The organism is Arthrobacter sp. (genome assembly GCF_048266065.1).
Classification (GTDB): domain Bacteria; phylum Actinomycetota; class Actinomycetes; order Actinomycetales; family Micrococcaceae; genus Arthrobacter_H.
In genome coordinates this window covers 1-56,694 of record NZ_JBLXAH010000009.1, presented here as the reverse complement: position 1 = coordinate 56,694, position 56,694 = coordinate 1, and the positions used below count along the sequence as shown (strand labels likewise).

Here is a 56,694-nt window from a genome sequence, read left to right as displayed (position 1 = left end):
ACCCGGCAACAATCTGTGTCCGTCGGTCATCGCCATGTCGCTGCACGATGTCGGACAGTTCCTCGGAGATGATCTCCCGCTGGCGCACCGGGTCGCCCAAAATGATCTTGTATTCCGCGATCTCAGCTTCCAGCTTCGCATGCTGGTCCTGGATCTTCTGGCGTTCCAGGGCTGCCAGTCGACGCAGTTGCATGTCCAGGATTGCCTGAGCCTGGAGATCATCGATGTCCAGCAGGTCCTTGAGTCCATTGCGGGCGTCCTCAACCGTCGGCGAGCGACGGATCAACGCGATGACGTCGTCGAGGGCGTCCAGGGCCTTGAGCAAGCCACGCAGGATGTGAGCCTGCTCTTCGGCCTTGCGCAAGCGGAATTGTGTGCGCCGCACGATGACATCGACCTGGTGGGCTACCCAGTGTCGAATGAAAGCGTCCAGCGAGAGGGTACGGGGGACCCCGTCGACGATCGCCAACATGTTGGCCGAGAAGTTGCTCTGCAGTTCAGTGTGCTTGTAGAGGTTGTTCAGTACGACCTTGGCAACCGCATCGCGCTTGAGGACAATGACCAGACGCTGGCCCGTCCGACCTGACGTCTCGTCCCGCAGGTCTGCAATTCCCTGCATCTTGCCGTCCTTGACCAGCTCGGCGATCTTGATCGACAAGTTGTCGGGATTGGCCTGGTAGGGAAGTTCGGTCACGACGAGGCAGGTTCGTCCCTGCAGTTCCTCCACGTTGACCACAGCGCGCATGGTCACGGATCCGCGACCGGTTCGGTATGCATCCTCGATGCCCCGACGCCCCAAGATGAGCGCTCCCGTGGGGAAATCCGGCCCCTTGATGTGCTGCAAGAGCGCCTCGAGCAGCTCCTCTTTGGTCGCCTCGGGGTGATCCAGGTACCACTGGACCCCGGACGCGACCTCACGCAGGTTGTGCGGGGGGATGTTTGTGGCCATGCCGACGGCGATGCCCGAGGAACCGTTCACCAACAGGTTGGGGAACCGCGCCGGAAGGATGGTCGGTTCCTGGTTCTTGCCGTCATAGTTGTCTTGGAAGTCGACGGTCTCCTCATCGATGTCCCGGACCATTTCCATGGCAAGCGGGGCCATCTTGGTTTCGGTATACCGTGGGGCAGCCGCGCCGTCATTGCCGGGCGAGCCGAAGTTCCCCTGTCCCAGCGCCAACGGATAGCGCATGGTCCAGTCCTGGATCAGGCGTACCAGGGCATCGTAGATCGCCGAGTCGCCGTGGGGGTGGTACTGGCCCATGACTTCGCCGACCACACGAGCACACTTGTTGTAGGAGCGATCAGGGCGGTACCCGCCGTCGAACATCGCATAGAGAACCCGTCGGTGCACTGGCTTGAGCCCATCGCGGACGTCTGGCAGGGCCCGTCCGACGATCACGGCCATGGCGTAGTCGAGGTAGGACCGTTGCATCTCCGTTTGGAGATCAATCGGTTCGATCCTGTCTATGGTGGCAGCTGCCACAGGCTGCTCCGCCAAGACGTCTTCGCCGTTCTCCGGATCCAGGGGGGTTTCTGGCGTTTCGTCGCTCATCGGGTTTTTCCTCTACTCAAAGCTGCTGGGAACGAAAGGTGCGGTCTCACTCAGATATCGAGGAATCGCACATCCTTGGCGTTCTGCTGGATGAAGTTCCTGCGGGACTCAACGTCCTCGCCCATGAGCACCGCAAAGATCTGATCGGCTGCAGCAGCGTCCTCCATCGTGATCTGGCGCAGGGTGCGACGGTCCGGATCCATGGTGGTATCCCACAACTCCGAATAGTCCATTTCGCCCAGGCCCTTGTAACGCTGGATTCCGTTGTCCTTGGGCAATCTCTTGTTGGCCGCCGCACCCGCTGTCAAAGCAGCGTCTCGTTCGGCGTCCGAGAACACATAGTCATGTGCGGAGTTTGACCACTTGATCCGGTACAGCGGCGGCTGCGCCAGATACACGTAGCCGTTTTCAATCAGTGGACGCATGTAGCGGAAGAGCAAGGTGAGCAACAACGTGGTGATGTGCTGGCCGTCAACGTCGGCATCGGCCATGAGGACGATCTTGTGATAGCGGAGTTTGGCCAGGTCGAATTCCTCGCCGATCCCCGTGCCGAAGGCGGTGATCATGGACTGGACCTCTGCGTTCCCCAGGGCCCTGTCCAAACGAGCTCGTTCCACGTTCAGGATCTTGCCTCGCAAAGGCAGGATCGCCTGGGTTCGGGGATCACGACCGCGTTTGGCGGAACCACCGGCGGAATCGCCCTCCACGATGTAGACCTCGCACTCGGCGGGGTTCTTCGACGAGCAGTCCGAAAGCTTGCCGGGCATGCCGAAGGACTCCAACGGCGACTTCCGGCGCGCATTGTCACGAGCCTTCCGGGCGGCCAAACGGGCTTGGGCCGCGAAAAGGGACTTTCGGATGATGTCCTTGGCCGTGACCGGATTTCGTTCAAGCCAATCCCCAAGTTCCTCGTTGACAACCCCCTGGACGAATCCCTTGGCCATCGAGTTGCCGAGCTTGGTCTTTGTCTGTCCCTCGAACTGCGGTTCGCCCAGCTTGATGGAAATGACTGCGGTGAGGCCCTCACGGATGTCGTCACCGGTAAGGTTGTCGTCCTTATCCTTGAGGATGCCCTTTTCCTTGGCGTACCTGTTGATCAAGGAGGTCATGGCGGCGCGGAAACCCTCTTCGTGGGTTCCACCCTCATGCGTATTGATCGTGTTGGCGTACGTGTGCACGGACTCCGAGTACGCGGTGGTCCATTGCATGGCGATCTCGACAGAGATCATGCGTTCGGGATCCTCGCTTTCGAAAGCGATGACATCCGGATGCACCAAGTCGACCTTCTTGGAGGCATTCAGGTATTTGACGTAGTCGAGCAGGCCATCTTTATAGCAGTAGTCGACGAAGCGGTGCTTGGGTTCCTCGGCTTCGTCGGCACGTTCTTCACTGGAATCCTCGGCGATCTCGTCGGCCGAATCGTCCAGGGTCCGTTCGTCGGTCAGCGTGATCCGCAGGCCCTTGTTCAAAAAAGCCATCTGCTGGAACCGGGCGCGGAGGGTCTCGAAATCGAATTCTACGGTGTCGAAGATTTCAGGATCCGGATAGAAGGTCTGTGTCGTTCCCGTTTCCGATGTTGCTTCGCCCTTGACCAGGTCCGTCTGTGGCTTGCCGCCGTCCGCGAAGGACATGCGGTAGACATTTCCCTGCTGGCGAATCTCGGTATCGACCCTTCGGGAAAGGGCGTTGACCACCGAGATCCCAACTCCGTGCAGTCCACCGGAGACGGCATAGGCGCCCCCACCGAATTTGCCGCCGGCGTGCAGAATGGTCATGACGACCTCGACGGTGGGTTTTCCTTCCGTCGGATGTATGTCCACGGGAATGCCACGGCCGTTATCTTGAACCCGTACGCCGCCGTCTGCCTGAAGAGCCACGCTGATGGTGTCGCAGTAGCCGGCTAGTGCCTCGTCCACGGAGTTGTCCACGACCTCGTAGACCAGGTGGTGCAGCCCACGAGGTCCAGTGGAACCGATGTACATGCCAGGACGTTTCCGTACGGCTTCGAGGCCCTCAAGTACTGTGATGTCGTTGGCCCCATAGGCGTGCTCCACACGGTGCGACTTTTCTTGTGGCTCCGGCTCCGCAACCGGTATCAATGCCGAATCCTGAACGGAAGCACTCTCCTGTGGGACTCCGGAATTGTCTTCCTCTGGGGTGGGGTTCTCAGTATCCACAGGCGGTGCAGACTCCTTGTGCATTCTCGGCGGACAGCGATCACAGCGATCGGACATCCATGAACCGGTACCCTGGCTTTCATCGGTTGGGCACCGTACCTTCAATTCTACCGCCTAACAACTGGCAGGTGGGGCACATCGGACCACAATTGCCCCTCATTGGCAAAATAACCCCCCTAGAACGCTCTACATGGGCACCGACCGAGGCCCTATGTGCCATTGGGCCCCGCAGAGCGCCTGTAGCCGGTTCCCTGCCAGTAACTTTCACGGAGCCAACACCCCTCCGTGCGCCATCGACATCAAATGCAGGTCGTCATCATCTTGGGAGGACCTTACCCGTACGTGTCTCGCGGACCTCGGCCAGCTACCCGACGCGGACCTTTCTTCCAGCTGGGCGCCGAAGGCCCCAAGACCTGGATTGTGGTGACCACGCCGGAGCCAAGCTTTTCGTCGAAGGTCTTGAGCAAGCTATGGCTCAGCAGACGCACCTGGGTGGCCCAGGCTGTGGAATCACACCGCACGACGACAGTAGTGTCATCGAAGCTCTCCGCCACGCAATGGGCGCTGATCTGCGGGCCCACCAATTCGGCCCATCGGGACATGACCGAGCCCACTGCCACAGGCGATGTCCACCCCCGATCCCGGACCATGCGTCCAAAGACAGTTCCTATGCCTTGTGGGTCCCGACCATCGTCGTAGGCTGGCCCGTTCGAGGAGCGACGCCGTTGTTCTCTGATCTGGGCGCTTCGTTCGCCTGCACGCCGCGCCCTGGCCGCATCTATCCGGACCTCGCCACGGGCAATGGCGGACTGTCGCATCCGATTCAGCATGGCCCTGGCGGCGTCGAACTCATCGGAACCCTCGTTGGGGTTGGTTGGGCCGCTGATCATTCTGACACCGTTCCGGGGCCGACGGTGAGGATCCTCCCATTGAGCTCGTTGGGAACGTCTTCGACGACTGCCGCAGTAACAATGATCTGTTCTGCATCCGCCACAACCGCTGCTAGTTTTCGTCGACGAGAGACATCAAGTTCAGCAAATACGTCGTCGAGGATGAGGATCGGCTTCGCACCGGGACGTGAATCGTCTTGACACAGGGCCCGGTATACCGCCAGGCGTAGTGACAGGGCCAGCGACCATGTCTCGCCGTGGGATGCATATCCTTTCGCCGGGGCGGTTCCGAGTCCGAGCACCAGATCATCACGATGGGGTCCGACAAGTGTTAGGCCGCGTTCAAGTTCTTTCTTCCTCTGCGCAGCCAGTGCTTCCAAAAAGGCTTCGTGCAGTCCCTTCGCGTCAAAGTCCAGCAGGCGGCTGCGCACCGATGACGCATCGACGTGGCCCGGGGCTGCCGGTTCCACGTCATCTTCGGTTACACCGCCAATTGTCGAAATGTACGTGGAAGTGGCTGGCTTCGAGCCATCGGTCAGGCCTTCATAGGCATCGGCGATATGGCCCTCCAGAGCGCCCAGGACCTCCAGCCGACCGAGAAGCAACTTTGAACCCGCTGCCGCAAGGTGCTCATCCCAGACGGCCAGGGTCGCCTCGTGGGACGCGGATAGCCGACCGGCTGCTCGAGCAGACTTTAATAGGGCATTGCGTTGTTTGAGAACCCTGTCGTAATCGGTTCTGGTTGCGGCATGGTGCGGGTGCAACGCGACCAGGACATCGTCAAGATAGCGTCGTCGTTCGGATGGGTCGCCCTTGACGAGAGCCAGGTCCTCCGGCGCAAAGAGGACAGTTCGGACTATTCCCAGAATTTCGCGGGCCCTCACGGGGTTCGCCCGGTTGATCCTGGCTCGATTTCCCTTCCCCGCGGTGATCTCGAGCTCAAGACCCACCGCCTGTTGGGCACGGTGGACGCGTGCCCTGACCAGGGCTTGTTCGGAGCCGAAGTGGATGAGCGGACCGTCAGTGGAAACGCGATGGGAAGACAACGAGGCAAGGTATCCCAGGGCCTCTGCAATATTCGTTTTGCCGACGCCGTTGGGGCCGGCGAAGACAGTCGTCCCCGGTCCCAACTCGAGATCTACCTGTCGATAGGATCGAAAGTCCGTCAGAGATACATGCGATATGTACAACTGCTGAGGGTCCTAGCTATTTCCCTGGCCGATGCACCGCATGCCCGCCGAACTGGTTGCGAAGGGCAGCGACCATCTTCATGGCCGGCGAGTCGTCTTGGCGTGAGGCGAAGCGCGCAAAGACCGAAGCGGTGATAGCCGGAGCAGGGACCGCATTCGCAATCGCTTCTTCCACGGTCCACCGGCCTTCACCGGAATCGTCGACATACCCAGCGATGTCACTCAACTCCGGATCCTCTTCAAGCGCTTTCACCAAGAGGTCGAGCAACCAGGACCTGATGACAGTCCCTTCCTGCCACGCGCCGAAAGTTCCAGGAACATCTTTGATGATGTCCTTGGCGGTGAGTAATTCGTACCCCTCCGCGAACGCCTGCATGATTCCATATTCGATGCCGTTGTGAACCATCTTGGCATAGTGTCCTGCACCGATTTCGCCTACATGGACGAAACTCTGCTCACGGTCGCCTTCGGGACGAAGGGCATCAAAAACGGGAAGCAGCTCCTCGATATCCGCTTCTGCGCCACCGGCCATGAGCCCATAGCCGTTTTCCAACCCCCAGACCCCGCCTGATACCCCGCAGTCAACGAAGCGGATGCCGCTTTTTGCCAGATCCGTGCCATGACGGATGTCGTCGCTGAATCGGGTGTTTCCTCCGTCGATCACGATGTCCCCGCGCTCCAGTTTTCCAGCGAGCTCGGACACGACAGCGTCAGTTATGGGTCCGGCAGGAACCATGATCCAGACTATTTTGCGTTCGGGAAGCTCGCGCAGGAGCTCGTCGACAGATCCGACATCGGAGACATCAGGGTTGCGGTCATAACCGGTGACATCGATCCCGCCCTGTCGCAGCCTGGCACGCATGTTGGATCCCATCTTGCCCAAGCCAATTAGTCCGATGTGCATGGAATCCTCCTACTGTAGTCGCGACCGGTACCCCTTGCCGCTTGTCAGTTGGGCAAGCGGACAGGCATAACCAGGTATCGATAATCGTCCTCGTCGTTTCCTTCAAGGGCCTTCTGCGCGGTCATCATCGCGGGTTTGGGTGCCGTGGTGAAAGAAAAGCGCACGAAATCGCTGCTGAAGGCGTTCAACCCTTCGGAGAGGTACGCGGGGTTGAACGCGACGGTGATGTCCTCTCCGTCCAGCTGGGCTTCAATGGCTTCTTCGGCTTGGGCGTCCTCACCAGTGCCTGCATCAAGTGCCAACTGGGAATCGGTGAACGTCAACCGTACCGGTGTGTTTCGTTCTGCGACCACCGCCACTCGTCGCACGGCCTCCACCAGTTCATGGGTCCGTACGGTTGCATGGATGGGAGTGTTCTCCGGGAACAGAGAACGAATTTTGGGGTAATCGCCGTCTACGAGAAGCGATGTCGTCCGTCGGCTTCCACTTTCGAAGCCGATTAGATCGCTATCGTCGCCAAGGGCGATTTTCAGCTCGCCGGCCCCGCCCAAAGTCTTCGCTACTTCACTCAGTGTCTTGGCCTTGACCAGGGCGGAGGTGGAGATGCCCGGCGTACTTGGCTTCCAATGCACTTCTCGCATGGCAAGGCGGTAGCGATCGGTCGCAAGGAACGTGATCAGATCGTCTTCGATCTCCATTTTCACGCCGGTAAGGATGGGCAGGGTGTCATCTTTGGACGCAGCAACAATGACCTGGTTGACGGCTTCTGAGAACGCGCCCCCATCGACAGTGCCGGCGATTTCCGGAAGAACCGGCAGGTCGGGGTAGTCGGCCACGGGCATTGTCGCTAAATGGAAACGGCTTCGTCCGCAAGTGACAGTGACTTTGGAGGATTCAGTCTCGATGATCACGTTCGCTTGGGGAAGACTACGGCAGATCTCGGCTAGTAGCTTGCCCGAGACAAGGATGGTTCCCGGGGTCGTGACGTCCGCGGCGATCTCGAGATGTGCGGAGATCTCGTAGTCGAATCCTGCAAGAGAAACGACTGAGTCGCCCGCTGTAATCAGGATTCCCGAGAGGACGGGCGAGGGCGGACGCTGTGACAGCGAACGGGCGGTCCAGGACACGGCATCTGCCAGGACGTCCCTTTCGACACTGAACTTCACGTGGTGGTCCGCCTTTCACAGCTTCGGGTGACAACTTTCCGGTGCAAGCTTAGCCCGACTGCTGAAGCGGGGCATACCTGATCGATCTTTGGGCTCTTGTCGTGCAGGGCCGGATTCGGCTGGGGAACTTGTTATCTGGAATCTTCTAGAAATTGGGATTCGTAGTGTTAATAACTCCTGTGGATACTGTGGATAACTGTGTTTGGTGATTCAATTCCGGGGTTTTGGGGTGTTCACAACCTGTGGGCGCGGTCCCGGTGAACTCCCACAGGCCGGTGGACAAGTTTTGTTGGCATTTCAGGGATCCACAGGGGGTGGCGGAGTTATCCGCAGGTATCTCGCATCGTCCACTTAACTATCCACAAACTTATCCACAAGCGTGCATATCGCCGCGATTCCGGGCATTTAGCCTTCTCGTTGCTGCTGCTTTATTCGGTTGGTGAGCTCAGTCACCTGATTGAAAATGGCTCGGCGTTCAGCCATGAGTTCGCGGATTTTCCTGTCTGCGTGAATGACAGTGGTGTGGTCGCGTCCTCCAAGTTCGGCACCGATCTTGGGAAGAGACATGTCCGTGAGTTCGCGGAGAAGGTACATGGCGATCTGCCGTGCAGTCACAAGCGTCCGTGTTCTGGACTTGCTGTTCAGCTCTTCGATGCTCAGATTGAAGTAGTCCGCAGTTTGGGCGATGATCGCCGCCGGGGTGATCTCTTGGGCACCTTCGTCAGTAATCAGGTCCTTGAGCACTTGTTCGGCCAACGTGAGATCCACGGTTTGGTTGTTCAGGGACGCGAAGGCCGTGACACGGATGAGCGCGCCTTCGAGTTCGCGGATGTTGGTGGAGATCTTGGAAGCGATGTACTCCATGACGTCGTCCGGAGCGGAAAGACCCTCTGCAGTGGCCTTTTTTCGCAGGATGGCAATGCGGGTTTCCAACTCGGGAGGCTGGATATCAGTGAGCAGACCCCATTCAAAGCGCGAGCGCATCCGGTCTTCAAAGCCAGCCAACTGCTTGGGTGGAAGATCAGAGGTGATGACCACCTGCTTATTGTGATTGTGCAGGGCATTGAACGTATGGAAGAACTCTTCCTGCGTCGCGTCTTTGTTCGCAAGGAACTGGATATCGTCGATCAGGAGGATATCCACGTTCCGGTATGTCTGCTTGAAGCTGGCACCTTCGTCGTCTCGGATTGAGTTGATGAAGTCGTTGGTGAACTCCTCGGAATTCACGTACCTGACGCGAATTCCGTTGTAGAGATGGCGGGCATAGTGGCCGATTGCGTGTAGGAGGTGTGTTTTCCCCAGCCCGGAATCTCCATATATGAACAATGGGTTATATGCCTTGGCGGGTGCCTCTGCTACGGCAACGGCTGCAGCATGGGCGAATCGGTTCGATGATCCGATCACAAAAGTGTCGAAGATGTACTTGGGGTTCAGGCGTCCGAACTCCTGGGAGTTTGACGGCGGAGAGGGCTGTGGACGATTGTCGCTGATCCGTTCCTTCGGGATCGGAGCCGGCTCCGGTTGGGCTGGTTCCGATTCGGCTGTGGGAACCAAGTCGGCATCGATGCTGAAAGCGCAAAGGATGTCGTCCTGAAAAACCTGACGAAGAGCCGCATCGAGGGAATGTTTGAGTTGTGTCTGCAGTACTTCTCGAGTGAGCTCGTTGGGCACCGCTAATAGCAACGTTGTCCCGATGAGTCCAAGGGGACGGGCTAGCACCACAAAGCCACGCTGACGCGGCGTAACCCGGTCATCCTGCTCGAGTATGCGAACCACTTGCCGCCAAGCGCTTCCGACACTGTTCGATTCGTCCGTGCTCACTACCGACTCCCCCTTCGAGGTCTCATCGTCTGGCGACAAAGTCCGTTGGCCGGTGCCGCATGAAAGAGACCAACGACTATTGATTCTAGCCTTCATCCACAGCCTTATTCACAGTCCGTGGATAACCTGGATATGGGTGGAAGCGGTGGTGATCCGGTCTGAAATCGTTGTAATCAGTTGTGGGGAGCGGCCTCGAGGCGACTGAGGGGCATTCCGAGACGAGATCGGTCCTTGCGCCTTGTCCACAACTGTGGATTAATAGTCAGCGAGTTGTTCACACCCTGCGGTCGGTAGTTTCCCGTCAGTCGGCAGTGGGCCGGTTTGACCTGCCTACCGTGCGTCACCTATCGTTGTTTAGTCCTATGTGTGTGTCTTGGATCCCGCGAACGGTGTCGCCAAGCGACTTGCCAGTCGGTTTTCCCAAGGCGCCACATGAAATACGAGCGTCAGCCTGTTCTTCCCCCTTGTAGCAACGGGTTAAGGCGCATCCTTTGATCGTCTTGGAGTTACTACTGTGAGCAAGCGGACTTTTCAGCCGAATAACCGCCGTCGTGCCAAGAAGCACGGCTTCCGTCTTCGTATGCGCACCCGTGCTGGTCGCGCCATCCTTTCAGCTCGCCGGTCCAAGGGCCGTACCGAGCTGTCTGCATAGCACCGAGCAAATCCCGCGAACCGCGCGTTGTTGACGTGACCAAGGATTCCGGCATTGCCGGGCGTTGATCATGTTGCCTAAGAAACATCGTCTCCGGTCCCCTGCGGGGTTCTCCGTCACCGTTCGTTCCGGTGCCCGTTCTGGGCGCCGGAACGTCGTGCTATATGCCCTAACTCATCCTGAAACACAGCAATCCGTCCCTTCCAGGTACGGATTCATAGTTTCCAAGGCAGTTGGGAACGCAGTAACCAGGAACCTCGTTAAACGGAGACTGAGAGCTGTAGCAGCCGAGTCGCCGGCGCAAGACGTCGGCTACGACATTGTGATGAGGGCACTTCCGGCCTCTGCGCATGCGTCCTGGTCTGAATTGTCAGCGGAGGCCCGTAGCGCCCTTGAATCTGCCCGTCGGCAGGCTGCCAGGAGAAGCTCAGCGGGCGCGAGGAAAGGAACGAGCGATGGGTGAGGCGAAGCCGGGTCATCGCTTGGCGCACTGGGTTCTCGACATCCCGCGAAACCTGCTGATCATGTTGATCATGGGATATCGAAAGGGAATTTCTCCCTTATATGGTGACGTCTGCCGGTACTTTCCAAGCTGCTCGGCATATGGGCTTGAAGCAGTGACAGTGCATGGTGCCCTCAAAGGCAGTGGGCTTGCCGCCTGGAGGGTGCTGCGCTGTAACCCATGGAGCCATGGCGGTATCGACCATGTACCTGCTGGGCGAAGGATTTGGCCAGCAGACAGGACCCCCAAGATCATGGTGATGAATCACCCGCCGATTCCCGCCGACGACGATGCCGCAGACGTGGCACGAGGAGCATAACCGGTAATGAACTTCCTAGACACCATCCTGTGGCCTTTCACCCAGGTAGTCTCGTGGATCCTTCGGGCGTTCCACGCAGTCTTCACCTTCTTGGGTATGAACCCGGATTCGGGATGGACTTGGACGTTGTCCATCATCTTCCTCGTGTTGCTGATTCGTACGGCGCTCATTCCGGTGTTTGTTAAGCAGATCAAGGCCCAGCGGGCCATGCAGGTCCTGCAGCCGGACCTTCGAAAGCTCCAGGCCAAGTACAAGGGCAAGAAGGACCAGCTCTCGCAGCAGGCCATGATTGCCGAGCAGCGTGAACTATTCAAGAAGCACAAGACGAATCCGTTGGCGTCGTGTCTTCCGATTCTGGTTCAGATGCCGTTCTTCTTCGCCCTTTTCCGCGTATTGAATAACGCATCGAGGGCAAGTGCGGAGGGACACTCCGTTGGTGCCTTGTCCGTGGAACACGTGCGGAGCTTTGATTCGTCCACCATCTTTGGTGCTGGGCTGTCTGAAACATTCCTCGGCACGATCAATTCTGGAGCACCGCAGATCGCGGTGATCATCACCGCGATTGTGATGATCGTGGCGATGTCAGCTAGCCAGTTCATTACACAGCGTCAGATCATGACCAAGAACATGACGAAGGAGGCCCTGGAGGGCCCCTTCATGCAGCAGCAGAAGATGATGATGTACATCCTTCCGCTCGTCTTTGGCATCGGCGGTATCAACTTCCCCATTGGTGTCCTCATCTACTGGACGGCGACAAATGTGTGGACCCTGGGTCAGCAGTTCTACGTCATCCGCAACAACCCCACTCCAGGTTCGCAAGCTGAACGCGAGCTGAACGCACGTCGTGCCGCCAAGGGGCTTCCGCCCATAGGACATAAGAAGAACGAGGAAGTGCCGGAGCCCGAAGTCATCGAACCCAAGGGCCAGCGCGTACAGCCGCAGCGAAAGAACAGGAAGAGGAAGTAGACGATGAGCACCCTCAATGAAAACGCAGATGGGATGGCCACGGACGTGGCCGGCTCATCGGATCTGGAGCCAGCCAGCGTTGTGTCGCCCGGCGATGCTGTTAGCCGCGTTGAAGAAGAGGGTGACATCGCCGCAGACTATCTCGAAGAACTTCTAGATATCGCCGACCTTGACGGGGATATTGACATCGAAATTCGCGGCGGACGCACCTACATCTCAATTGTCAGCGAGACCGGTGATGATGCCGCGTTGAGAGATCTCGTCGGACGGGATGGCGAAGGCCTTGAGGCGCTGCAGGAACTCTCGCGACTTGCTGTGCTTTCTTCGACCGGGAACCGCTCGCGCCTCGTTCTTGACATAGCTGGCTACCGTGACGGACGCGCTGGAGAACTCAAGAAGATCGCCGAATCCGCCGTGGCAAAGGTCAAGGATGGTGGCGGCGAGGTGGCGCTGGAACCGATGAGTGCCTACGAGCGCAAACTCGTGCACGATACGATCGCGGATCTGGGCATGCACAGCGAGTCTGAAGGCGAAGGCGGTAGGCGTCACATTGTCGTCTCCACCCATTCGGCGTGACCTCGCGGATGAGGGAACGAATCTGTCACTATCTAGAATCGGGAGCAATGTGAGCCAGTCAGTCCTGCCGACCGACGGTGAAATGCGGGCGGCACAACTCGTGTTCGGTCCGCGCATGTCGATTGCGAGCAGATATGTCGAGCACCTGGCTACTTCGGGCATGGAACGAGGGCTGCTCGGCCCTCGAGAGGTGCCAAGGCTTTGGAGCCGACATGTGCTCAATTGCGCCGTCGTAGCCGATCTGATCCCCGAGGGTGCTGAAGTTGCGGACGTGGGAAGCGGAGCCGGGCTTCCGGGGTTGACTTTTGCGATTGCCCGACCCGACCTGACACTGACTCTGATCGAGCCGCTGGAGCGGCGTTGCATTTGGCTCAATGAAGTCGTCGAGGATCTCGACCTCGACAACGTTACCGTCTACCGGTCTCGTGCAGAACAGGCTATCGAGCACGTCAAAGCTGACGTGGTAACTGCCCGAGCAGTTTCTGCACTGAGCAACCTGGCGCGCCTGACCATTCCGCTGTTGCATGGTGAGGGCCAGGTGCTTGCCATCAAGGGGCGTAGTGCCGCTGAAGAAGTTCAAAAGGCTTCCAAGATCCTCCGGAAACTTGGTTCACGCAACACTGAAGTTGTTACTGCCGGAGCCGGCGTCTTGGACGAGCCGACGACAGTTGTGCGCATCAGCGTTGGCCGGCCCGCCTAAACGGTAGGCTGTACAGGTGGCATCAGGAGCCAGCTAAATGGTCAGGAGTGTTTGGTCGTGAATACGGAGAAAAGAAGATCGTTCTCTTCCGTCTCCTTTTGCCGACCTGGTCAAACAGGATTCTACGGTTTGCAAGCCGTGAAGGTTGATCTCCACGTTTCACGTGAAACACTTCGGAATCGTTGTGTTGCGGTCCTTGAAGACCCAGTCTTTTTTGGAGGACGACACCATTAAGCAGCAAGAAGAAGTTCAGTCAGAAGCGAAGGCACCGGTTCGGGACATGATGGACAGCATCGACGAGAGCACGCCGTTGGCAAGCCAGTTGGCGAATGAGAACAAGCGCCGCGAGAAGTTGAATGGAAGGTCATTGCCTAGGCCGTCTTCAACGCGCTTCTTGACGGTCAGCAACCAGAAAGGCGGCGTCGGTAAGACCACGACGACGGTGAATGTCGCGGCAGCTCTTGCGAAGGCCGGCATGAACGTTCTCGTGGTGGACATCGATCCGCAAGGTAACGCCTCCACCGCGCTGGGCATTGAACATCATGCCGAGGTGGAGAGCATCTACGATGTTCTTATTAACGACGTTCCACTGGCTGAGGTCCTTGCCCCTTGTCCGCAATTTGGCAACCTGCTGGTCGCCCCGGCGACCATACACTTGGCTGGCGCCGAGATTGAACTCGTTTCATTAGTAGCGCGTGAACAGCGGCTACGCCGGGCCCTGGAGGTCTACGGACGGGACAGGGAAGAGAAGGGGCTTGATCGCCTCGACTACGTCTTCGTGGACTGTCCGCCAAGCCTTGGGCTACTCACTGTAAATGCCTTCGTAGCTGCCCGCGAGGTACTGATCCCCATCCAGTGTGAGTACTACGCATTGGAAGGTCTCAGCCAGCTTCTGAGCAATATTGAGCTCATACAGAAGCACTTGAACGCTGATTTGGTTGTTTCAACAATACTTCTCACCATGTATGACGGACGCACGAACTTGGCGTCACAGGTGGCGGAGGAAGTCAGGGAGCACTTCCCTCACCAGGTCCTCAATGCCTTGATACCTCGCAGTGTGCGCATTTCAGAAGCGCCCAGCTACCAGCAGACGGTGGTCACGTATGACCCCAGCTCAACAGGGGCCTTGTCCTATCTGGAGGCCGCTGCAGAAATCGCGGAGCGCGGGTAAGCGCTCAACTTATTGCCGTGAGTTCCAAGTAGACTCGTATCTGAGCAACCAACGCCGAAAGAGGCGTATTCGTGTAGGCGAGAGGATCTGAGATGGCGGAGAAGCGGCGCGGTTTGGGGAGAGGTCTCGGGGCCTTGATCTCTGGGACCCCATCCACGGAGGGCGAAGAGGGAGTCCGCGCGGAGAGCGTTAGCGAAACCGGTGCATCTCGTTCGGACCCTGACCTGCGTGAGGCGCCACAGCAGGTTGACGAGGAACAGAGTTCGCCTCTCTCGAATGACGATGTTCCACGTGAAACAGAACAGAATCGACCAGCCGGAGCTTCAAAGGCGAAGTTGTCTGATCAGTCTCAACGTGGGGGTTCGGGTCTAAACACTTCATCGAGTACGGGGAAAGGCCTCGAAAACCCGAAGCCGCGGCAGCAGACGAAGTCAACGGGGAAGAGCGCGTCTCGCAAGTCGCGTCCGGTGGACATGTTCTTTACCCCCGGGGCCTCCGAGAAGGAGGCAGGCGAGGTGGCTGCTCCCTCAGCAGCAAAGCAACGCCAGTCGTCGGGGGCCCGAAACCGCCGCGTCGCTGTGCCGGACGTCCTTGGCCAAGTTATGCAGGCCAAAGATGGCGCTGGAGATGATCCCAAGCCCGCTTCCTCGGCTTCTCCAGTCGAATTGTCAGGCAAGAGTATCGATGTACCGGAAGCTCGCGAGGACTCTGCCAGCAGTTCGTCGACAGAAGACGAGGTTTCACGTGAAACGCTGGTGTCGGTCCCCGGCGCCAGGTTCGCTGAGATCTCGGTGGACAATATTCACCCGAACCGCAAACAGCCTCGAAACGTCTTCGATGAAGACGATATGGCTGAACTGGTGCACTCGATTCGTGAGGTGGGATTGCTGCAGCCCATCGTGGTGCGGCCATCGGAGGAGGAAGACGGCGAGGAATTTGAACTCGTCATGGGTGAGCGGCGGTGGCGTGCGGTCCAGGCCGCCAACCTCCCCACCATTCCAGCGATTATTCGGGATACTCCCAATACGGACCTTCTTCGCGACGCTCTCCTCGAGAATCTTCATCGTTCGCAACTGAATCCACTGGAGGAAGCAGCGGCCTATCAGCAGCTCATGCAAGAATTTGACTGCACACAGGAGGAGCTGTCTGCGCGTATTGGCCGTTCGCGACCACAGATCTCCAATACCATTCGACTGATGAAGCTGCCAGCTTTGGTTCAACGGCGCGTGGCGGCCGGCGTCTTGTCCTCCGGTCACGCTCGAGCTCTACTGGGATTGGCGGATGTGGCGGAGATGGAGAAGCTCGCGCAGCGTGTGGTCAATGAGGGCCTATCCGTTCGAGCAACGGAGGAGATTGTCTCGATGAACGATGGGCTTAGACGGCCCACCCGCGATAAGAAGCCGCGTGCAACCGCCCGCCACGAACGCCTGGACTATTTGGCGAATTCTCTCTCTGACCAATTGGATACAAACGTAAAGATCACTCTTGGTGCCAAAAAGGGGCGAGTCAGCATTGAGTTTGGCAGTGTAGAGGACTTGAATCGAATCATGGGGGTCATCTCGCCCGGTGCCCCACAGTAGAGCCGGCTAATGCGGGGTCCATGTTTCACATGAAACATGGACCCCGCATGCGTCTATGCGGTCATCGTCTTCTTGACACTGCAAAACTGCTCAGCTTGCGAGGATTGCGCCCGTGCTGTGCCGTTGGCCTTCAGAGAAGCCTTCGGAACCAGAGGATGGAACGTGACGTGGTCGTCGCAATTCGACCAGCCCACATTCTTGGACTGACACTTGATCCCCAAGGCCGTCACGATCCGCAGCAACCATGTGTGCCGCTGCCGCGCGGTAGCGACCTGAAGAAAGCGAGTTAAATTCTTCGTTCCACGTGAAACGTTCTTTAGCGTGCGACATCAAATTGAAGACTCGAGATGACGGCCCGGAGCGCATATAGGCGACTCCAAAAGGACGTGCCAGCACAATGACTGACAATGCCATGGGGTCCCCATTGCGGCCAGGAGAGGACGGCAATTCTGGCGTTCGGATCGCTCCGCGGAGAGGAGCGTGAGGCGAGCACTTCCAATCGGCCTCGAGGTCTACACGAGTCCATTCTGGATTCGCTGGCCGCTACAGATCCGGCAGGTGGCATCGACGAGCTGCCGGTTCGTCCGCGGACCCCGGACGAATATTTTGCCTCTTGGACTTGCACGCCAAGTGGTCGGAGGGGAACCGGTCCGAGGTTTGCACGAGGACCTCATGTGGAATCAATTGGATGCCTTGCAATACAAGCAATTTCAATTGTATTAGGATATTCATGCGTACGCCGGCCAGTCGTATCAACGTTGGGCTCCTCAGTGGCTGATCGGGGCAGGCCGTTGGACCGAGGGCGATGTGCCCTTCAACGCTTCGATCCTGGATTTCCCAGCGGGGTTCAACGGCAACTTTCGGTGTCCCCCACGCCGTGCACCATCTGGTCGTACCCATTGAAGTCAAAAATGGGGCTGCCACCGACGTTCTTGTCGGTGGCAGCCCCTTGTCCTCCGGGGAGGGTGTGGGCCCGCATTCACGGGCCACAAGGATTGATTACAGGTACGCCGCGAACTCCTGCTCCAACGCCTGCTTGGGCTTTGCTCCAATGGAGCTGGCAACGTGCTCGCCCTTTTCGAAGACATAGACAGCGGGAATGCTGGTGATGCCATATTTGGCGGCAATTGCCGGGTTCTCGTCGACGTTGACCTTCACCACCTCGACCTTTTCAGAATGCTCCGCGGCAATCTGATCGAGGATCGGCGAAAGCATGCGGCAGGGGCCGCACCATTCCGCCCAGAAATCCACGATGACGGGTTTGGTCGAATCCAGCACGTCCGCTTGGAAGGAACTGTCGGTGACTTCCCTTGCCTGACTCATGTTCTTTCTCCCTTTCTCGAAGAAACTAATTGGCTACTGCCGCATCACGTTCTGATGCCGCAGGAAGGCTGGAGAGATAATGCTCGACGTCGAGTGCGGCCACACAACCGGAACCCGCGGCAGTGACAGCTTGACGGTAGGTCGGGTCGATGACATCACCTGCAGCGAACACTCCGGGAATATTCGTCCTGGAAGTCCGGCCGTCGACGGCGATGGTTCCCTCGGGAGTGAGATCCAGCTGTCCCTTCACCAAGTCCGTCCGGGGATCGTTTCCGATGGCCACAAAGATACCGGTGACCGGCAATTCGGAGACTCCACCGTCCACCAGGTTTTCGAGCTTTACGGCGGAGACCTTCTCCGTGCCCACGGCGTCGGACACCGCGGTGTTCCAGACGAATTCGATCTTTGGGTGGGCCAGGGCACGATCGGCCATGATCTTGGAGGCGCGCAGCTCTTCTCGACGATGGACCACGGTCACCTTCGAAGCAAACTTCGTCAGGAAGAGCGCCTCTTCCATGGCGGAGTCCCCTCCGCCAATGACAGCGATCTCCTGTTCGCGGAAGAAGAATCCATCACAGGTCGCACACCAGGAGACGCCGTGGCCGGACAAACGCTTTTCGTTCGGCAGGCCCAGCTCCCGATATGCCGAACCGGTCGAGACAATGACGGCCAGGGACTTGTACACGGTTCCATCAGCAAGGGTGACCGTCTTGATGTCACCGGAGAGGTCGACCGAGGCAACGTCCTCATACTGGATTTCGGCGCCGAAGCGTTCGGCTTGGGCCTGCATGTTGTCCATGAGGTCCGGGCCGAGAATGCCCTCGCGGAACCCGGGGAAATTCTCGACGTCGGTCGTATTCATGAGCTCGCCGCCAGCCGTGACGGAACCCGCGATCACGAGCGGTTCCAGGTTGGCACGGGCCGTGTAGACGGCAGCCGTGTAGCCTGCGGGACCGGAACCGATGATGATGACATTGCGGATGGCATCGGATGTTTCTGTGGCCACGCGGCGTGTACCTCCAGGTCTAGGCCGTGAAGGGATACAAGACCCCGACACGGTAATTTGGCAATCTCTTGGTCATCACAACGGCGTTGTGGCGGACTGTATTCCCCAGAGGACGTCAGGACACCTTGATCTCGGAAATCTGGAGCCCATACGGTCGTGAGCTGTTGGACGGGGAAGCCAGCCGGGGCAGCTCCGTCACATTGATGAAAACGTATTTTCCCTTGACGCCGGCGTCCCCGTCTCCCGATACCGGCACGGAGACCGTCGGCCCGGTGAAGGATCCGGATGCGACCTCGTGCGCTGAGCCCAGGTCGTCGTTGTCGCCGACGTTGATCTGGAAGGAGCCGCCCTTTGCATTGAGGCCGGTCAGTTCCACCTGCGAGACAGTCGCCTCTTCCTTGAGCTCGACGACCAGCACCATGTTCGAGGCGAATCCGCCGAACTCGGGAGTCGTATAGGAATACGACCGGTACATGCTGCCCTGGCTGCCGTCGATGGCCTTTGACAGTGTCGAATCGGTATCGGCGTTCAGTGACTGGGCGCCCGGCACGACGCGCTTGAGACCGGCGATTTCCGGAGTCACCGTCGATTCGCCGGAGGCAGAATCCGAGGCTTTTGAGTCGCTGGCTCCGCCCTGGGAGGTGGCCGCCTGGCTGGATGCGCCGGCGACCGGTGGGGTGTCCTTTTTCCCGAGGGTGTTGAATGCAAGGACAACACCCACCACGAGGACCACGACGAGTAGTGCGCCGACCAGCAGGCGTGTCATCTTGCTGCTTCCGGCCGGCTCGTGGTCATCCGGGTCGTCGTCGGCGTACTCCGGTTCGGAGCTGGTGTCCGAGTAGTTCCGGGCGGCGGCAGGGAAGACGGCCGCGGGACGTTCGTACGGACGCTCTTCGACGGGATCCTGTGCAGGGCGGGACGGGTGTCCATCGGTTGTCGACGGTTCGACGATTTCGCCGTTGGCGGTGTCGACATCCACGTCAGACTGACTGCGGTCCTCCACATCGTCCTCGGCAGCACCCCAATGTGTCACTGCTGCATTCTGGCCGGTTGGCGCCTCGGGCTCCGCCGGTGTGACCGGCTGTGCCGTGGTGGTCGGGGTGGACGGCGGCACCTGGGGCCGCTCAGGGATGTTGGCTGCGGGAGCCGTCGGCGGGTTCTCGTCGCGTGACGGGGTTTCCGTGTCTGGCGATGTGCTGTCGTCGGCGGAGTCGTCGGAACCGCTCGCCGCCGTGGAAGCGGCGGCAGCGGCCGCCGCGCCAGCCACGGCGTCGTCCTTCTTGCCCCGGCCCAGGCGCTGGGTCAGGCCGGTCAGGCGCTTGGCCACGCGGCCGCCCACATTGCGCTCTTCATTGGCCTGGAGCTCTTCCCAGTATTCCTCTTCGTCCTCGTACACCTCGGGCTCGGCGCTGCGGGTCACGCCGAAAATCTCCGATCCAAGGGTGTCGGTGTAGAAGGGTTCCACGAACGGGGCGTCACGCTGGATGACCAGATCCAGCAAGTCTGCCGGGCTGGCAGTATTCGTGATGAGGTAGGTGCTGCCATCCGAAATACCCAGGTCCAGGACCTGCATGGTTCCGTATCGCTCACCCGTGGCGATTTCGCGAGCGCTGGTCGCCACCTGGCTGGCGTTCTCGGGTGCCGCAACGAGGATGCTGACCGGGCGGTTCAGCACCTGATCCATCCCGCCCAAGACGGCGTCGCCGTCGGCGGAGGTCAAAACCAGTTCGGTGACCTTGTAGCGGCCCCCAAGGGTGGTTCCGACATCGATGGGCTGCGACACTATTGACTCCCGGGATTGGTGGTGGGTACCTGGGCACCCTCGTGCTTTGCTGTGACCATGCTACCGGTGACCGTGCCCGCGTCGTACGTCATCGTTGCCTATCGGCGCAACCTTTTGCCCAAGTCCGGGATGCGACGGGCGAGCGGTCCCAGGAAATTCTCGAGCTCGGGGACGCGGGCGGCCCTGAGCAGCAGGAGGAACACGATGGCCATGACGCTGCCGACAACGGCAATGGTGACCAATGCGGTGAGGATGCTCTGCCACGCGAAGCCGCTCGTGAAGCCGCCCATGGCCCAGAGGACGACGGTGCCCACGACGCCCGAGACCACCGAGAACCATCCGATGCGGATATAGGTGTCGACGACTTCACGTGTTCCGTAGTCACCGTAGCGGCGGACGACGAGGACGTGGGCGAGTGCCGCGGAGATGATGTTGGTGACGCCGAAGAGCAGGGCAATGCCCAAGGCGATCTTGGTCGGTGGCAACACCGCGGCCATGCCATAGGCGAGCACGACGCCGACGACGGCGATCGCTGTTTGGATCACCATGGGCGTCCTGGTGTCTTCCTCCGCGAAGAAGACACGTATGAGGAAGAAATGGATGCTCTTGAAGGGCAACCCCAGAACGGTCAGCAGCAGCAGTTGGCCGATGGCGGCACCCGCGACTTCCACGTGTTCCCCGGAACCGGCGAAGAGGCGGCCCAGTTGGCCGGCCAGGACCATGAAGGCGACGGTTGCGAACACGACCGGGATCGCCGTCGTGCGCAATCCAAGGGACAGCGTGGGGGCCACCTTTTCGCGTTCGTTGTCGGCAAACGCGCGGGAGAGCTCATTGAAGAGCACGGTGGCCAGGGACAGGGCGAAAATCGAGTGCGGAAGCACTGTCACCAGCTGCATGGCGTTCAGTGCCTGTTCGCCGGGAACTGCGGCGGCCTCCGCCGGGGGCAGCGAATCGCGGGCCCCGACGGTGCTGGAAACGAGGCGCGCATACACCAGTGAGGCGACGTTGCCGACGGTCATCGAGACCAGCGTCCAGGCGGCCAGCTTGCCGACGTGGCGAAGGCCCATTCCACGCCAATTGAACTTGGGGCGGATCCGCAGGCCGGATCGCGCCAACGGGATGAACAACACCAGCGCCTGGATGGCGATGCCCAGTGTGGACCCGCCGGCCAGCCACACGGTTTGCGCCGCGGTCCAGTTCTGGACCTGGTGGGGATGCTCCGCATTGGACCCGAAGGCGACCATGAACGAGATGATGACCAGGATCTGCACGAGGTTGTTCGCCACCGGGGCCCACATGTAGGAACCGAAGCGGCCGTGGGCATTCAACGCCTGGCCGACCACCGCATAGACGCCGTAGAAGAAGATCTGTGGCAGGCACCAGTAGGCGAAGGCGGTTCCCAGCTCGATGGCCGCCGGGGACCAGCCCTTGGTGAGGACGGTGATGATCGGACCGGCACCGAGGGTCAGCAGGACCGTGAAGATCCCCATCACCACGACCGTCAGCGTGATGAGCCGACTCGTGTAGTCGGACCCCTTGTCCGCGGCCCGGGAGGCCTTGATCAGCTGCGGGACGAGCACGACGTTGAAGATGCCGCCCGCCAGCAGCATGAAGATGATGTTGGGGATGACATTGGCTTTTTCGAAGATGTCCGCGATGTTCGCGTTCGCACCGATGGCAATCGCCAGCAGCGCGGTCCGGACGAAGCCGAGCACACGGGAAACCATGGTCCCGGATGCCATGAGGGCATAGGACTTCGCATGTGAACCGCTCTGGGGGTCCGCCGGGGCCTTAGTTGCCATGCTGCGGAAGGATTTCGCGGGCCAATTCCGCGATGCGCCGCTCGTTGGGGAAGGAGAGCTTCCTCCCGAGGTCGGCGATCGGGACCCATGCGACGTCAACGGCTTCGTGGTCGGGATCGTTTTCGATCGTCAGTTCGCCACCGGTGGCCTTCAACAGGAAGTGGTGGACGGTCTTATGCACCCGGTAGTTGGACACGGTGAACCAGTAGTCGATGCTGCCCAGGGGTGCGAGCACCCGGCCCGCAATGCCGGTTTCCTCATCGACTTCGCGGACGGCGGCTTCCTCATTGGTCTCCTCGCCCTCCGGGTGGCCTTTGGGCAGACACCATTCAAGGCGTCCGCCACGGTTGTACCGGGCGATGATGGCCACGGGGAGCTCGGGCAGCGAGGTATCAACGATGACACCACCGGAGGAGACCTCCTCGACAGTGGGCAACGAGTGATGGCCCGGCTGCGCGGACGCCATGGAGGCGTTCAGCGGAGTGCGCTTCGGAGCGCGGGGTACTGGATGGGCCATGGAAGCCACTCTATCCATCTTTGGTGTGCACATGTGTCTGCCCCGCACATGACGCGCGTCAGGCGCCGGCCGAAAAATCTGACAAGCTTAAAGCACTATGCAGCAGCTACCCGCGCCGACCGCCCTGAGGGCGCTCCTTCCCGCCGTCGTCTTCGAGATGGCCGACCGCTTCACGGCCGCCGGCCATGAGCTTTCCCTCGTGGGGGGCCCCGTGCGCGACCTTTTTCTGGGCCGGGTCTCGCCGGACCTCGACTTCACCACGGATGCGGACCCCGACCAGACGCTGGCCGTTGTCTCGGGATGGGCGGATGCGACCTGGGAGGTCGGGCGGGCCTTCGGCACGATTGCCTTGCGTCGGGGGGAGCACACCATTGAAGTGACGACCTACCGGGCGGACGCCTACGATGCGGATTCGAGGAAACCTGTCGTTGCCTTCGGCACCTCTTTGGAAGAGGACCTGCGACGCCGCGATTTCACCATGAACTCCATGGCCCTGCGGCTTCCCGGCCTGGAACTGGTCGACCCATATGGGGGATTCACGGACCTTGAAAAGGGCGTCATCCGCACCCCTGGCACACCGGCGGCCTCATTTTCCGATGACCCGTTGCGGATGATGCGCGCGGCACGCTTCGCCTCCCAACTGGGTGTCACCGTCGCTCCCGAGGTCCGTGCGGCCATGACGGAGATGGCAGGCCGGATCGAGATCATCTCCGCCGAACGCGTCAGGGACGAAGTGGTGAAACTCATCGTCGGTGCGCAGCCACGCGCCGGAGTCGATCTGCTGGTCTCCACTGGATTGGCCGACCGGGTGCTGCCCGAGGTGTCCGCGTTGCGCCTGGAAGTCGACGAGCACCACCGGCACAAGGACGTCTACCAGCATTCCCTGCAGGTGCTCGAACAGGCGGCGGCGTTGGAAACCGGACCGGACGGGGCCGTGCCCGGCCCCGATTTCGTCTTGCGTTTCGCGGCGCTGCTGCACGACATCGGCAAACCGGCCACCCGGAGGTTCGAAGCCAACGGGGCGGTGAGCTTCCGCCATCACGACGCAGTCGGTGCCAAGCTGGCCAAGAAGCGGATGCGGGCCCTGCGTTTCGACAACGACACCATCAAGGCAGTCGCCCGCCTGGTCGAGTTGCACATGCGCTTCTACGGCTACGGTGACGCCGGGTGGACCGATTCGGCAGTCAGGCGCTACGTCACCGATGCGGGTCCGGTCCTTGAGCGGTTGCTGCGGCTGACACGTTCGGACGTGACCACCCGCAACCGGCGCAAGGCAGAACACCTGGCGTTCGCCTGCGATGACCTGGAACGCCGGATCGCCGAGCTCGCCGAGCAGGAGGAAATGCAGGCCATGCGGCCGGACCTCGACGGCGGCCAGATCATGAAGCTGTTGGGGATCCCGCCGGGACCGGCCGTCGGCCGTGCCTACAAGTTCCTCCTGGAATTGCGCCTGGACCAGGGACAGCTGGGTGCGGAGGCCGCCTCGGCGGCCCTGCTCCAGTGGTGGGCAGGACAGGATCAAGAGGTCGACGCGCGGACACCCGGAACCAGGGATGCGGCCCGCGCCACGACACGGGAGACCGAGCAGAAGAGGACCGACGATGAGTGACCTGCCCCGTCTGTGGCTGGTGCGCCACGGCGAAACCGAATGGTCGCGCAGCGGCCAGTACACGGGATTGACCGACTTGCCGTTGACCGGCCACGGGGAAGACCAGGCCCGTCGGGCCGGGGAGACGCTGGCCGCGATCCGCAACGCCGGGACGGTGTTCGATCTGGCCCTCACCAGCCCCCTGCTTCGGGCGCGCCGGACGGCGGAACTCTCTGGCTTTCCCGACGCGGAACCCGTCGACGACGCCCACGAATGGGACTACGGGGACTACGAAGGCGTGCGTTCCGCTGACATCCGGGCCAAGGACCCCGGCTACCTGATCTGGGACCAGGGCGTCCCCGGCGGGGAAGCCATCGAGCAGGTCGGTGCCCGTGCCGAGCGGATTGTCCAGCGCGTGCGCACGGAACTGGCCGGAGGTGGCAACGCCATCCTCTTCTCCCATGGTCATTTCAGCCGCATCCTGGCGGCCACCTGGCTGGGTTTGGGCGCCGGGCAAGGACGCCACTTCCTGCTGGGGACTGCAGGGATCTGCCGCATGGGTTGGGACAAGAAAACCCCGGCGGTCGAGGCCTGGGGATTGTAGGCCGGCCATCCAGGGACGGCGTGTCGGCCCCGACGCCCCGGTCGACGGAAAGTATTTTTGGGGAATTTCCTCTCGGGACTGGCGTCCAGGCCGAACCTGGGATAGTTTTAAACCTGTGATTGAGACATCTCAATGAGATGAGCTCGATCCGCGGACCTATTGACCGCCGGCTTGCCGGCCTGTTCACCGAAGGAGGTGGGAATTGTGATGATCATCCAAAACACCAATGCAGTGGCTACCACTGCGCACGTTGGCGGATTCCGTGATCGTGCCTACGTCCCCGCCTCCGGAACGGCGAACCGCTAGAACCAGCGCCGCTGTTCCAGGCCTCCCCCTCCAGAGGTTTTCGAACGAAAGAACAGCGATGTCCGCGCAATCCAGCAACACCCGCTCCTCCGGCCTCCGTTCCGCCGAGCTCTTCCTCACCGGCCCCGACGTCTTGCGCGCCCGGCCGTTGGCCACTGAGCCGGCCGTCCGGGCGTCGTCCCACCCCGACGTGCACCGGGGAGGTGAATGACATGCAGAAGAAGAATCGAAGCAAGCTCAACAGCCCGCAATGGTTGACCACCCGGTACAACCCGCAGCCGAAGAGCAGCCACGAATCCCAGCTCCCTCCGGAGATGCTCTTCCGCCTCCGGTAGTCAGGTACGCCGCCGGTTCCACCGGCCAGATCAGCGACCGACCACCAGGAGGAAAACGATGATTGACATATCCGGACCCACCGCAAAGCCCGCCGGCTTCACCGGCGGGCTTTGCCGCTTAAATAGCCCGACGTGATCCCGGGACGACGACGGTGCATCGCTGGTAGCTTGGGGAAGAACGGCGTGACAACGTGGTTCGCCGTGACATGACGGCCGGTGGCCGGAAAGGTCCGTGGGCACATGAGCAGCAGCAGTAAACAGCACGATGATGCCGAGGCGATGAATGACCTGGTCATTTCGCAACGCGCCACGTTGCAGCCGATCGAGGCCATTGCAGCGGCGGCGGGAATCCCCGCCGAGGCACTGGAGAACTACGGCCGCTACAAGGCCAAGATCAACCTGGCAGACCTGCCGGCGGCCACCGGGACGCCCGGCCGGGTGGTGTTGGTCAGCGGAATGTCGCCCACGCCCGCCGGTGAGGGGAAATCGACGGTGACCGTCGGGCTCGGCGACGCGTTGGCCGCCACGGGGACCCGCACCATGATCGCGTTGCGCGAACCGTCCCTGGGGCCGATCTTCGGGATGAAGGGCGGAGCCGCGGGCGGCGGCTATTCGCAGGTCCTGCCGATGGAGGACATCAACACGCACTTCACCGGCGACTTCCACGCCATCACCAGCGCCAACAACCTGTTGATGGCCCTGGTCGACAACCACATCCAGCAGGGCAACGAACTCGGCATCGACCCCCGGCGGATCTCCTTCAAACGGGTCATGGACATCAACGACCGTGCACTGCGCAGCATCGTCATCGGCCTGGGCGGACCGACCGAGGGCATGCCGCGCCAGGACGGTTTCGATATCACCGTTGCCTCGGAGGTCATGGCGGTGTTCTGCCTCGCCACCGATCTGCCGGACCTCCGTGAGCGCCTGGGACGCATGACGATTGGCTACACGTTCGACCACCGCCCGGTCACGGTGGCCGACCTGGGGGTGCAGGGGGCCCTGACGTTGCTGCTCAAGGACGCCATCAAGCCCAACCTCGTGCAGACGATGGCCGGTACCCCGGCGCTGGTGCATGGCGGGCCGTTCGCCAACATCGCGCACGGCTGCAATTCGGCGATCGCCACCAATACCGGGCGGAGACTGGCCGACCTCGTCGTCACCGAAGCAGGATTCGGTGCCGATCTGGGGGCTGAGAAGTTCATGGACATCAAGGCCCGTTACGCGCAGTGCCCACCTTCCGCCGTCGTCCTCGTGGCCACCATCCGGGCCCTGAAGATGCACGGTGGTGTCCCCAAGGACTCCCTGGGGCCGGAGAACGTGGAGGCGGTGCGTGCCGGCCTGCCGAACCTGGCCCGGCATGTGCGCAACATCGGACGGTTCGGGCTCTCGCCGGTGGTGGCGATCAACAAGTTCGGCGGGGACACGGACGCCGAACTGGACGCGGTGCTGCAGTGGTGCGCCGGGGAAGGCATCGAGGCGGCGGTCGCCGACGTGTGGGCCCACGGCGGTGACGGCGCCACCGAACTGGCGGGAAAGGTGCTCGAGGCGGTGGAACACGGTTCCGGGTTCCACCACCTGTACGACCTCGAGCTGCCGGTACAGGAGAAGATCCGCACGATCGTCCGGGACATCTATGGGGGCGCCGACGTCGAGTTCTCCGCCGGCGCGCGCAAACGGCTGGCCGAGATCGTGGAGAACGGTTGGGACGACCTTCCGGTCTGCATGGCCAAGACCCAGTATTCGTTCTCCGACGACGCCAGCCTGCTGGGCGCGCCCGAGGGATTCACGCTGCAGGTCCGCGAGCTCATCCCGAAGACCGGCGCCGGGTTCATCGTGGCGTTGACCGGCGCGGTCATGACCATGCCCGGGCTGCCCAAGGTGCCGGCGGCGCTGCGGATGGACGTGGACGCCGACGGGAACGCCGTGGGGCTGTTCTAGGAACGACGACGGCGGCCCACCCCGCGGGGCGGGCCGCCGTCGGCCGGTGGGCGGGGGCGCTTAGCGCTCGAGGTCACCGCGGATGAACGCCTCGACGTTCTCGTGGGCTGCCTCGTCGTTGAACTGCTGCGGCGGGGACTTCATGAAGTAGGACGAGGCCGACAGCAGCGGGCCGCCGATGCCGCGGTCCAGGGCGATCTTCGCGGCGCGGATGGCGTCGATGATCACGCCCGCGGAGTTCGGGGAGTCCCAGACCTCCAGCTTGTACTCCAGCGAGACCGGGGCGTCGCCGAAGTTGCGGCCCTCGAGGCGCACGAACGCCCACTTGCGGTCATCGAGCCAGGACACGTAGTCCGACGGGCCGATGTGCACATCGTCGGCGCCGAGCTTCGCCGACGTGTTGGACGTGACGGCCTGGGTCTTGGAGACCTTCTTGGACTCGAGGCGGTCGCGCTCGAGCATGTTCTTGAAGTCCATGTTGCCGCCGACGTTCAGCTGGTAGGTGCGGTCCAGCGTGACGCCGCGGTCCTCGAACAGCTTGGCCATGACGCGGTGGGTGATCGTCGCGCCGATCTGGCTCTTGATGTCGTCACCGACGATCGGCACGCCCGCGGCGGTGAACTTGTCGGCCCACTCCTGGGTGCCGGCGATGAAGACGGGCAGTGCGTTGACGAACGCGACGTGTGCGTCGATGGCGCACTGGGCGTAGTACTTCGCCGCCTGCTCCGAGCCGACCGGCAGGTAGCAGACCAGCACATCGGCGCGCGATTCCTTCAGCGCGGCGACGATGTCGACGGGCTCGGCCGGTGATTCGGTGATGGTCTCGCGGTAGTACTTGCCCAGGCCGTCCAGGGTGTGCCCGCGCTGGACGGTGATGCCCGTGGTCGGCACGTCGGCGATCTTGATGGTGTTGTTCTCGCTGGCGGTGATGGCCTCGGACAGGTCAAGGCCCACCTTCTTGTCATCGACGTCGAAGGCGGCAACGAACTGGACGTCGTTGACGTGGTACTGGCCGAAGGCGACGTGCATCAGGCCGGGAATCTTGGTCTCCGCGTCCGCATCCTTGTAGTACTCCACGCCCTGGATGAGCGACGTGGCGCAGTTTCCCACGCCAATGATTGCGACCCGAATGGGGTTTCCCGACACAGTGTCTCCTACAGCAGAAAGTTTTCTTGAGTGGCCTGGGGCCATAAAGAGTCTAAGTGACGCACGCACCACGGTATTCCCGGGGCCAGATCACCGTCCGGCCGGGGTGCCTAGGGACGCAGCGTGCGGATCAACCGCAGGACCGGTGCGGGCAGCACAGTTCGCAGCCGGTTGCGCAGCGCCAACAGGCGGGCACCGGCCACTGCCTCGGGGGAGGTGGAGAGCTGGCCGGCACGGCCGCGCCGGGCCAACTCGAGCAGGGCCGCCCCCAACGGCGGGGCCTGTGCGTGGAAGTAGTGGTCCTGCAACCACGCGGAATGCGGGTGGCGGACGGCCAGTTCCGTCACATCCCGCAGGCTGCCGACCAGCCCGCTGCCGGCGAACACCCCGTTGTAGAGCTCGGGGCCGATCCCGAAATCGCCGAGCACCAGGCACGGCAACCCCTGGTCGATCGCCTCCAGGACTGCGGTGGAGGACACGGTCGCCAGCAGGGTCCCCGGACGCAGCACCCCGGCCATCGGTCCGGTGACGAACTTCACCTCACCGGCGGACACCCGCCCCCGGGCGAGCAGGTCATCCCAGAGCCGGTCGAAGGGAAACTCCTCCCGGTGCGTTTGCGGTTCGCCGGCCCGGGCGCGCAGTTTCACGATGACCTCGACGTCGGGGTGGGCCCGCCGGGTCCGGGCCAGGGCCTCCAGCACCTGCTCGCGTTGACCGCGTTCCACGGGGAACTTCGCCTGCGCCGCAAAGACCACCGAATGCACCGCCGACGCCACCGGTACGGGCTCGCCGCGCGAACCGAGGAAGGGCAAACGTGCGGTCAGGATGTCCTGCGTGCCGCCCACCGACCCGAGCAATTCCGTGAATTCCCGGGCCTCGGCCTGGCTGTGGGTGATGAAGGCATCCCCCAGGGCACGGAACCGCATGGCCTTCGCCGTGGCCGGGTAGGCGACGCCGGGCAGCGCGGAGACCAGCGCCGTCGTGCGGCCGGGCAGCGGTTCGGAGGAGGCGGACCGTGGTGCACCGCGCAGATGGCTGGCGGCCACCCGGTGGAAGACCTCCTGGACGATGGGCCCCGTGGCAGCGGCCAGGACCACATCGGCAGTGTCGAGCAGGGGTCCGAGGCCTGCCAGCGGCAGCACCTGCGTGGGCGGGGCGTCCTGCAGGAACGTTCCCTCCACTGCCGACGCGCGCTGTTCGGCGGTGGGCAGGATCGGGGTCCGGGCCAGGACCACCTGGCGGTCCCAGCCGGGCCCCAGGCGGTGCAGGGTGGCGCAGGCGAACTTGAAGTAGGAGTCGCTGTCGGCGACCGCGAGGATGCGCGGGCGGCCCGCAGCCGGGGGGGCTTCGCTCACGAGGTGGGGTCCTCCAGTGAACTGCTCAAATGGGTGCGCAGCGCGTCGGAGGCGGCCGGGGTCCACCAGGGTCCGGGGACCGGCTGGCCGATGATCCGCACACGGTTCGGGCCCAAGAGCAGCCGCAGGGAGGGCAGGACGGTGGAGGGCAGCGCACGGACGCTCTGGCCATGGCGGAGTCCACGCAACCGCATTTCAACGGGGATCGTGTTGGGGTGCACGGTGATCAGCGGATGCGCGGCCAACCGGTCCAGGAAGCCCGGCTCCTCGCGGCGGTGCGGGAAGTATCCGACCGGACCGTCCTCGGTCTGCTCGATGACCCAGTCCAGGTAGGGCTCCGGCCGGATCAGGCCGTCGGCCGCCATCGCGGATCCGACGACGATGGTGGGTTCGACGAACTGCTCGGCGACGGGCTGGGTGCTGAGCCATTCGAAGCGGTGGTGCTCCAGGTGCCCGCCGAGGCTCCTGAAGGCCTCGTCGACCTCCACGTGGATCGGCAGGGCGGTCAGGGCCATGAGCCGGCCGCTGCGGGCCAGGGAGCGCAACCGGTACCAGGCCGCCAGGCCCAGGGCCGTCCGGGCGGCGCTGCGGGGGGCCCGCGGCCGCACCAGGGGCACTGGCCGGTTGCTGGTCAGGATGTCCAACAGCTTCACGGTGGCCAGGCCGTCGTCGATGATGACGACCTCGTCGGCGCGGATGGGGCCCATCAGTTCCCGTTGGATGCGGCCGGAGAACGCATCTCCGGTCACCCAGCGGTTGACGCCGCGGCTGCCGGCCGGCGGCACCTGCAGCCCGGCTTCCCCGAACCTGACGCCCAGGGGCGCCTGGCCCATGAGCGTGTGCAGCGTGGTGTCCATGCCGGCGGTGCCCCCGCGCGGGTGGATCGTGGTCCGGCGCCCCAGCAGCCCGGCACCGTGCGCCTCGATGGCGCTGAGCATCTGCAGCGGGGATTCGACCCACACCTGGGCGGTGCCGGACCGGGGCCGCTGGACCTGCGGGACCAGCCGGTGCCTGCGGGTGCGGGAGGGCATCGATGCGGTTTCCATGGGATCAGGAACGTCCAACGCGGGCTGCCCCCGGGACGAGGTGGCGGGGAATGCGCCGCAGCGGTGTGTGCAGGCGCGCCGGCAGGCGCCGCTTCAGCCGCAGGGCGAATCCCAGGGCACCGGTGCGTGGAGGCAGGCCGCCGGGCAGGGACAGCCGGGTCAGGCGCCGCCGCTTGAAGTACTCCGGGTAGCGCAGGTAGTCGGTGGCCAGGAACCGGCGGACCGCCTCGTCGTCGCCGGCCAGGTGCCGGGGTTGCATGCAATAGCCGACGGCGGTGAGCAGCCGGGTCAGGACGCCCTGCTGGCCTGCGGGGTCTTCCGCGGGCAGGGGGAGGCCACGCCGGAAGAGGGCGTCGATCAGGGTGACCGGGATGCGGTTGGAGTTCTCGTAGGGCGCCAGCCGTTCGAGCATCGTCTCGGTGCCCACCGCCGCACACTCGGTGCCGAACAGGGCGCGGATGGAGACCAGGGCCGTGGAAAAGCAGCTGATCACGACGTCGGGACGCACGATGGCCACCGCGACCTCCGCCAGGACGGGCTCGCGCAGCACCGTGAAGCCCAGCCCCAGTTCGGCGGCGTCGTGTTCCATTTCGCGGCCGGCTGCCGGGCCCGCCGAGGGGTGGGGTTTGAAGATGATCTCGCTCGCACCGCGTCGCTGCGCCTCCAGGACCATGCCGCGGTGCAGGGCCGCCTCCTCCTGGTCGTCCACCAGCCCCAGGTGGGCCAGGTACTGGCCGAGGATCATGGCGGTGCGGGGGCGCCAGGTGCCCTGGGGATCCACGCCGGGCGGTTGCCACCGCAGGGGGGTCGATGCCGCCAGGGTGGTGATGATCTCCGCCAGCGGGCGCGTGGGCACCGGAATCAGCCGGGGGGAGAATTCGCGCAGCAGCAGGGGCTGCAATCCGGGAACCAGGTCCAGGTACAGCAGGCCGTCGAGCCGTTGGCGCAGGGCCGGAGGCAGGAGGTTGCGGGTCGGACCGTAGGACATCAGCCCGTCCGAATGGACCATGAACGGGGCATCGTGGAAGATCCGCAGGATGGCGCGGGCCGGATTGACCTGGATCGAGTCGATGAACAGCGCGATCCGCTCGTCGCCGAGGTCGAAGTAGCTGCGCATCAGCCGCTCCCACAGGTAGAGCTCCTCGTCCCGGGGGTTGAACTGGGCCGGGCGGCGCGGGAAGACCAGCTCCCCCAGGTCCACGACGCGGTCGAACCGTCGCGCAAGGTCGGCGAAGCCGGGGGCGTGCTGGATGCCGCCGGTGAGTTCCGGTTGCTGGGAGCCATCGACCAGCATCAACACCCGTTCGCCGTCGGCGGCGGGCAGGGCATCGGCGTCGATCATGGCAGCCAGGGAGGCGACCTGGAACAGGGTGGACGCCGCGATCAGCTGGATCATCGGGCCCCTTTCAGGAGCAGGGCGTGGCGGGCGGGCCGTGAGGCCGCCGGCCGGTGGGGAAGCAGGACCCTGCGCCGTTTGGCATCGAGCGCCGCCAGGGCCTGCGTGAGCAGGGGGTCGGGTATGCCGGCCATCGTCTCGGTGATGGCGGCATCCAGTTCCGTTTTGACCTCAGGGGTCATCTGGCCGCTGCGGGAGAGATGATGGCAGGCGACCGCCAGGAACTGCCGGATCACCTTGGGCCAGTACCTTTGGGCCTCGGGATCGGCGGCAACGATCTCGAAGGCCAGGGCGAAGGAGCGGGCAAAGTCCAGCTGCCGCCGGTCGTAGATCTGGGTCAACGAGGTGGCGACGCCGCGCCGGTACAGGATGCCCAGCGAGCTGAGCACCGCATAGGAGCTGGCCTGCAGGTGCAGCTTCCAGATCCAGGGACGGTCCTCGGCCGTGAAGAGGCCGTCCGGGAAGTGCAACAGCCCGGCATCGGCCAGCCGGCGGTGGAAGAGCCCGGCCCAGGCATAGGGGTAGTCGATCATGGTCGTCTCGGTGTGGGGCAGGATCGAGTCCCGCGGATCCAACACCGTGTTCCGCCGTGCCTGGGGTGCCCGGTGGATGGTCCGGCGCCCGTTGGTGGTCCTGACGTGGTCGACCCGGACGAAGTCCACGTCCAGCCTGTCCCGTTCGGCCAGGCAGTACGCCAGGTGTCCCGGGGCCAGCCAGTCGTCACCATCGAGGAACGCAATGGCAGTGCCCCGCGCGGCATCCAGGCCCTGGTTGCGGGCCGTGGCCAGCCCGCGGGCCTCGTCGTTGCGGAGGATCCGGAGTCCGGGGAGCCGGTCGGCAAAGGCGCCGACCAGCTCCCCGGTTCCATCGGAGGAGCCGTCGTCGACAAAGACCACCTCCAGTGCCGCCGGATCATCGAACTGGTTCAGGAGGCTCGTCATCGTGTCGCGGATGAATGGAGCCTGGTCCTTCGCCGGAATGATGATGCTGAGCACGGGGGTGTTCATGTGGTCCTTGGGCTAGGCGTCGACGCGGCGCAGGCGGGAGAGCGGGGCGAGCTCGCCCGGGAAGACCTTCTTGACGCCGTCGCCCATGGCATCCTGCAGGATGCGGATGTCGCGGATGAGGGACTCGAAGCCCTTCGGCTCCAGCGAGGAGGCCTGGTCGGAGCCCCACATGGTGCGGTCCAGGGTGATGTGGCGTTCGACGGTGACGGCGCCCAGGGCGACGGCTGCCAGCGAGATCTGCAGGCCACGCTCGTGGCCCGAGTAGCCGACCGGGACGCCGTAGCGTTCCTGCAGGGTCGGGATCATGCGCAGGTTCGCCTCTTCGGGCGGCAGCGGGTAGGTGGACGTGGCGTGCATCAGGACCAGGTTGTCGGTGCCCAGGGTCTCCACCGCCGTGTCGATCTGCTCGATCGTGGACATGCCGGTGGAGAGGATGACCGGCTTGCCCGTCTCGCGCAGGGCGCGCAGCAGCTCGAGGTCGGTGACCGAGGCGGAGGCGACCTTGTGGGTCACCGCGCCCTGTTCCTCCATGAATTCGACCGAGGGGACATCCCACGGGGAGGCGAAGGCCTCCAGGCCCTGGCTGCGGGCGTAGGAGATGATGTCGCGGTACTGCTCGGCGCCGAACTCGACCTTGTAGCGGTAGTCCAGGTAGGTCATCTCGCCCCAGGGGGTGGAGCGGATCTTGTCGCGCATGTCCTTCGGCGTGGAGATCTCCGGGGTGCGCTTCTGGAACTTCACCGCGTTGGCGCCGGCTGCAGCGGAGATGTCGATGAGCTGCTTGGCCACGTCGACGTCGCCGTTGTGGTTGATGCCGATCTCGCCGATGACGTACACGGGCTGGCCGGTGCCGACCTGGGCGTCGCCGATCCGGACGGGGGCTGCCTGCTTGATGGCTTCGGTGGTCATGATGGTTCCCTTTCGTTGGGGTGGTTTCAGCGGGTCGTGGCCAGCAGCGGGGATGCCGCCGGTCGGTTTTGGGAAGCGAGGATGCGTTCGCAGACCTCGCGGACGGCGCCGTGGCCGCCGGGTGTGTGGAGCACGATGCGTGCCGCGGCCAGGGCCTCGGGGCGCGCATCGGCGACCGCGATGGGCCAGCCGACCGAGTCCATGGCCCCGACGTCGTTCACGTCGTTGCCGACGTAGGCGACGCGTGCCGGGTCCAGGCCCCGTTCGGCCATCCATGCCGTGAGGCGTGCCGCCTTGTCCTCGACGCCGTGGAGGACCTCCACGCCGAGCTTGGCGGCGCGGGCGGCGACCACGGTGTTGGTTTCTGTGGAGAGGATGAGCACCGGCACCCCGGCCCGGCGCAGGCGGGCGATGCCCATGCCGTCGGAGCGGGACACGGTGACGAATTCGCTGCCGTCCTGGCCCAGCAGTGCCAGGTCGTTGGTGTGGACGCCGTCGAAGTCGGTGACCAGGGCATCGGCGTCGATGCCCTGCACCGGATCGTCCACCGGCGGTGATCCTGCCTCACGGCGCAGCGCCTGGGCGGACACCAGTGCCAGGTCATCGAACGAATCGACTTCCGGTGCGTCGGCGGCCGGCACGACCTGGAACTTCAGGGTGCCGAAGAACCGGTGGTCGGCGGTCCGGAAACCGTCGGTGCGCATCGCGTAGAAGGCGCCCGTCTCGCGGTACTGCGGCGCACGGTCCTGCCGGCGCGGACGGGACGCGGCGTCGTGGCCGACGGCCACCACGTTGCCTTCCGGTGCGGTCCACAGGAACGAGTGGTCCTCCGCCACGCTGAAGCAGACGTCCGCCTGACCGTCCAGGACCGCGCGGATGGCGGCCTCCAGATGGGCCGGGTTGATGAAGGGGGAGGTGCACTGCAGCAGCACGACGACGTCGGGCGGGGACTGCAGGGTGCCCAGGACATGCTGGACTGCCGACTCGCTGGTCGCCGCGTCGGAGGCCAGATGCGCCGGCCGGTCGATGACGCGGGCGCCGTGGGCATGGGCCTCGTTGCGGATCTGCGAGTGGTCGGTGCTGACCACCACGTCGGTGACCGACGGGGCGGCCCACGCCGCGTCGACACCGCGGGCCAGCAGCGAGCGGCCGCCGACCGGACGGAGGTTCTTCAGGGGGATGCCCTTCGAACCGCCGCGGGCCGGGATGACCACCAGCACCTGTGGACTCTGTGTCGTTTTCATTCATTTGACGGTAGGTAGCCGATATGACGCCCGACCCACCTGCGGGTTAACGGCGGGTGAGGGGATCGGGACGATTCGGTGCCCGGGGCGCGGGGGTGGGGCCGGATAGGCTGATTCACATGAGCGAGAAGCCCCAGGTCCCGCCCCGGCACCTCACGGACCCGCCCGCGTCCGGGACCCCCGGGACCCCCGGTGCGCCCGGTGGACCACGGCGCGGTCCCTTGCGCATCACGGTGCCCAGCCGGAACGATCCGCTGCTGCGCCGACTCACCGAGGTGATCGGCGGACCCCTGGGCCGTTTCACCGCGCCCGGCCGGGTGGACCCGGGGTTCTGGACCGTCGAGCGGGTGCTCGTGGCGCTGACCGTGGTGGCCGCGATCGTGGCGGTGCTGGCCAAGAACATGTGCCGGACCCTGGGCTGGGGTGGGTCCAACGCCTACATCTGGGCGTGCTATTCGGATTGGTCGGCGCTGTTCCACGCCCGCGGGTTCGACGCCAACGCCTTCGCCCCTTTCGCCGACGGCGCCCAGTTCGAATACCCGGTGCTCATGTCCGCTGTCGCCTCCTTCGCGGCGATGCTGGTGGTGCCCGGTGACTACAACCGGACCCTGGCCTTCTTCGACGTGAACCTGCTGCTGGTGGTCCTGCTCTGGTTCGTGATCGTCATCGCCGCGGCCCGGTCCGCCGGCCGGCGGCCCTGGGATGCCGCCATGGTGGCACTGGCACCGGGGATCATCCTCGCCTCGACGATCAACTGGGACATGTGGGCGGTGATGTTCCTGGCGCTGGCCGTGTTGGCGTTCGCCCGGAACCGGCCCGTGCTGGCGGGCATCCTCATCGGCCTGGGCGCCTCGATGAAGGTGTATCCGATCCTGTTCCTGGGGGTCGTGCTGGTGCTGGCGCTGCGTACCGGGCGGTGGCGGCCGCTGCTGCAGGTCGCCACCGGAACCGCCGGCGCCTGGCTGGTGGTGAACCTGCCTTTCATGATCACCAACTACGCGTCCTGGAGCTACTTCCTGGACTTCACCCGTGACCGGGGGGCCGGACTGTCCTCCCTCTGGCATGCCTGGAACCTCACGGCGGGCGTCCTGCCCGGCGCCCCCGAATTCACCCCCGAGGCCATCAACGCCGCGGCGTTCTGGCTCTTCGCGGCCAGCTGCGCCGGGATCTGCGTGCTGGGACTGCTGGCCCGGCGCCGGCCCCGCGTCGCCTCGCTGCTCTTCCTCGTGGTGGGCGCCTTCGTGCTCTTCAACAAGGTCTATTCACCGCAGTTCGTGGTCTGGCTCGTCCCGCTGGCGGCCCTGGCCTGGCCGCGCTGGCGTGACTTCCTGATCTGGCAGCTGGTGGAGGCCCTGCATTTCTGGGCCATCTGGATGTACCTGTATTCGGGCAGCACCGACGTCAAGGCGCAGAACACGTTCCCCGAGGCGTTCTACGTCATCGCGGTCGCCGGGCACATGATCGCCACCGGATACCTGATGTACAAGGTGGCCCGCAGCATCTGGGACGAGGACACCGACCCGGTCCGCCGGGTGGGCCAGGACGATCCGCAGGCCGGGCCCTACGCCGGAACCGAGCGCGATCCGCTGCCGCGGTGGGGGTGGATCGGCCGCCCGGTCCGGGCCCCGGGACAGCGCCAGCGGCACCCGGGGGCGGATATCGACCGAACGGTGGAACCGCCGTCGTCCACGGCACCCTAGGCTAGGGGCCATGGAGGACACGACGACGGCGGCACCCGCCCCCGGGGAGCACGCCGGCACGAGCGCCGGCGATGTGGTCCTGCGCGTGCTGCGGGTGTCACTGCATGTGGGGTTCGCGCTGCTGCTGGCCGTGGGCATCATCCGGGTGCTGGTCACCGACACCTCGGCCCCGACATGGATCACCTCCCTCGCCCTGGCCGGGGTGCTGGCCGCCGTCTACCTGCTGGGCACGCTGTGGGAGAACCGCAATGCCCGGGGCCTGGCCCCCGATCCCAGCCGCTATGCGCACCTGTGGCTGCTCATCGTCGTCGTGCTCTGGCTGGCGTTGATGTGGCTGCATCCGGACTTCAGCTGGCTGGCCTTCCCGCTGTTCTTCCTGCAGCTGCATCTGCTGCGGACCCAGACGGCGCTGATCGCGATCGTCGGGTCGACCATCGTGGTCATCGCCGCCCAATGGGCCCACGCCGGAACCGTGTCGGCGGCAGCCGTCATCGGGCCGCTGTTCGGCGCCGCGTTCTCGGTGGTCATGGGGTTCGCCTACCGGGCGCTGCACACCGAGGGCGTCAACCAGCGCCGCGCCCTGGACGAACTGCGCCGCACCCGCACCGCCCTGGCCGGCGAACAGCACCGCGCCGGCGTGCTGGCCGAACGCGAACGGCTCGCCCGCGACATCCACGACACGCTCGCCCAGGGGTTCTCCAGCATCGTGCTGGTCTCCCGCTCCGCCCGCGCCGCCCTGGACGCCGGCGACCTCGAGCTGGCCTCCCAACGCCTGGAAACGGTGGCCACCACCGCCTCCGACAACCTGGGCGAGGCCCGCGACTTCGTCCGGGGGCTCTCCGCCGGCAACCTGGAGGCCGCCGCCGGGGCGTTGGCCGGCCGGTTCGCCCGGCTCTGCGCGGCCACCGAACGCACCGCACGGGCCGCCGGGGCCGACCTGGAATGCCGCTTCCGCGAGGACGGGGAACCGCAGGCCCTGCCCACCGACGTCTCCGGGGCGCTGCTGCGCACCGCCCAGTCCTGCCTGGCCAACGTGCTGGCCCACGCCGGCGCCTCCTGGGCGGTGCTGAGCCTGGGCTACCTGCCCGGGGAGGTCACCCTGGATGTGTACGACGACGGTGCCGGCTTTGACCCCGCGGCGCTGCCCACCGCAGCACGGCCCGACGGGACGGGGTTCGGGCTGCTGGGCCTGCGGGCACGGATGGCCGCCCTGGGGGGCAGCGTCGACATCGAATCGGCACCCGGCGAAGGCACCGTCGTCGCCGTGAGGATCCCACTGCGAATGGAGGATGGACATGGATGAACTGCACCTGCTGCTGGTGGACGACCACCCCCGTGGTGCGGGCCGGACTGAAGGCGGTGCTCACCGACCAGGACGGGCTCAAGGTGGTCGCCGAGGCCGCCGACGGGGCGGCGGCGATCGCCCAGCTGAACCGCCTGGCGACGCTGGGCGAACACGTGGACGTGGTGCTGATGGACCTGCAGATGGACGGCATGGACGGCGTCGAGGCGACCGGGAGGATCCGCGCCGCGGGCGGGCCCCCGGTGCTGATCCTGACCACCTACGATTCGGACACCGACATCCGCGCCGCACTGGACGCCGGTGCCGCCGGCTACCTGCTCAAGGACGCCCCGCTGGACCGGCTGACGGCTGCCGTCGGGGACGCCGCCCGGGGGCGCCGGGTGCTCTCCGACGAGGTGGCCGCGCGCATCGACCCGGCGGGCCGCAACGCCGCCACCGAACTGAGCCCCCGCGAGCTCGAACTGGTGGGCCTGCTCTCCCGCGGGCTGGCCAACCGGGAGATCGCCCGCGAATTGTTCATCTCCGAATCGACGGTGAAGACGCACCTGATCCACATCTACGCCAAGCTGGGGGTGGACACCCGGACGGCGGCGATCGACCGGGCCCGGGCGCTGCGCCTCATCCGCTAGGGCTGACGGCGTCGTCCTGAAGTCGTACGCCGGCGGTGGTGAAGATCATCCGGAGGAGCGGCGACACGGCCCCCGGTGGTCCGTAGCGTGGAAGGCATGATCCAGGCAACCTCTCTCGCCAAGAACTATGGCTCCAAGCGCGCGGTGGACGACGTGTCCTTCACCGTCCAACCCGGGAAGGTCACCGGGTTCCTGGGGCCCAACGGCGCCGGCAAATCCACCACCATGCGCATGATCATGGGGCTTGACCGCCCCAGCTCCGGCGCGGTGACGGTCAACGGCAAACGCTACGCCGAGCACCGCGCCCCGATCCGCGAGGTCGGCGCCCTGCTGGAGGCCAAGGCCGTGCACAAGTCGCGCTCGGCCCGCAACCACCTGCGCGTGCTGGCCGCCACCCACGGCATTCCCAACCGCCGGGTCGACGAGGTCATCGAGACCACCGGCCTGGGGCCCGTCGCCCGCAAGAAGGTCGGCGGCTTCTCCCTGGGCATGGGCCAGCGGCTCGGCATCGCCGCGGCACTGCTGGGTGACCCGCACACGCTGATCCTCGACGAACCCGTCAACGGGCTGGACCCCGAGGGCGTGCTCTGGGTCCGCAACATGGCCAAGGACCTCGCAGCCGAAGGCCGGACCATCTTCCTCTCCTCGCACCTGATGAGCGAGATGTCGCTGACCGCCGACCACCTGATCGTCATCGGCCGCGGACGCCTGCTGGCCGACGCCCCGATGGCCGACGTCCTCTCCGGCGCCGGGGCAGCCCGCACCCGCGTGCGCACCGATGCCCCCGAAGAGCTCTCCCGTTCGCTCGCCGCACCGGAGGTCTCCATCACGACGACGGGGCCCGACACCCTGGAAATCCAGGGCGCCGCACCCCGGGACATCGCCCAGCGGGCTCTTGACGCCCGCGTCCTGGTCTACGAGCTGACGCCACTGCAGGCCTCCCTCGAGGACGTCTACATGGACATGACCCGCGACGAGGTCGAGTACCACTCCGGCCAGGTCGCCGACGCACCCCTTGAATCCGGAAGGCGGGCCAGCAAATGAGCACCGACATCCAGCAGGAAACCCTGCAGCAGCGTCCACGCACCACCTCGGGCAAGGGGACGTCCTTCGGGCGGGCCCTGAACTCCGAATTCCGCAAGTTCTCCACGGTCCCCTCCTCGGTCATCCTGGTGCTGACGACCCTGGTGGTCATGGTCGGCATCGGGGCGCTTGGCGCATGGGTGATCGGACAGACCCAGGACATGGTGGCCAACGATCCCAACGTCGCGGCCGCCATGGGCGACCAGTCCGAGATGGCCAACACCATTGCCCCGTCGGGCATCATGCTGGCCCAGCTGATCATCGGCTCCCTCGGCGTGCTGGTGATGAGCTCCGAATTCACCACTGGCATGGCCCGGGCGACGTTCGCCGCCATCCCGAAGCGGTTCCCCGTCGTGCTGGCCAAGGCGACGCTGGTGGCCCTGATGTCGATTGTGGTCACCGTGGTCTCCACCCTGGTTTCCGCCGTCGTCATCATCCCGATCCTCTCCAGCTATTCGCTGCACCAGGACTTCGCCTCGGAGACGTTCCAGCGCAACCTCTGGTTCGGGGCCGCCTACGTGGCGGTGATCGCCCTGCTGGGCATGGCCCTGGGCGCCCTGCTGCGCAACTCCGCCGGCGCCATCGTCACCCTGGTCGCCATCGTCTTCATCCTGCCGACCGTCTTCCAGTTCCTGACGAACGACTTCTTCACGAACCTGAAGCGGTTCCTCCCGGACTCGGCCTACAACAACCTGATCACCACCACCGTCCCGGACGGCGGGCTGGAGCACTGGCAGGCCGGGCTGACCCTGGGCCTGTGGGCGGTCATCCCGCTGCTGGCCACCCTGTTCGTGATCCAGCGCCGCGACGTCTAGGCACCCCCGGGTCCGCCGCCCCACCGGACGGCGGACCCCACCCATCCACCGCGGGTGGTGGCGGAACGAACGGCCGCCGCCGCCCGCGGTTCGCGTGTCCCCGGGGACCGCGATCACGAAAGCTAAGCTGACACCATGAGCACAGCACCGCAGGGGGAGGGCCCGGAATCACCGGCGCCGACCTTTGCCGAGCTCACCGAAAAGCGCAGGGGCCCGGTGCGGCGGTTCATGCGCTCGCACCGCGTCCTGGTGGATGTGCTGCTGGCGCTGGCCTACTTCCTCGTCTCGGCTCCTTCCGCGTTGGAATCGGCGGCCAATGGGCGGGGCGCACCGTGGGCCGGGGTCATCGTCATCAGCCTCCTGTTGACCGTGCGGCGCCGCTGGCCGATGGTGGTGCTCGGCCTGGTGTTCCTGTGCGAGATCGGCATGCAGCTGTTCGACCCCTACTTCTCCGCCACGTCGCTGGCGGTCTGGCTGGTCTTGTATACGACCGCCACGTTATATGCCGGCCGACGCATGTTCATGATGGTCGGACTGATCAGCGCCATGCAGCTGCTGGTGCAGTTCGTCGTCGTCCTTCCCGCCGTCCGGGACCCCGCAGCGGTGGGGCGGCTGATGCTTGTCGACGTCCCGGAAGTGAACACCTTCATCTGGATGATGGCGGCGCTGACGGTGCTCTCGAATTTCGCGGTCGTCGGCATCGGTGCCGCGGTGCGCAACAACCGGCTCCACGACGCCGAACTGGCGAACTGGGGTGCACGGGTCCAGCGCCTGGCCCAGGTGGCCGAACGCAACCGGATCGCCCGGGAAATGCACGACGTCGTGGCGCACTCGCTCTCGGTGATGATCGCCCTCTCCGACGGTGCCCAGGTCGCCATGCGCCGGGATCCCGACCGGGCCGCAGGGGTGTTGGCGGAACTGTCCTCCACCGGACGGGGCGCACTGGCCGACATGCGCCGGGTCATCGGGGTGTTGCGCGACGGCAGCGATGCACCCCTGGCGCCCCAGCCGGCGTCGTCCTCGCTGGCCGAGATGCTCGAGGGCTTCCGGGTGGCCGGACTGCCCCTGAAGACCACCCATAGCGGGGCGGCGTTGCCCGGGGACGCCGCCTTCCAGCTCACCGTCTACCGGATCGTGCAGGAATCGCTGACCAACGTGCTGCGCTACGGCCGGGCGGTGACCCGGGTCGAGGTCTCGATCTCCCGCGAGGAGGACACGGTGCGGATCAAGGTGACAGACAACGGCCAGCTTCCCGGGGCGACGCGGGACGCCATCGGCAGTGGACAGGGGCTCAAGGGCATGGGTGAACGCGCCGCCATCTACGACGGATCCGTCTACGCGGGACCCGGACCGCGCGGCGGATGGGTGGTCCATGCCATCCTCACCGTCCCGGAACACGCAGTGAACCACGAACACACCCAGGGGGAAACGACACGATGAACGATCCAGCACCGGCCGCGGAACACGAACGCCAACCCGGGGACCCCATCAACATCCTGCTGGTGGACGACCAGCCCCTGCTGCGCATGGGGTTCCGCCTCATCCTCGAGGGCGAGGACGACCTGTTCATCGTCGGGGAGGCCTCCGACGGCCAGGAGGGTGTCGCCCTGGCCGCCAGCACGGCCCCCGACGTGGTCCTCATGGACGTGCGCATGCCCCAGATGGACGGCATCGAGGCCACCCGGCGCATCGCCGAGGCGGTCCCGTGCGCGAAGATCATCATCCTGACGACCTTCGACCTGGACGAATATGCCTTCGCCGGGCTGCAGGCCGGCGCCTCCGCGTTCCTGCTCAAGGACGTCGCCCCGGCTGAACTGGTCAATGCCGTCCGCCTGGTCGCCAGCGGCGACGCCGTCGTGGCGCCGCGGATCACGGCCCGCCTGCTCGAAACCTATGTCCGGCGCCCCGGTGCCGGCGGGGCAACGGCCCAGGCACCGGCGTCGTCCCCCGTCACCACCGAACGGGACCCCCTGCTGCAGGACCTGACCCCCCGGGAACTGGAGGTCCTCGGGGCGATGTCCGAGGGGCTCTCCAATGCGGAGATCGCCCACCGCTTCTTCCTCTCCGAGGCCACGGTGAAGACGCACGTGCGCAGGATCCTGACCAAGCTGCACCTGCGCGACCGCGTGCAGGCGGTGGTCTACGCCTACGAGACCGGCCTGGTGGTGCCCAGCCAGGGGCTGGACTACTAGGGTCATCATGAACATCGAATTCCTGCGCAATCCCTGGTTCCTGCTGGCCGTGGTGCTCATCGCCTCCGGCGCGTTCCTGGCCGTGGTGCTGCACCAGCTGCCGGCCGGCCCGATCCTGATGGGGCTCGGTGTGCTGGCCGTCGCATTTGCCGTTTACCGCCATGGCGGGTGGAATGGCAGGAGCCGCGACTGAATCGCGGGGCATCGAGGCACAGACGAGGATGGGCATGAGCACGCCGACAGCACGCGAATTCACCGACGACCTGGGCAGCTTCGTTGCGGCATCGCCCTCCAGCTTCCACGCGGCAGCCGAGGTCGCCCGCCGGCTGGAGGCCGCAGGCTTCACCGCCCAGGTGGAGGCCGACGCCTGGGACGCCACCCCGGGCGGGCACTACATCGTGCGGGATGGCGCGGTCATCGCCTGGCACGTCCCGGCCGGCGCGACGGCGACCACGGGGTTCCACATCCTGGGATCGCACACCGATTCGCCCGGCTTCAAGCTCAAGCCGAAACCGACCACCGGCCGCGAGGGCTGGCTGCAGGCCGGCGTGGAGGTCTACGGCGGACCGCTGCTGAACTCCTGGCTGGACCGCGAACTCATCCTCTCCGGCCGCCTGGTCACCGACGACGGCGCCGAGCACCTGGCGCGCACCGGCCCGCTGCTGCGCATCCCCCAGCTGGCCATCCACCTGGACCGTGCGGTCAACGACGGGCTGACCCTGGACAAGCAACAGCACGTGCACCCCGTCTGGGGCCTGGGTGACCCCTCGGAGGCCGACCTGCTCGCCGTCCTCGCCCAGGACGCGGGGATCGACCCGGCGCGGATCACCGGGTACGACATCGTCACCACCATCGCCCAGGAGCCCGAGGTCTTCGGCGCCCACGGCGAATTCCTCGCCTCCGCCCGCCTGGACAACCTCTCATCGGTCCACGCCTCCCTGGCGGCGCTCATCGCCCACTCCCGGAACGACGACGGTGCCCGGCACATCGCTGTCATGGCCGCCTTCGACCACGAGGAGGTCGGATCGGCCTCCCGCTCCGGCGCCTGTGGACCGTTCCTGCAGGACGTGCTGGAACGGATCGTCGATGCCGCCGGCGGCGGTGTCCAGGAACGGGCGCGCGCCTTCGCCGCATCGGTCTGCGTCTCGGCCGATGCCGGTCATGCCGTGCACCCGAACTACCCCGAACGCCACGACCCGGCCAACCGCCCGGTCCTCGGCGGCGGCCCGTTGCTGAAGATCAACGCCAACCAGCGCTACACCACCGACGCCGTGGGCGCCGGGTTGTGGGCGCGTCTCTGCGCGACGGCGGGGGTCCCCTACCAGGAGTTCGTCTCCAACAACGTCATGCCCTGCGGCTCGACGATCGGGCCGCTGACGACGACCCGGTTGGGGATCCGCACCGTCGATGTCGGCATCGCCCTGCTCTCGATGCACTCGGCCCGGGAGATGTGCGCCGTGCAGGACCCGCTGCGCCTGGCCCAGGTGGCGGAGGCCTTCTTCGCCGCCTGAGCCGGGTTCCACCCTCACAGCGGATCGCCGCGCGGCATCCACCCTGGCTTAACCGCCGATTCACCTGGGCGTGGTGTGCTCTCGGGCATGAGTTCGCAGCAGCCAGCACCCCGAAGGTTCCTCCCGGAAGTCCAGGCCCTGCGCGCGCTGGCCGTCCTGGTGGTCGTCGCCTACCACCTGGAACCACGCGTGGTGCCCGGCGGGTTCGTGGGCGTCGACGTGTTCTTCGTGATCTCGGGTTTCCTGATCACCGGCCACCTGGTGCGCGAGGCACGGCGCGCGGGACGCATCAGCCTGCCGGGATTCTGGGCCGGGCGCGTCCGGCGGATCCTGCCGGCGGCGCTGACCGCCATCGCCGCCGTCGTGGTCGGCACCCTGGTGTTCGCCCCGGTCACCCAGTGGGGCACGATCGGCCAGCAGGCACTGGCTTCGGTCTTCTCGGTGCAGAACTGGGTGTTGGCTGCGGACTCGGTGGACTACCTCGCGGCCGAGAACCCGCCGACCGCCCTGCAGCACTTCTGGTCCCTGGGGGTGGAGGAGCAGTTCTACCTGCTCTGGCCGCTGCTCGTGGTCCTCGCGCTGCTGCTGGGCCGCGCCACCATCCGGGGCAGCCGCCGGTCCGGGGGGCCGCGCGGGCTCCGACCGGGCCTGTTGGCCCTCTTCGGGACCGTGACGCTTGCCTCCCTGGCCTACAGCATGTGGCTGACCGCCGCCGGGGATCCCGCCGCCTACTTCGTCACCCCCACGCGCATGTGGGAACTGGGCATCGGCGGCCTGCTGGCCGTCGTCATGGCGGGACGCGCGGACGGTGCCCCCGCACGGGTGCCCCGCGTCCTGGCGTCCCCGGGCATGCGCTCGCTGCTGGTCCTGGCGGGACTGGCCGGCATCGGCTATGCGGTGATCCGGTACGACGGCGGCACCCCCTTCCCGGGGTTTGCCGCCGCCCTGCCCGTGCTGGGCACGGCAGCCGTCATCCTCGCCGGGAGGACCTCGGGTCCGTTGAGCCTGAACTGGCTCAGCGACCACCTGGCCATCCAGTGGGTCGGCAACGTCTCCTATTCGCTGTACCTGTGGCATTGGCCGATCCTCACGTTCTTCATCCTGATCGGGGACAAGGAGCCCCGCCCGCTGGAGAGCGTCGGGTTGCTGGGCATCAGCCTGGTCGCCGCCTGGTTGAGCTACCGGTTCATCGAAACACCGGCCAGGACCTTCCGGCCGTTGGCGAGCAGCAACATCCGCGCCCTGGCCGTCGGCGCTGCAGCGATCGTCCTGGCCGCCGTCCTGGCCCTGGTACCCACCGTGGGCCAGCAGCAGGTGGTGGCCGCCGAAAACGGACAAATCCAACAACTGCGCAACTCGCCACCCGCGGGCTTCGGCGCGGCCTCCATCGAAACCGGGGCGGCCTTTGCCTCGGCGAACCACCAGATCGTCCCCACCCCCGCCTCGGCCCATGGCGACTACCCCGATCTGGGCAGTTGCGTGTCCAGCGGGGCCTCGCACCTGTCCCACACCTGCGAATTCGGGGCGAAGAAGGGTGACGCGAAATTCACCATCGCCCTCGTCGGGGACTCGCATGCCACCCAGTGGTGGAAGGCCCTGGAGCCGATGGCGAAGAAGCACAACTGGCGGATCGTCACCCACCTGAAGAACTCCTGCCCCTTCACCGGGGCGGTACGCACGGCCCAAAAGGTGGGATTCATCGACTGCGTCGACGCGAACAAGGACCGCCTCGATGACCTGGTGGCGGACCAGGACATCGACGCGGTGTTCATCGCCGGGTGGACCGGCGCACCGATCAAGGGCGGGCACGAGGCGGCGACCCAGGGCGCCGTCGACTACTGGGGCAAGGTGCAGGATTCGGGCAAGCAAGTCATCGTGGTCCGGGACTCGCCGAACCCGAGCCAGGATCCGCTGGCCCGCGACTGCGTGGCCAAACACGCCGATGACCTGCGCCAATGCGGCAAGGACCGCGACGAGGCCCTGTCCAACGACGACTGGATCTCCGCCGCCCAGGCCCGGGACCCCCGGTTGGAGCTGCTGGACTTCACCGACGAGTTCTGCACGCAGAAGCTCTGCCCCGCCGTCGTGGGCAATGTCCTGGTCTACCGGGACCAGAACCACATTTCCGACACGTACATGGCCACCATCGCCCCCGCCTTCGAGCAGCAGCTCTCCCGCGCGTTGCGCGGGAGCGGGCTGGCCGGACGGGCGGGCCTGGACGGCTGACCCGGGGGTTAGGGCGGATGGAGGCGGGTCCGTCCACAGGCCGGGGGAAGCCCTCGGCGCCCGGACGGTGGCCGGTTAGGGTAGGTGAACCGGCATCGGGTAGGATGGCTCAGGCTGTTTGTGTCGTTTCTGATCCCTGAGACGACCACGGCCAACGCACAGAACCTCCTGTTACGGAAAGACCGTGACCGTTTAGCCCAAAGGAGGTGGGTTCACATGCGTGCATACGAACTGATGGTACTGATCGACCCCGAGGTCGACGAGCGTACCGTGGAACCGACTCTTGGCAAGTTCCTTGACGTCGTCCGCAACGATGGTGGCACCATCGACAACGTTGATATCTGGGGCCGCCGCCGGCTGGCCTACGAAATCAAGAAGAAGGCAGAAGCCATCTACGCGGTGGTCACCTTCACCGCGACCCCGGCTACTTCCGCCGAGCTTGACCGCCAGCTCTCTCTCAACGAGACGATCCTGCGCACCAAGATCATCCGCCCGGAAGACCAGAAGGTCGTCGCAGAGTAATCTGCGTTGATCATTCGTAGAAACCGACTCTAGGAGGCACCATGGCAGGCGAAACCGTCATCACGGTCATCGGAAATCTCACCGCTGATCCGGAACTGCGTTTCACCCCGTCGGGCTCGGCGGTGGCGAACTTCACCATCGCCTCGACCCCTCGGACCTTCGATCGCCAGACCAACGAGTGGAAGGACGGCGAAACGCTGTTCCTCCGCGCCTCGGTGTGGCGTGAGGCTGCCGAAAATGTCGCCGAGACGCTGACCAAGGGCACGCGAGTCGTCGCCCAGGGTCGGCTGAAGTCGCGTTCCTTCGAAACCAAGGAAGGCGAAAAGCGCACCGTCATGGAGCTTGAGGTCGACGAGATCGGCCCCTCGCTGCGTTACGCGTCCGCCAAGGTCACCCGCACCCAGCGCAACAACTCGGGTGGTGGCGGCTTCGGCGGCGGAAATGCCGGAGGCAACTTCGGCGGCGGCAACCAGGGCGGCAACGCCGGATTCGGCGGGGGCAACTCCGGCGGAAACGGTGGCGGCACCTGGAACGCACCGGCCGAGGATCCCTGGGCCTCCTCCTCCAATAGCGGGGGATGGGGCAATTCCGGTGGCTCCGACGAACCGCCTTTCTAAGCACCACCTTTTATTCACCATCCCGCAGAAGAATTCTGCGGGCTCCACTAGATAAAGGAGCTCCACGATGGCTAAGGCTGAACTCCGTAAGCCCAAACCAAAGTCCAACCCCTTGAAGGCCGCTGACATCACCGTCATCGACTACAAGGACGTCGCATTGCTGCGCAAGTTCATCTCCGATCGCGGAAAGATCCGTGCCCGTCGCGTGACAGGCGTCTCCGTCCAGGAGCAGCGCAAGATCGCCCAGGCCATCAAGAACGCGCGCGAAGTTGCCCTGCTGCCTTACTCCGGCGCTGGCCGCGGCTAAGGAAGGGATAACACCATGGCAAAGCTCATTCTGACCCACGAAGTTACCGGTCTCGGCACCGCCGGCGAAGTTGTCGAGGTGAAGGACGGTTACGCACGTAACTACCTCCTGCCCCGCGGCTTCGCACTGACCTGGACCAAGGGCGGCGAGAAGCAGGTCGAGTCCATCAAGGCCGCCCGCACCGCTCGCGCCGTCGCGTCCCTCGAGGATGCCCAGGCACTGGCCACCAAGCTGGGTTCCCAGCCGGTCAAGGTCACCGTCAAGGCCGGCCAGGGCGGACGCCTCTTCGGCACCGTCAAGACCGTTGACATCGCCAATGCCGTCGAGGCCGCAGGCCTCGGCTCGATCGACAAGCGCACGGTGGAGATCCCCGAGCACATCAAGTCGACCGGCAACTACCAGGCGACCGTCCGTCTGCACGAGGACGTCTCCGCGACCATCGACCTGCAGGTCGTCGCCGCGAAGAAGTAGCCACCACCCCGTCACCGGCGGCACCCGAAGGGTGTCCACCGCAGACAGTGGTCTTGAGGGGCCCCGCGCGTCATCGCGCGGGGCCTTTCGTGTCTTAAGGAACGATCGCGGCCGGCACGGACACCGACACCTTGCGAAATGTTGCGGGGATCTTTGACGAGGACGGACGATCGCACCTAGCGTAGTTGGTGAATCAAGAGCGTCAACATACAAGCCCTGGCTCGTTGGCCGGCAACCCTCTCACGGTAGTGGGGTGCTCCAGGTGATGATTCGGCCGTCCGGGCCCCGGACGGCAAGTACCGCACACCCGGCGTGGCTTCGACCCGGATGGTGTGCCCTACGCCGGAGGTAGAACAGATGTCACTGTCCACCGATCTTCAGCCCGACGCGCTACGCCAGGCCTTCGCCTTGCACCCCTCGGGCATCGCGGCGCTCTGCGCCATCATCGACGGCGAGCCACAGGGCATCGTCGCCTCATCATTCACCGTCGGGGTCTCCATGGATCCTCCGTTGGTGATGTTTGCCGTGCAGAACACGTCCCGGACCTGGCCGATCGTCCGCGCGGCGGGCAGGATCGGCGTATCGGTTCTGGGCGAGGCCCACGACGGCGTGTGCCGTCAGATCGCGTCCAAGTCCGGCGACCGTTTCGCCGGCCTGCGGTTGGATTCCACCGACGAGGGCGCCCTCTTCCTGCATGAGGCCGCCTTGTGGCTCGATTGCAGCGTCGAGCAGGAGATCCCGGCGGGTGACCATCAGGTGGTGTTGCTGCGCGTGCACGGGCATGCCACGCACGACGGCGTGCACGCACCCCTGGTCTTCCACGGATCGGCTTTCCGCACCCTGCAGGCCGAGGCCTTCGCCTAGGCCAGACGGCTACTTCCCGCGCAGTGAGTCCACATACTGCTTGGCTTCGATGAGGCTGATCCCGGTATCCTGCCTGACCTTCTTGATGGCGGCGATCGGATTCCCGCTGCGCACCAGCTGCAGGACACGTTCGTAGTCGGGGTTTCCTGCAGTGGCTGTCGTGCCTGCCGGCGCGGGATGACCCACTCCGGTGCTCTGCCCGGTACGCCCCGGCGAGGTGCTGGCGGCCCGCGCCGCCCGGGCGGTGGTTGCCGCCCGGATCTTTTCGGCCTTCTCGGTGTCCAGTTGCTGCTGTCGTGCGGCTGCGTCGTTGAGCCGGGCGATGTAGCGGTCCGCGTCGTTGGGCTGGCTGCCGGGCCGTGACGTGAACACCCAGGTCAGGGCAGCGAAGAGTGCGATGACCACCACAATGGCGATGGCCGTGGCGGACAACTCCGAACCACTCATGCCCAACATGTCAGCTCCTGGGGTCCCGGGCCGCCGCGGTACGACGTGCTCGTCTTCCTCATGCTACCGGCCGCGAACGGGGTGGGGGATCAGGGCTGGTGGATTTCCGACATCACGTGGCGGTATCCCGCTTCCGTGAGTTGCCGGAGGATGCCGAGATCGACGTCGGCCAACGTGTTGACGTAGAGGCAGGCGGCCCCGACCCTGTGCTTTCCAAGCCGGGCGAGAAGGTCGCCGGAGGCGGGGTCGGCCGTCAGCCCGTAGAGCGAGAGCGAGGACTTGCGGGGTGAGAAGCCGATGGGCGCGGCATCGCCCTCGCGTCCTGTCGGGTAGCGGTAGTGGTAGGTTCCGAATCCGACGATGCTCGGTCCCCACATCACCGGCGGATGGCCGCTGGCTTCCTGCATCATGTCCAGCAGCAGCAGCCCGTCGGCGCGTCGCACGGGGTGGTTGATGGCCTCGATGAAATCGCGTGCGTTCACGTCGGTCGGCCGGGTTTTCGCCTCTGGCATGGCGACAGTATCGCAGCGTGGCCGCGTGGCGGCAAGGCGACGTCGCTGCAGGTCGGGGCCGTGGATGTCAACGTCGCCCACAGGGGGCGGCGTGTCTGTGGACAACAGGTCCAGAGCTGTGGATAAGTGGCGTGTACACGCATCGCGCCCGGTTGGCAACCTGCAAGTGTTGCGTGAATGTTCGCGAAAAAAGTTTTCCCATCAATTGTGCTTCACATATAAAACGCCTAGTCAGCATGTGTTTCTGTACGATTTTGAAGAGTAATCCACAGGACTGTCCCCAGACTGTGCACACAACACGCCGTGTCGCCCACAGGTTCTCCACATGGGTTGTGGATAACTCTCTTTGGTTCTGTGGGTATTGGACATAGGGTGACAGGGTCCCCGGGTCCATCCGGGCCGAAAACGCAGTGGGCCACGTACCCTCGCCGAGGCATCCGCGAGCCGCTTCCCCTGCGATAATGGAGGGACTGCCCGGTGTACGCATCACCGCACCGCGCTGAAATGGGAAGGAACCACACGTGACGCTCACGCATACCGATTCAGGATCATCGAATTCATCGGACATGGCGAGGACCCCGCCCCAGGACCTGGTGGCGGAGCAGAGCGTCCTGGGCGGCATGATGCTTTCCAAGGATGCCATTGCCGACTGCGTCGAGGTCCTGCGGGGCGTCGACTTCTACCGACCCGCCCATGAGGCGATCTTCGAGGCGATCATCGACCTCTACGGGCGGGGGGAGCCCGCCGATGCGGTCACTGTCTCGGACCTGCTCACCAAGCGCGGCGAGATCTCCCGGGTGGGAGGCCCCGCCTACCTCCACACGCTGATCCAATCCGTGCCGACGGCGGCAAATGCCGGCTTCTATGCGGAAATCGTTCGCGAACGGGCCGTGCTGCGGCGTCTGGTCGAAGCCGGCACCAAGATCGTGCAGATGGGCTACAGCCAGGACGGCGAAGTCGATGCCATCGTCAACGATGCGCAGGCCCAGATCTATGCGGTGGCCGAGCGCAGGACCGCCGAAGACTATGTTCCATTGCGGGACATCATCGAGGGCACCGTCGACGAGATCGAATCCGCAGGACAACGCGGCGAAGGCATGATCGGCGTCCCCACCGGACTGTATGAGCTCGATGAACTGACCCAGGGGCTGCACGGTGGCCAGATGATCGTCGTGGCCGCACGACCCGCCGTCGGCAAGTCGGTGTTCTCCCTGGACATCGCCCGGTCCGCGGCGATCAAGAACAACATGACCACCGTGGTCTTCTCCCTGGAAATGGGACGCAATGAAATCGCCATGCGTCTGCTCTCGGCGGAGGCGAGCATCGGGCTGCAGGACCTGCGCAAGGGCTCCATCAAGGACGAGCAATGGGGCAAGATCGCCACCACCATGGGCCGGTTGAACGAGGCCCCGTTGTTCATCGACGATTCGCCCAACATGTCCTTGATGGAGATCCGGGCGAAGTGCCGGCGGTTGAAACAACGCCATGACCTCAAGCTGGTCGTGTTGGACTACCTCCAGCTGATGAGCTCCGGCAAGCGGGTGGAGTCACGCCAGCAGGAGGTCTCCGAGTTCTCACGTGCCCTGAAGCTGTTGGCCAAGGAACTCGACGTGCCAGTCGTCGCGCTCTCCCAGCTCAACCGTGGTTCCGAGCAGCGTACCGACAAGAAGCCCATGGTCTCCGACCTGCGCGAGTCCGGGTCGATCGAGCAGGACGCCGACCTGGTCATCCTGTTGCACCGCGAAGACATCTACGACAAGGAATCGGCCCGTGCCGGCGAGGCCGACATCATCGTCGCGAAGAACCGCAACGGCCCCACCAAGACGATCGTCGTGGCGTTCCAGGGGCACTACCAGCGCTTCAACAACATGGCCACCGAAGGTGGCGGCGGGTTCTGACCCGGCAGGTGCCCTGACGCCAGAGGTGTGCCGCGCCCGTGGGCTGGCGGTCCTTCATCCACGCGGTCGCATGCGCGCATTCGGCAGGGTCGGGGCCGGCAGGGCGGCCGGCTGGTCCGGGGGGAACGGGCCGAAATGCGGGTGGTGCCATGCGGCGCCGGTTCCCTCGTCGGCCACGGGGTCGTCCTGGCCCATCGGTGCGCCGATTTCCTCCTGCCAGGCCCTGCGGTAGCGGACGATCTCTTCGTGGGACCGGCCCACGAAGTTCCACCACATCACGATCTGCTCGCCCAGGGGCCTGCCCCCGATGAGCAACAGCCGTGCCCCGCCCTCGCCCGCTTCAAGGGTGTGCGGCGAGGTTCCGGGTGGCAGGTAGGCGAGGTGGCCGCCGGGCACGTCCTGGCCATTGACGTGCAGCGTGCCCGCGTCGAGCAGGACCCCGTGTTCGAAATCCGCTTCGGGGTCGATGCCGAGTGAGGCGCCCTCCTCCAGGAGGATCTCGGCACCGAGCAGGGGTGAGTGCGTGGACACCGGCGAGGTGCTGCCCAGCAGGGATCCGAGGAAGACGCGGGCGGTCCATCCGTCGCCGGAAACGGGGTCGGGGCGGTAGTGCTCGAAGCCCGGGGAGGTTCCCCGGGTCGCGTCGGGCAGGGCGGTCCAGAGCTGGGCCCCATGCAGGATGGTGGTTCCCGGGGTGGAGAACTCGGAGTGGCTGATCCCGCTTCCGGCCGTCATGAGGTTCAACTCGCCGGGGCGGACCATGGCGTGGGCTCCGGTGGAATCCCGGTGCTCGATCTCCCCGGTGAACAGCCAGCTGACCGTCTGCAATCCGGTATGAGGGTGGCGCGGCACGTTCATGCCGGCCTGGCCGGAGATGTCCTGGGGGCCGTAGTGGTCCAGGAAGCACCATGCGCCGATGAGGCTGCGGCGGCGTTGGGGCAGGGCGCGGCGCACGTTCATGGCCCGAGGTCCACCGAGTGGAACGTCCCGGGGAACCAGCAGTTCCAGGGGGCTGCGTGCTCCGGAGGCATTTTCGCAGACGACTTCGCCAGGCTGGGTTTCGAGGTTGCTCATGGGGCCACACTAGGCCGCAGCGGCCCCCGGGTCACCCTGCCGTCCGCGGAGCCACCGCAGTCCGGCCGCCAGCATCAGGACCACGGCGATGGCCCAGGCCGGGACGGCCACCCAGACCACACCCTGGCCGATGGCCTCGACGACGGGGAGTCCCTGGAGCGTTCCGAACGCCATGGAAGAGGTGGCCAGCATGCCCAGCGGGAAGACGATCGACCACAGGGCCGTTTCGTAGCGGAAGTGGTGGTGGTGGACGCCATGGCGCCAGATGCCGAAGATGACCAGCAGCGGGACCCACCACAGTCCAATGGACCAGAGGATGAAGCCGGCACCGGTCAGGAGGCCGCGCATGCCCGCAATGGCCGGGAACCCGTCCGGCAATTCCAGCAGGCCGCTGCAGGCCAGCACGGAGATCGCGGTCGCACCCATGAAGATCCAGTAGGTGGGGCTCAGGTCCTCGGGCTTGATCGTGTGGGTGATCAGGCGCAGGGTGACCAGGGTCCCCACCAGCAGGTACAGCACCACGCCGATGCTCCAGAGGGCCGCTGCCATGACCGCGAACCCGGCACTGTGGTGCACCGCGGCGGCCGATGCTGCGGCAGCGGCCATGGACTGGGTGGCCACAACCCACAGGAACCAGCTGCCGTTGGCGTCGGCGAGGACCGGACGATCGTGCGGTCGCAGGAGCAGGACGCACGGGATGAGGTAGTTCAGCACCACCCAGAACACTGCAGCGACCACTGCCAAGGCCAGTCCGGCAGTGGGCCGGCCGGTCATGTCGAAATGGAGGCCAACGACGTTCAGGCCGGCGACGAAGCTGAAAAACCCAAAGGTCCTGGCCGGTGACACGGCGTCGGCCATGAAGCGCCTGGACGCCGTGGCCGCGCGCCATACGGTCGCGGCCAGGAGGAGCACCAGGGAGCACAGGGCCACCCAGAAGAGGATTTCGGCCAGCTGGGGCCGCCCGGATTTCAACAGTGCGGCCGACACGATGCCCGTGGCCATGACAAAGGCAAAGCACGACGGCGGCAAGCCGGCCACCATGGCGCTGATCCCCGCGGTGCCGCCACTGGCTGCCACGCCGCGGTTTACCGGCCGATGCGGTGGTGTGGGGGCGGCGGACATGGCTGGATCCTTCGTGACGTTGGCGGGGTTTCCAGCTTATCTCCGGTGGCGTCGTTCAGCCTCCGGCGACCGATTGGATGACCATGACCCGCGCGCCGCTCGGAACCACCGTATCCAGGCCCGCCATGGCCCGGATGTTCTCGCCGTCGATGAACACGTTCACGTACCGGCGTACGGCACCGGTCTCGTCCCGGATGCGCCGGCCGAATCGGGGGTGGCCGGCAGCTGCCACATCCAGGAAGTCGGCCATGGAGGAGCCGCCGTCGTACTCGATGGTGGCGCTGCGACGCCCTCCCCACACCTGGGCCAGCGTTCCCGGAACCTCGAGGACTGCCGTGGCCATGGCGCTCAGCCCAATGACGCTGCGCGTACGCTGAGCACGTCGGGCAGCCGGTCGGCGACCTGCAGGAATGATTCCCCTTCGTCGTTGCTGGCGTAGACCTCGCCGCCGCGGGTACCGAAGTACAGCCCGGCGGTGCCGTCCTCCCGGGCAAGATCGATGTCCGCTGCATCGCGCAGCACGACGTTGAACTCGTTCTCGGGCAGGCCGGTGTGCTGTTCGGTCCACGTCGTCCCCGCATCGGTGGTGCGGTAGAGGCTCAGCCGGCCTCCGGGTGGGATGCGCTGGTAGTCGGCCCGTAGCGGGAGAGTCCAGGCCGTATCCGCGGTGCGGGGGTGCGCGAGGAAGGTGAAGCCGAAGTCCGCCGGCAGTCCGTTGCCAATGTCGGTCCAGCGGTCCCCGCCGTCGTCGGTGCGGTACACGCCTCCGTGGTTCTGGGCGTACAAGCGTTCCGGGTTTGCGGCGTCTGCGGTGATGCGATGGACGCACTGGCCGAACTCCGGTTCCTCGCCCGGCAGGAACCCTGCAGAGATGCCACGGTTCTTGGCCTCCCACGTGGATCCTCCGTCGCGGGTGCGGTAGACCCCTCCGGTGCTCATGGCGATGTGCACCGTCTGGTCATCGAGGGGATTCGGCACAATGGTGTGGGCCGCGGCGCCGCCAAAGCCTTCGCCCCATTCGGGCCGGTGCGGGTGGTCCCAGAGCCCGCGGTTCAACTCGAAGCCCTCCCCGCCATCTGTCGATTTCCAGACGGAAATCGGCTCGCAGCCGGCCCAGACAACCCCTGGGCGGTCGGCGGTGTCCGGATGCAGGTGCCACACGCGTGCCAGCGCTGCGCCGGTGTCCTCGGGAAATGTGATGGCACCATGCTCCGGTTCGGACCAGGTGGCACCGAGGTCGTCGGAGTGCACAACGGTTGGACCCCAATGCCAATCGTTGACGCCGGCCAGGATCCGCGGCGTGGGCCCGCGGGTGTCGATGGCGACCGAGGGCACTTCCAGGTTCAGGAAGTGGGGCTCACTCAGCGTGTAGGTCTTGCGGTCCTGGCTCGTGGCGAGCCAGAGGCCCTTCTTGGTTCCAATGGCGATGACGGTGGTCATGGGAAACAGTGCAGCATCCCGTCGGTGGACGGGCAAGGGTTGTTGGTGAATTGCCGGGATCGAACCCAACCAAGAACATCCGATCTTGCTAGATGAGATCTTTCTTCCACATCGTGATAGTTTTTGTGATGTTGCCACAGGTGACACATCACGTCCCGGCTGCTGCAGAGAGGTATGCATGAGCATCATCGAGGATTTTCCCGTCGTGACCGGATCGGACCCCGAAGAGACCGCGGAATGGATTGAATCCTTCGACGGCCTGGTAAACCACCGGGGGACACGGGAGGCGGGCGCCGTCATGCGCAGCCTCTGGGATCGGGCCGCGTTCCACAGCGTCGACGTCCCCCGCCCCCAGACCACCGATTATGTGAATACGATTCCGGTGGACCAGGAACCCGAATTCCCCGGCAACGAGGACATCGAACGCCGCTACCGGGCCTGGATGCGCTGGAACGCGGCGATCATGGTCCACCGCGGCCAGCACCCC

At 64.8% G+C, this 56,694-nt stretch carries 54 protein-coding genes, 2 pseudogenes and 1 riboswitch (1 of these 57 only partly in view); of the genes and pseudogenes, 30 read left to right on the top strand and 26 right to left on the bottom strand.

Annotated features, from left to right (window positions below; genetic code table 11):
• The 7 genes from gyrA to dnaA form a co-directional block, all read right to left on the bottom strand.
• Positions 1-1,552: the 5' portion of a DNA gyrase subunit A gene (gyrA, locus tag ACN0TP_RS14710; RefSeq protein ID WP_417220127.1), read on the bottom strand. The gene continues 1,139 nt to the left of window position 1, outside the view; only the first 1,552 of its 2,691 coding nucleotides appear in the window; it begins with the start codon at positions 1,550-1,552; its stop codon lies beyond the left edge, outside the window.
• 50 nt (positions 1,553-1,602) lie between these two features.
• Positions 1,603-3,753 (bottom strand): DNA topoisomerase (ATP-hydrolyzing) subunit B, encoded by a 2,151-nt coding sequence (gene gyrB, locus ACN0TP_RS14705; protein ID WP_417220125.1) that lies wholly within the window; start codon positions 3,751-3,753, stop codon positions 1,603-1,605.
• A gap of 308 nt (positions 3,754-4,061) precedes the next feature.
• Entirely contained in the window at positions 4,062-4,619 is a 558-nt protein-coding gene (locus ACN0TP_RS14700) for a DUF721 domain-containing protein (RefSeq protein WP_417220123.1), read from the bottom strand.
• Positions 4,616-5,809, bottom strand: a complete 1,194-nt coding sequence (gene recF / locus ACN0TP_RS14695; RefSeq protein WP_417220121.1) for a DNA replication/repair protein RecF — start codon at positions 5,807-5,809, stop codon at positions 4,616-4,618. Before recF ends, ACN0TP_RS14700 begins: the two co-directional genes overlap by 4 nt.
• 16 nt (positions 5,810-5,825) lie before the next feature.
• Positions 5,826-6,713: a phosphogluconate dehydrogenase (NAD(+)-dependent, decarboxylating) gene (gnd, locus tag ACN0TP_RS14690; RefSeq protein WP_417220119.1), complete on the bottom strand. Its 888-nt coding sequence runs from the start codon at positions 6,711-6,713 to the stop codon at positions 5,826-5,828.
• Positions 6,714-6,757: 44 nt separating this feature from the next.
• On the bottom strand, positions 6,758-7,879 hold the full coding sequence (dnaN, locus tag ACN0TP_RS14685; RefSeq protein WP_417220117.1) for a DNA polymerase III subunit beta: 1,122 nt from the start codon (positions 7,877-7,879) through the stop codon (positions 6,758-6,760).
• Positions 7,880-8,284: 405 nt separating this feature from the next.
• Positions 8,285-9,700 carry a chromosomal replication initiator protein DnaA gene (gene dnaA, locus ACN0TP_RS14680; RefSeq protein ID WP_417220115.1) on the bottom strand — a complete coding sequence of 472 codons (1,416 nt, stop codon included), beginning with the start codon at positions 9,698-9,700 and terminating at the stop codon, positions 8,285-8,287.
• A 514-nt stretch (positions 9,701-10,214) separates the two neighbouring features.
• On the opposite strand from dnaA, the gene rpmH reads away from it, so the two are divergent.
• From rpmH to ACN0TP_RS14640, 8 genes are all read left to right on the top strand, one after another.
• A complete protein-coding gene (rpmH, locus tag ACN0TP_RS14675; RefSeq protein ID WP_055854070.1) occupies positions 10,215-10,352 on the top strand; it encodes a 50S ribosomal protein L34 in 138 nt (45 codons plus the stop codon).
• Between the two features lie 70 nt (positions 10,353-10,422).
• The gene (gene rnpA / locus ACN0TP_RS14670; protein WP_417220113.1) at positions 10,423-10,815 is read left to right on the top strand and encodes a ribonuclease P protein component; all 393 of its coding nucleotides are present in this window, start codon (positions 10,423-10,425) and stop codon (positions 10,813-10,815) included.
• Positions 10,703-11,173 (top strand): membrane protein insertion efficiency factor YidD, encoded by a 471-nt coding sequence (gene yidD, locus ACN0TP_RS14665; RefSeq protein WP_417220111.1) that lies wholly within the window; start codon positions 10,703-10,705, stop codon positions 11,171-11,173. The genes rnpA and yidD overlap by 113 nt, the downstream gene beginning before the upstream one ends.
• Positions 11,174-11,179: 6 nt before the next feature.
• Complete coding sequence (gene yidC, locus ACN0TP_RS14660; RefSeq protein ID WP_417220109.1) at positions 11,180-12,139, top strand: membrane protein insertase YidC; 960 nt, start codon at positions 11,180-11,182, stop codon at positions 12,137-12,139.
• Positions 12,140-12,172: 33 nt separating this feature from the next.
• Positions 12,173-12,715 (top strand): protein jag, encoded by a 543-nt coding sequence (locus ACN0TP_RS14655; protein WP_417220278.1) that lies wholly within the window; start codon positions 12,173-12,175, stop codon positions 12,713-12,715.
• An 82-nt stretch (positions 12,716-12,797) separates the two neighbouring features.
• Positions 12,798-13,415: a 16S rRNA (guanine(527)-N(7))-methyltransferase RsmG gene (gene rsmG / locus ACN0TP_RS14650; RefSeq protein ID WP_417220276.1), complete on the top strand. Its 618-nt coding sequence runs from the start codon at positions 12,798-12,800 to the stop codon at positions 13,413-13,415.
• 229 nt (positions 13,416-13,644) lie between these two features.
• The gene (locus ACN0TP_RS14645) at positions 13,645-14,586 is read left to right on the top strand and encodes a ParA family protein (RefSeq protein ID WP_417220275.1); all 942 of its coding nucleotides are present in this window, start codon (positions 13,645-13,647) and stop codon (positions 14,584-14,586) included.
• 473 nt (positions 14,587-15,059) lie between these two features.
• Positions 15,060-16,166, top strand: coding sequence for a ParB/RepB/Spo0J family partition protein (locus tag ACN0TP_RS14640; RefSeq protein ID WP_417220273.1), 1,107 nt, complete (start codon positions 15,060-15,062; stop codon positions 16,164-16,166).
• Between the two features lie 90 nt (positions 16,167-16,256).
• On the opposite strand, the gene ACN0TP_RS14635 is transcribed toward ACN0TP_RS14640, so the two are convergent.
• From ACN0TP_RS14635 to ACN0TP_RS14610, 6 genes are all read right to left on the bottom strand, one after another.
• Positions 16,257-16,580: a hypothetical protein gene (locus ACN0TP_RS14635; protein ID WP_417220107.1), complete on the bottom strand. Its 324-nt coding sequence runs from the start codon at positions 16,578-16,580 to the stop codon at positions 16,257-16,259.
• A 585-nt stretch (positions 16,581-17,165) separates the two neighbouring features.
• On the bottom strand, positions 17,166-17,489 hold the full coding sequence (gene trxA / locus ACN0TP_RS14630; protein WP_417220106.1) for a thioredoxin: 324 nt from the start codon (positions 17,487-17,489) through the stop codon (positions 17,166-17,168).
• 25 nt (positions 17,490-17,514) lie between these two features.
• Entirely contained in the window at positions 17,515-18,495 is a 981-nt protein-coding gene (gene trxB, locus ACN0TP_RS14625) for a thioredoxin-disulfide reductase (RefSeq protein WP_417220105.1), read from the bottom strand.
• 115 nt (positions 18,496-18,610) lie between these two features.
• On the bottom strand, positions 18,611-20,278 hold the full coding sequence (locus tag ACN0TP_RS14620; protein ID WP_417220104.1) for a hypothetical protein: 1,668 nt from the start codon (positions 20,276-20,278) through the stop codon (positions 18,611-18,613).
• A 98-nt stretch (positions 20,279-20,376) separates the two neighbouring features.
• On the bottom strand, positions 20,377-22,080 hold the full coding sequence (gene murJ, locus ACN0TP_RS14615) for a murein biosynthesis integral membrane protein MurJ (protein ID WP_417220103.1): 1,704 nt from the start codon (positions 22,078-22,080) through the stop codon (positions 20,377-20,379).
• The gene (locus ACN0TP_RS14610) at positions 22,070-22,597 is read right to left on the bottom strand and encodes an NUDIX hydrolase (RefSeq protein WP_417220101.1); all 528 of its coding nucleotides are present in this window, start codon (positions 22,595-22,597) and stop codon (positions 22,070-22,072) included. Before ACN0TP_RS14610 ends, murJ begins: the two co-directional genes overlap by 11 nt.
• A gap of 97 nt (positions 22,598-22,694) precedes the next feature.
• Between ACN0TP_RS14610 and ACN0TP_RS14605 the strand changes: the two genes are divergently transcribed.
• The 5 genes from ACN0TP_RS14605 to ACN0TP_RS14585 all read left to right on the top strand — a co-directional run bounded on the left by ACN0TP_RS14605 (position 22,695) and on the right by ACN0TP_RS14585 (position 27,371).
• Positions 22,695-24,206, top strand: coding sequence for a CCA tRNA nucleotidyltransferase (locus ACN0TP_RS14605; protein ID WP_417220100.1), 1,512 nt, complete (start codon positions 22,695-22,697; stop codon positions 24,204-24,206).
• Positions 24,199-24,789, top strand: coding sequence for a histidine phosphatase family protein (locus tag ACN0TP_RS14600; protein WP_417220098.1), 591 nt, complete (start codon positions 24,199-24,201; stop codon positions 24,787-24,789). The genes ACN0TP_RS14605 and ACN0TP_RS14600 overlap by 8 nt, the downstream gene beginning before the upstream one ends.
• Positions 24,790-25,153: 364 nt before the next feature.
• Complete coding sequence (locus tag ACN0TP_RS14595; protein ID WP_417220096.1) at positions 25,154-25,306, top strand: hypothetical protein; 153 nt, start codon at positions 25,154-25,156, stop codon at positions 25,304-25,306.
• A 1-nt stretch (position 25,307) separates the two neighbouring features.
• On the top strand, positions 25,308-25,430 hold the full coding sequence (locus tag ACN0TP_RS14590) for a hypothetical protein (protein WP_417220094.1): 123 nt from the start codon (positions 25,308-25,310) through the stop codon (positions 25,428-25,430).
• A 279-nt stretch (positions 25,431-25,709) separates the two neighbouring features.
• Entirely contained in the window at positions 25,710-27,371 is a 1,662-nt protein-coding gene (locus ACN0TP_RS14585) for a formate--tetrahydrofolate ligase (protein WP_417220271.1), read from the top strand.
• A 60-nt stretch (positions 27,372-27,431) separates the two neighbouring features.
• Here the strand turns inward: ACN0TP_RS14585 and ACN0TP_RS14580 are convergent, their stop codons facing one another.
• The 7 genes from ACN0TP_RS14580 to ACN0TP_RS14550 all read right to left on the bottom strand — a co-directional run bounded on the left by ACN0TP_RS14580 (position 27,432) and on the right by ACN0TP_RS14550 (position 35,474).
• Positions 27,432-28,517 (bottom strand): inositol-3-phosphate synthase, encoded by a 1,086-nt coding sequence (locus ACN0TP_RS14580; protein ID WP_417220092.1) that lies wholly within the window; start codon positions 28,515-28,517, stop codon positions 27,432-27,434.
• A gap of 110 nt (positions 28,518-28,627) precedes the next feature.
• The gene (locus tag ACN0TP_RS14575; RefSeq protein ID WP_417220090.1) at positions 28,628-29,872 is read right to left on the bottom strand and encodes a DUF6716 putative glycosyltransferase; all 1,245 of its coding nucleotides are present in this window, start codon (positions 29,870-29,872) and stop codon (positions 28,628-28,630) included.
• Positions 29,869-30,918: a hypothetical protein gene (locus ACN0TP_RS14570; protein ID WP_417220088.1), complete on the bottom strand. Its 1,050-nt coding sequence runs from the start codon at positions 30,916-30,918 to the stop codon at positions 29,869-29,871. Before ACN0TP_RS14570 ends, ACN0TP_RS14575 begins: the two co-directional genes overlap by 4 nt.
• A 4-nt stretch (positions 30,919-30,922) precedes the next feature.
• On the bottom strand, positions 30,923-32,314 hold the full coding sequence (locus tag ACN0TP_RS14565; protein ID WP_417220086.1) for a polysialyltransferase family glycosyltransferase: 1,392 nt from the start codon (positions 32,312-32,314) through the stop codon (positions 30,923-30,925).
• Entirely contained in the window at positions 32,311-33,321 is a 1,011-nt protein-coding gene (locus ACN0TP_RS14560) for a glycosyltransferase family 2 protein (RefSeq protein WP_417220084.1), read from the bottom strand. The genes ACN0TP_RS14565 and ACN0TP_RS14560 overlap by 4 nt, the downstream gene beginning before the upstream one ends.
• 12 nt (positions 33,322-33,333) lie before the next feature.
• On the bottom strand, positions 33,334-34,230 hold the full coding sequence (locus ACN0TP_RS14555; RefSeq protein ID WP_417220082.1) for an N-acetylneuraminate synthase family protein: 897 nt from the start codon (positions 34,228-34,230) through the stop codon (positions 33,334-33,336).
• 26 nt (positions 34,231-34,256) lie between these two features.
• Positions 34,257-35,474, bottom strand: a complete 1,218-nt coding sequence (locus ACN0TP_RS14550; RefSeq protein WP_417220080.1) for a cytidylyltransferase domain-containing protein — start codon at positions 35,472-35,474, stop codon at positions 34,257-34,259.
• A 119-nt stretch (positions 35,475-35,593) separates the two neighbouring features.
• Between ACN0TP_RS14550 and ACN0TP_RS14545 the strand changes: the two genes are divergently transcribed.
• The 15 genes and pseudogenes from ACN0TP_RS14545 (at position 35,594) to ACN0TP_RS14475 (ending at position 49,714) form a co-directional block, all read left to right on the top strand.
• Entirely contained in the window at positions 35,594-37,174 is a 1,581-nt protein-coding gene (locus ACN0TP_RS14545) for a glycosyltransferase family 87 protein (RefSeq protein WP_417220079.1), read from the top strand.
• Between the two features lie 10 nt (positions 37,175-37,184).
• Positions 37,185-38,477 (top strand): sensor histidine kinase, encoded by a 1,293-nt coding sequence (locus tag ACN0TP_RS14540; RefSeq protein WP_417220077.1) that lies wholly within the window; start codon positions 37,185-37,187, stop codon positions 38,475-38,477.
• Positions 38,470-39,106: pseudogene (locus ACN0TP_RS14535) on the top strand (response regulator). Before ACN0TP_RS14540 ends, ACN0TP_RS14535 begins: the two are co-directional and overlap by 8 nt.
• A 96-nt stretch (positions 39,107-39,202) precedes the next feature.
• A complete protein-coding gene (locus ACN0TP_RS14530) occupies positions 39,203-40,150 on the top strand; it encodes an ABC transporter ATP-binding protein (protein WP_417220076.1) in 948 nt (315 codons plus the stop codon).
• Positions 40,147-41,004 (top strand): ABC transporter permease, encoded by an 858-nt coding sequence (locus tag ACN0TP_RS14525; RefSeq protein WP_417220075.1) that lies wholly within the window; start codon positions 40,147-40,149, stop codon positions 41,002-41,004. Before ACN0TP_RS14530 ends, ACN0TP_RS14525 begins: the two co-directional genes overlap by 4 nt.
• A gap of 135 nt (positions 41,005-41,139) precedes the next feature.
• A complete protein-coding gene (locus tag ACN0TP_RS14520; RefSeq protein WP_417220074.1) occupies positions 41,140-42,444 on the top strand; it encodes a sensor histidine kinase in 1,305 nt (434 codons plus the stop codon).
• Positions 42,441-43,196, top strand: a complete 756-nt coding sequence (locus tag ACN0TP_RS14515; protein ID WP_417220072.1) for a response regulator — start codon at positions 42,441-42,443, stop codon at positions 43,194-43,196. Before ACN0TP_RS14520 ends, ACN0TP_RS14515 begins: the two co-directional genes overlap by 4 nt.
• Before the next feature lie 7 nt (positions 43,197-43,203).
• Positions 43,204-43,389: a hypothetical protein gene (locus ACN0TP_RS14510; protein WP_417220070.1), complete on the top strand. Its 186-nt coding sequence runs from the start codon at positions 43,204-43,206 to the stop codon at positions 43,387-43,389.
• A gap of 34 nt (positions 43,390-43,423) precedes the next feature.
• A complete protein-coding gene (locus ACN0TP_RS14505; RefSeq protein WP_417220068.1) occupies positions 43,424-44,707 on the top strand; it encodes a M18 family aminopeptidase in 1,284 nt (427 codons plus the stop codon).
• 87 nt (positions 44,708-44,794) lie between these two features.
• On the top strand, positions 44,795-46,933 hold the full coding sequence (locus ACN0TP_RS14500) for an acyltransferase family protein (RefSeq protein WP_417220066.1): 2,139 nt from the start codon (positions 44,795-44,797) through the stop codon (positions 46,931-46,933).
• A gap of 216 nt (positions 46,934-47,149) precedes the next feature.
• Entirely contained in the window at positions 47,150-47,455 is a 306-nt protein-coding gene (gene rpsF / locus ACN0TP_RS14495) for a 30S ribosomal protein S6 (RefSeq protein ID WP_417220064.1), read from the top strand.
• A 41-nt stretch (positions 47,456-47,496) separates the two neighbouring features.
• Positions 47,497-48,072: a single-stranded DNA-binding protein gene (locus ACN0TP_RS14490; RefSeq protein WP_417220063.1), complete on the top strand. Its 576-nt coding sequence runs from the start codon at positions 47,497-47,499 to the stop codon at positions 48,070-48,072.
• A gap of 67 nt (positions 48,073-48,139) precedes the next feature.
• Positions 48,140-48,379, top strand: coding sequence for a 30S ribosomal protein S18 (gene rpsR / locus ACN0TP_RS14485; RefSeq protein WP_007269381.1), 240 nt, complete (start codon positions 48,140-48,142; stop codon positions 48,377-48,379).
• A 15-nt stretch (positions 48,380-48,394) separates the two neighbouring features.
• The gene (gene rplI / locus ACN0TP_RS14480; protein WP_417220060.1) at positions 48,395-48,850 is read left to right on the top strand and encodes a 50S ribosomal protein L9; all 456 of its coding nucleotides are present in this window, start codon (positions 48,395-48,397) and stop codon (positions 48,848-48,850) included.
• 191 nt (positions 48,851-49,041) lie between these two features.
• Positions 49,042-49,155: riboswitch (SAM riboswitch) on the top strand.
• Between the two features lie 52 nt (positions 49,156-49,207).
• Complete coding sequence (locus ACN0TP_RS14475; protein ID WP_417220058.1) at positions 49,208-49,714, top strand: flavin reductase family protein; 507 nt, start codon at positions 49,208-49,210, stop codon at positions 49,712-49,714.
• A gap of 9 nt (positions 49,715-49,723) precedes the next feature.
• On the opposite strand, the gene ACN0TP_RS14470 is transcribed toward ACN0TP_RS14475, so the two are convergent.
• The gene (locus ACN0TP_RS14470) at positions 49,724-50,170 is read right to left on the bottom strand and encodes a hypothetical protein (RefSeq protein ID WP_417220056.1); all 447 of its coding nucleotides are present in this window, start codon (positions 50,168-50,170) and stop codon (positions 49,724-49,726) included.
• An 80-nt stretch (positions 50,171-50,250) separates the two neighbouring features.
• A complete protein-coding gene (locus tag ACN0TP_RS14465; RefSeq protein ID WP_417220054.1) occupies positions 50,251-50,673 on the bottom strand; it encodes a DUF1801 domain-containing protein in 423 nt (140 codons plus the stop codon).
• 521 nt (positions 50,674-51,194) lie between these two features.
• On the opposite strand from ACN0TP_RS14465, the gene dnaB reads away from it, so the two are divergent.
• The gene (gene dnaB / locus ACN0TP_RS14460) at positions 51,195-52,571 is read left to right on the top strand and encodes a replicative DNA helicase (RefSeq protein ID WP_417220052.1); all 1,377 of its coding nucleotides are present in this window, start codon (positions 51,195-51,197) and stop codon (positions 52,569-52,571) included.
• A 54-nt stretch (positions 52,572-52,625) separates the two neighbouring features.
• Here the strand turns inward: dnaB and ACN0TP_RS14455 are convergent, their stop codons facing one another.
• Genes ACN0TP_RS14455 through ACN0TP_RS14440 form a run of 4 tightly spaced genes read right to left on the bottom strand, consistent with a single transcriptional unit; the run spans position 52,626 to position 56,207 of the window.
• Positions 52,626-53,645 carry a pirin family protein gene (locus tag ACN0TP_RS14455; RefSeq protein ID WP_417220051.1) on the bottom strand — a complete coding sequence of 340 codons (1,020 nt, stop codon included), beginning with the start codon at positions 53,643-53,645 and terminating at the stop codon, positions 52,626-52,628.
• Between the two features lie 9 nt (positions 53,646-53,654).
• Positions 53,655-54,767, bottom strand: coding sequence for a tellurite resistance/C4-dicarboxylate transporter family protein (locus ACN0TP_RS14450; protein ID WP_417220049.1), 1,113 nt, complete (start codon positions 54,765-54,767; stop codon positions 53,655-53,657).
• A 55-nt stretch (positions 54,768-54,822) separates the two neighbouring features.
• Entirely contained in the window at positions 54,823-55,110 is a 288-nt protein-coding gene (locus tag ACN0TP_RS14445; RefSeq protein WP_417220048.1) for a MoaD/ThiS family protein, read from the bottom strand.
• 5 nt (positions 55,111-55,115) lie between these two features.
• On the bottom strand, positions 55,116-56,207 hold the full coding sequence (locus tag ACN0TP_RS14440) for a WD40/YVTN/BNR-like repeat-containing protein (protein WP_417220046.1): 1,092 nt from the start codon (positions 56,205-56,207) through the stop codon (positions 55,116-55,118).
• Between the two features lie 178 nt (positions 56,208-56,385).
• Here ACN0TP_RS14440 and ACN0TP_RS14435 point away from each other — a divergent pair.
• Positions 56,386-56,694 (top strand): annotated as a pseudogene (locus tag ACN0TP_RS14435) (pyruvate dehydrogenase (acetyl-transferring), homodimeric type); the annotation flags it as partial.

Excerpts from the sequence above, each read along its gene's own strand:
- gyrB (WP_417220125.1), bottom strand. The coding sequence starts at position 3,753 with ATGCACAAGGAGTCTGCACCGCCTGTGGATACTGAGAACCCCACCCCA.
- ACN0TP_RS14700 (WP_417220123.1), bottom strand. The coding sequence starts at position 4,619 with ATGATCAGCGGCCCAACCAACCCCAACGAGGGTTCCGATGAGTTCGAC.
- gnd (WP_417220119.1), bottom strand. The coding sequence starts at position 6,713 with ATGCACATCGGACTAATTGGCTTGGGCAAGATGGGATCCAACATGCGT.
- rnpA (WP_417220113.1), top strand. The coding sequence starts at position 10,423 with ATGTTGCCTAAGAAACATCGTCTCCGGTCCCCTGCGGGGTTCTCCGTC.
- yidD (WP_417220111.1), top strand. The coding sequence starts at position 10,703 with ATGCGTCCTGGTCTGAATTGTCAGCGGAGGCCCGTAGCGCCCTTGAAT.
- yidC (WP_417220109.1), top strand. The coding sequence starts at position 11,180 with ATGAACTTCCTAGACACCATCCTGTGGCCTTTCACCCAGGTAGTCTCG.
- ACN0TP_RS14655 (WP_417220278.1), top strand. The coding sequence starts at position 12,173 with ATGGCCACGGACGTGGCCGGCTCATCGGATCTGGAGCCAGCCAGCGTT.
- rsmG (WP_417220276.1), top strand. The coding sequence starts at position 12,798 with ATGCGGGCGGCACAACTCGTGTTCGGTCCGCGCATGTCGATTGCGAGC.
- ACN0TP_RS14640 (WP_417220273.1), top strand. The coding sequence starts at position 15,060 with ATGTTCTTTACCCCCGGGGCCTCCGAGAAGGAGGCAGGCGAGGTGGCT.
- ACN0TP_RS14635 (WP_417220107.1), bottom strand. The coding sequence starts at position 16,580 with ATGGCATTGTCAGTCATTGTGCTGGCACGTCCTTTTGGAGTCGCCTAT.
- trxA (WP_417220106.1), bottom strand. The coding sequence starts at position 17,489 with ATGAGTCAGGCAAGGGAAGTCACCGACAGTTCCTTCCAAGCGGACGTG.
- murJ (WP_417220103.1), bottom strand. The coding sequence starts at position 22,080 with ATGGCAACTAAGGCCCCGGCGGACCCCCAGAGCGGTTCACATGCGAAG.
- ACN0TP_RS14610 (WP_417220101.1), bottom strand. The coding sequence starts at position 22,597 with ATGGCCCATCCAGTACCCCGCGCTCCGAAGCGCACTCCGCTGAACGCC.
- ACN0TP_RS14605 (WP_417220100.1), top strand. The coding sequence starts at position 22,695 with ATGCAGCAGCTACCCGCGCCGACCGCCCTGAGGGCGCTCCTTCCCGCC.
- ACN0TP_RS14600 (WP_417220098.1), top strand. The coding sequence starts at position 24,199 with ATGAGTGACCTGCCCCGTCTGTGGCTGGTGCGCCACGGCGAAACCGAA.
- ACN0TP_RS14595 (WP_417220096.1), top strand. The coding sequence starts at position 25,154 with ATGTCCGCGCAATCCAGCAACACCCGCTCCTCCGGCCTCCGTTCCGCC.
- ACN0TP_RS14590 (WP_417220094.1), top strand. The coding sequence starts at position 25,308 with ATGCAGAAGAAGAATCGAAGCAAGCTCAACAGCCCGCAATGGTTGACC.
- ACN0TP_RS14585 (WP_417220271.1), top strand. The coding sequence starts at position 25,710 with ATGAATGACCTGGTCATTTCGCAACGCGCCACGTTGCAGCCGATCGAG.
- ACN0TP_RS14570 (WP_417220088.1), bottom strand. The coding sequence starts at position 30,918 with ATGGAAACCGCATCGATGCCCTCCCGCACCCGCAGGCACCGGCTGGTC.
- ACN0TP_RS14565 (WP_417220086.1), bottom strand. The coding sequence starts at position 32,314 with ATGATCCAGCTGATCGCGGCGTCCACCCTGTTCCAGGTCGCCTCCCTG.
- ACN0TP_RS14560 (WP_417220084.1), bottom strand. The coding sequence starts at position 33,321 with ATGAACACCCCCGTGCTCAGCATCATCATTCCGGCGAAGGACCAGGCT.
- ACN0TP_RS14555 (WP_417220082.1), bottom strand. The coding sequence starts at position 34,230 with ATGACCACCGAAGCCATCAAGCAGGCAGCCCCCGTCCGGATCGGCGAC.
- ACN0TP_RS14550 (WP_417220080.1), bottom strand. The coding sequence starts at position 35,474 with ATGAAAACGACACAGAGTCCACAGGTGCTGGTGGTCATCCCGGCCCGC.
- ACN0TP_RS14545 (WP_417220079.1), top strand. The coding sequence starts at position 35,594 with ATGAGCGAGAAGCCCCAGGTCCCGCCCCGGCACCTCACGGACCCGCCC.
- ACN0TP_RS14540 (WP_417220077.1), top strand. The coding sequence starts at position 37,185 with ATGGAGGACACGACGACGGCGGCACCCGCCCCCGGGGAGCACGCCGGC.
- ACN0TP_RS14530 (WP_417220076.1), top strand. The coding sequence starts at position 39,203 with ATGATCCAGGCAACCTCTCTCGCCAAGAACTATGGCTCCAAGCGCGCG.
- ACN0TP_RS14525 (WP_417220075.1), top strand. The coding sequence starts at position 40,147 with ATGAGCACCGACATCCAGCAGGAAACCCTGCAGCAGCGTCCACGCACC.
- ACN0TP_RS14520 (WP_417220074.1), top strand. The coding sequence starts at position 41,140 with ATGAGCACAGCACCGCAGGGGGAGGGCCCGGAATCACCGGCGCCGACC.
- ACN0TP_RS14515 (WP_417220072.1), top strand. The coding sequence starts at position 42,441 with ATGAACGATCCAGCACCGGCCGCGGAACACGAACGCCAACCCGGGGAC.
- ACN0TP_RS14510 (WP_417220070.1), top strand. The coding sequence starts at position 43,204 with ATGAACATCGAATTCCTGCGCAATCCCTGGTTCCTGCTGGCCGTGGTG.
- ACN0TP_RS14505 (WP_417220068.1), top strand. The coding sequence starts at position 43,424 with ATGAGCACGCCGACAGCACGCGAATTCACCGACGACCTGGGCAGCTTC.
- ACN0TP_RS14500 (WP_417220066.1), top strand. The coding sequence starts at position 44,795 with ATGAGTTCGCAGCAGCCAGCACCCCGAAGGTTCCTCCCGGAAGTCCAG.
- rpsF (WP_417220064.1), top strand. The coding sequence starts at position 47,150 with ATGCGTGCATACGAACTGATGGTACTGATCGACCCCGAGGTCGACGAG.
- ACN0TP_RS14490 (WP_417220063.1), top strand. The coding sequence starts at position 47,497 with ATGGCAGGCGAAACCGTCATCACGGTCATCGGAAATCTCACCGCTGAT.
- rpsR (WP_007269381.1), top strand. The coding sequence starts at position 48,140 with ATGGCTAAGGCTGAACTCCGTAAGCCCAAACCAAAGTCCAACCCCTTG.
- rplI (WP_417220060.1), top strand. The coding sequence starts at position 48,395 with ATGGCAAAGCTCATTCTGACCCACGAAGTTACCGGTCTCGGCACCGCC.
- ACN0TP_RS14475 (WP_417220058.1), top strand. The coding sequence starts at position 49,208 with ATGTCACTGTCCACCGATCTTCAGCCCGACGCGCTACGCCAGGCCTTC.
- ACN0TP_RS14470 (WP_417220056.1), bottom strand. The coding sequence starts at position 50,170 with ATGTTGGGCATGAGTGGTTCGGAGTTGTCCGCCACGGCCATCGCCATT.
- ACN0TP_RS14465 (WP_417220054.1), bottom strand. The coding sequence starts at position 50,673 with ATGCCAGAGGCGAAAACCCGGCCGACCGACGTGAACGCACGCGATTTC.
- ACN0TP_RS14455 (WP_417220051.1), bottom strand. The coding sequence starts at position 53,645 with ATGAGCAACCTCGAAACCCAGCCTGGCGAAGTCGTCTGCGAAAATGCC.
- ACN0TP_RS14450 (WP_417220049.1), bottom strand. The coding sequence starts at position 54,767 with ATGTCCGCCGCCCCCACACCACCGCATCGGCCGGTAAACCGCGGCGTG.
- ACN0TP_RS14445 (WP_417220048.1), bottom strand. The coding sequence starts at position 55,110 with ATGGCCACGGCAGTCCTCGAGGTTCCGGGAACGCTGGCCCAGGTGTGG.
- ACN0TP_RS14440 (WP_417220046.1), bottom strand. The coding sequence starts at position 56,207 with ATGACCACCGTCATCGCCATTGGAACCAAGAAGGGCCTCTGGCTCGCC.